The sequence below is a fragment of the Leptospira alstonii serovar Sichuan str. 79601 genome (genome assembly GCF_000347175.1).
Classification (GTDB): domain Bacteria; phylum Spirochaetota; class Leptospiria; order Leptospirales; family Leptospiraceae; genus Leptospira; species Leptospira alstonii.
This window is the reverse complement of record NZ_ANIK01000109.1, coordinates 1-51,618: the sequence shown is the minus strand read 5'-3', so window position 1 is coordinate 51,618 and position 51,618 is coordinate 1. Positions and strand designations below refer to the sequence as shown.

Annotated in this window: 39 protein-coding genes, 1 tRNA gene and 3 pseudogenes; 26 read left to right on the top strand and 17 right to left on the bottom strand. The window is 42.3% G+C overall.

Going from position 1 to position 51,618, the window contains the following annotated elements:
• The 3 genes from LEP1GSC194_RS18325 to LEP1GSC194_RS18315 form a co-directional block, all read right to left on the bottom strand.
• Positions 1–291: IS110 family transposase (locus LEP1GSC194_RS18325; protein WP_020774978.1), on the bottom strand; the 291-nt coding region annotated here is incomplete at its 3' end.
• Between the two features lie 626 nt (positions 292–917).
• Positions 918–2,396, bottom strand: a complete 1,479-nt coding sequence (locus tag LEP1GSC194_RS18320; RefSeq protein ID WP_020774973.1) for an SBBP repeat beta-propeller lipoprotein, LipL53 family — start codon at positions 2,394–2,396, stop codon at positions 918–920.
• 476 nt (positions 2,397–2,872) lie between these two features.
• Positions 2,873–3,397, bottom strand: a complete 525-nt coding sequence (locus LEP1GSC194_RS18315; protein WP_020774956.1) for an LIC10415 family protein — start codon at positions 3,395–3,397, stop codon at positions 2,873–2,875.
• Here LEP1GSC194_RS18315 and LEP1GSC194_RS21800 point away from each other — a divergent pair.
• The 3 genes and pseudogenes from LEP1GSC194_RS21800 to rsmA form a co-directional block, all read left to right on the top strand.
• Positions 3,396–3,596 (top strand): annotated as a pseudogene (locus LEP1GSC194_RS21800) (hypothetical protein); the annotation flags it as partial. The gene LEP1GSC194_RS18315 and the pseudogene LEP1GSC194_RS21800 overlap by 2 nt on opposite strands.
• 34 nt (positions 3,597–3,630) lie before the next feature.
• On the top strand, positions 3,631–5,628 hold the full coding sequence (locus tag LEP1GSC194_RS18310; protein WP_020774969.1) for a ComEC/Rec2 family competence protein: 1,998 nt from the start codon (positions 3,631–3,633) through the stop codon (positions 5,626–5,628).
• Entirely contained in the window at positions 5,591–6,496 is a 906-nt protein-coding gene (rsmA, locus tag LEP1GSC194_RS18305) for a 16S rRNA (adenine(1518)-N(6)/adenine(1519)-N(6))-dimethyltransferase RsmA (protein ID WP_020774951.1), read from the top strand. The genes LEP1GSC194_RS18310 and rsmA overlap by 38 nt, the downstream gene beginning before the upstream one ends.
• Here rsmA and LEP1GSC194_RS18300 read toward each other — a convergent pair whose 3' ends face one another.
• The 3 genes from LEP1GSC194_RS18300 to LEP1GSC194_RS18290 all read right to left on the bottom strand — a co-directional run bounded on the left by LEP1GSC194_RS18300 (position 6,497) and on the right by LEP1GSC194_RS18290 (position 9,839).
• Complete coding sequence (locus LEP1GSC194_RS18300; protein ID WP_020774974.1) at positions 6,497–8,017, bottom strand: HDOD domain-containing protein; 1,521 nt, start codon at positions 8,015–8,017, stop codon at positions 6,497–6,499. It lies immediately after the preceding gene.
• A gap of 90 nt (positions 8,018–8,107) precedes the next feature.
• Positions 8,108–8,932 carry an ABC transporter permease gene (locus tag LEP1GSC194_RS18295; RefSeq protein ID WP_020774989.1) on the bottom strand — a complete coding sequence of 275 codons (825 nt, stop codon included), beginning with the start codon at positions 8,930–8,932 and terminating at the stop codon, positions 8,108–8,110.
• Positions 8,925–9,839 (bottom strand): ABC transporter ATP-binding protein, encoded by a 915-nt coding sequence (locus tag LEP1GSC194_RS18290; RefSeq protein WP_020774979.1) that lies wholly within the window; start codon positions 9,837–9,839, stop codon positions 8,925–8,927. The genes LEP1GSC194_RS18295 and LEP1GSC194_RS18290 overlap by 8 nt, the downstream gene beginning before the upstream one ends.
• A gap of 209 nt (positions 9,840–10,048) precedes the next feature.
• On the opposite strand from LEP1GSC194_RS18290, the gene sixA reads away from it, so the two are divergent.
• A complete protein-coding gene (gene sixA / locus LEP1GSC194_RS18285; protein WP_020774990.1) occupies positions 10,049–10,531 on the top strand; it encodes a phosphohistidine phosphatase SixA in 483 nt (160 codons plus the stop codon).
• Positions 10,532–10,616: 85 nt separating this feature from the next.
• Positions 10,617–10,688: transfer RNA gene (locus LEP1GSC194_RS18280), tRNA-Pro, on the top strand.
• A gap of 27 nt (positions 10,689–10,715) precedes the next feature.
• Here the strand turns inward: LEP1GSC194_RS18280 and LEP1GSC194_RS18275 are convergent.
• Together LEP1GSC194_RS18275 and LEP1GSC194_RS18270 are read right to left on the bottom strand one after the other, a co-directional pair.
• Positions 10,716–12,512: pseudogene (locus LEP1GSC194_RS18275) on the bottom strand (motility associated factor glycosyltransferase family protein); the annotation flags it as partial.
• A 138-nt stretch (positions 12,513–12,650) separates the two neighbouring features.
• A complete protein-coding gene (locus LEP1GSC194_RS18270) occupies positions 12,651–14,459 on the bottom strand; it encodes a penicillin-binding protein (protein WP_020774977.1) in 1,809 nt (602 codons plus the stop codon).
• An 801-nt stretch (positions 14,460–15,260) separates the two neighbouring features.
• Between LEP1GSC194_RS18270 and colA the strand changes: the two genes are divergently transcribed.
• The 8 genes from colA to LEP1GSC194_RS18225 all read left to right on the top strand — a co-directional run bounded on the left by colA (position 15,261) and on the right by LEP1GSC194_RS18225 (position 25,375).
• Entirely contained in the window at positions 15,261–17,933 is a 2,673-nt protein-coding gene (gene colA / locus LEP1GSC194_RS18260; protein WP_020774959.1) for a collagenase ColA, read from the top strand.
• 361 nt (positions 17,934–18,294) lie between these two features.
• Entirely contained in the window at positions 18,295–19,323 is a 1,029-nt protein-coding gene (hrcA, locus tag LEP1GSC194_RS18255) for a heat-inducible transcriptional repressor HrcA (RefSeq protein WP_020774970.1), read from the top strand.
• A gap of 13 nt (positions 19,324–19,336) precedes the next feature.
• On the top strand, positions 19,337–19,984 hold the full coding sequence (gene grpE / locus LEP1GSC194_RS18250; protein ID WP_020774984.1) for a nucleotide exchange factor GrpE: 648 nt from the start codon (positions 19,337–19,339) through the stop codon (positions 19,982–19,984).
• Positions 19,985–20,018: 34 nt separating this feature from the next.
• A complete protein-coding gene (gene dnaK, locus LEP1GSC194_RS18245; protein WP_020774967.1) occupies positions 20,019–21,953 on the top strand; it encodes a molecular chaperone DnaK in 1,935 nt (644 codons plus the stop codon).
• Positions 21,954–22,184: 231 nt separating this feature from the next.
• Positions 22,185–23,300 carry a molecular chaperone DnaJ gene (dnaJ, locus tag LEP1GSC194_RS18240; protein ID WP_020774985.1) on the top strand — a complete coding sequence of 372 codons (1,116 nt, stop codon included), beginning with the start codon at positions 22,185–22,187 and terminating at the stop codon, positions 23,298–23,300.
• Between the two features lie 183 nt (positions 23,301–23,483).
• The gene (locus tag LEP1GSC194_RS18235; RefSeq protein WP_020774976.1) at positions 23,484–24,452 is read left to right on the top strand and encodes a Gfo/Idh/MocA family protein; all 969 of its coding nucleotides are present in this window, start codon (positions 23,484–23,486) and stop codon (positions 24,450–24,452) included.
• 23 nt (positions 24,453–24,475) lie between these two features.
• Positions 24,476–25,024, top strand: a complete 549-nt coding sequence (locus LEP1GSC194_RS18230; RefSeq protein WP_020774993.1) for a YqgE/AlgH family protein — start codon at positions 24,476–24,478, stop codon at positions 25,022–25,024.
• 63 nt (positions 25,025–25,087) lie between these two features.
• Positions 25,088–25,375: a hypothetical protein gene (locus LEP1GSC194_RS18225; RefSeq protein ID WP_017808230.1), complete on the top strand. Its 288-nt coding sequence runs from the start codon at positions 25,088–25,090 to the stop codon at positions 25,373–25,375.
• Between the two features lie 103 nt (positions 25,376–25,478).
• Here LEP1GSC194_RS18225 and LEP1GSC194_RS18220 read toward each other — a convergent pair whose 3' ends face one another.
• Both LEP1GSC194_RS18220 and LEP1GSC194_RS18215 read right to left on the bottom strand, forming a co-directional pair.
• On the bottom strand, positions 25,479–28,016 hold the full coding sequence (locus LEP1GSC194_RS18220) for an ABC transporter permease (RefSeq protein WP_020774962.1): 2,538 nt from the start codon (positions 28,014–28,016) through the stop codon (positions 25,479–25,481).
• The gene (locus LEP1GSC194_RS18215; RefSeq protein ID WP_020774955.1) at positions 28,013–28,795 is read right to left on the bottom strand and encodes an ABC transporter ATP-binding protein; all 783 of its coding nucleotides are present in this window, start codon (positions 28,793–28,795) and stop codon (positions 28,013–28,015) included. Before LEP1GSC194_RS18215 ends, LEP1GSC194_RS18220 begins: the two co-directional genes overlap by 4 nt.
• A gap of 478 nt (positions 28,796–29,273) precedes the next feature.
• Between LEP1GSC194_RS18215 and leuS the strand changes: the two genes are divergently transcribed.
• The 3 genes from leuS (at position 29,274) to LEP1GSC194_RS18200 (ending at position 34,056) form a co-directional block, all read left to right on the top strand.
• Positions 29,274–31,865 carry a leucine--tRNA ligase gene (leuS, locus tag LEP1GSC194_RS18210; protein WP_020774950.1) on the top strand — a complete coding sequence of 864 codons (2,592 nt, stop codon included), beginning with the start codon at positions 29,274–29,276 and terminating at the stop codon, positions 31,863–31,865.
• Positions 31,866–32,706: 841 nt separating this feature from the next.
• Positions 32,707–33,096, top strand: coding sequence for a hypothetical protein (locus LEP1GSC194_RS18205; protein WP_020774953.1), 390 nt, complete (start codon positions 32,707–32,709; stop codon positions 33,094–33,096).
• A gap of 603 nt (positions 33,097–33,699) precedes the next feature.
• Positions 33,700–34,056 carry a DoxX family protein gene (locus tag LEP1GSC194_RS18200; RefSeq protein ID WP_020774981.1) on the top strand — a complete coding sequence of 119 codons (357 nt, stop codon included), beginning with the start codon at positions 33,700–33,702 and terminating at the stop codon, positions 34,054–34,056.
• A 29-nt stretch (positions 34,057–34,085) separates the two neighbouring features.
• Here LEP1GSC194_RS18200 and LEP1GSC194_RS18195 read toward each other — a convergent pair whose 3' ends face one another.
• Positions 34,086–34,760, bottom strand: coding sequence for an OmpA/MotB family protein (locus tag LEP1GSC194_RS18195; protein ID WP_020774957.1), 675 nt, complete (start codon positions 34,758–34,760; stop codon positions 34,086–34,088).
• 129 nt (positions 34,761–34,889) lie between these two features.
• On the opposite strand from LEP1GSC194_RS18195, the gene LEP1GSC194_RS18190 reads away from it, so the two are divergent.
• Both LEP1GSC194_RS18190 and LEP1GSC194_RS18185 read left to right on the top strand, forming a co-directional pair.
• Positions 34,890–35,567 carry a hypothetical protein gene (locus LEP1GSC194_RS18190; protein WP_020774991.1) on the top strand — a complete coding sequence of 226 codons (678 nt, stop codon included), beginning with the start codon at positions 34,890–34,892 and terminating at the stop codon, positions 35,565–35,567.
• 89 nt (positions 35,568–35,656) lie between these two features.
• Positions 35,657–36,250, top strand: a complete 594-nt coding sequence (locus LEP1GSC194_RS18185; protein WP_036043742.1) for a TetR/AcrR family transcriptional regulator — start codon at positions 35,657–35,659, stop codon at positions 36,248–36,250.
• Between the two features lie 162 nt (positions 36,251–36,412).
• Here LEP1GSC194_RS18185 and lepB read toward each other — a convergent pair whose 3' ends face one another.
• The 4 genes from lepB to LEP1GSC194_RS18165 form a co-directional block, all read right to left on the bottom strand.
• On the bottom strand, positions 36,413–36,979 hold the full coding sequence (lepB, locus tag LEP1GSC194_RS18180) for a signal peptidase I (protein ID WP_036043740.1): 567 nt from the start codon (positions 36,977–36,979) through the stop codon (positions 36,413–36,415).
• 71 nt (positions 36,980–37,050) lie between these two features.
• Positions 37,051–38,703, bottom strand: a complete 1,653-nt coding sequence (locus LEP1GSC194_RS18175; RefSeq protein ID WP_020774982.1) for an LA_3751/LA_3752 family putative glycosyltransferase — start codon at positions 38,701–38,703, stop codon at positions 37,051–37,053.
• Between the two features lie 348 nt (positions 38,704–39,051).
• Entirely contained in the window at positions 39,052–40,608 is a 1,557-nt protein-coding gene (locus tag LEP1GSC194_RS18170) for an LA_3751/LA_3752 family putative glycosyltransferase (protein WP_020774966.1), read from the bottom strand.
• Positions 40,609–40,743: 135 nt separating this feature from the next.
• Positions 40,744–42,339 (bottom strand): LA_3751/LA_3752 family putative glycosyltransferase, encoded by a 1,596-nt coding sequence (locus tag LEP1GSC194_RS18165; protein WP_020774968.1) that lies wholly within the window; start codon positions 42,337–42,339, stop codon positions 40,744–40,746.
• A 291-nt stretch (positions 42,340–42,630) separates the two neighbouring features.
• On the opposite strand from LEP1GSC194_RS18165, the gene LEP1GSC194_RS18160 reads away from it, so the two are divergent.
• The 7 genes from LEP1GSC194_RS18160 to LEP1GSC194_RS23290 all read left to right on the top strand — a co-directional run bounded on the left by LEP1GSC194_RS18160 (position 42,631) and on the right by LEP1GSC194_RS23290 (position 49,571).
• Positions 42,631–43,212, top strand: coding sequence for an LIMLP_15305 family protein (locus LEP1GSC194_RS18160; RefSeq protein WP_020774964.1), 582 nt, complete (start codon positions 42,631–42,633; stop codon positions 43,210–43,212).
• Positions 43,213–43,297: 85 nt separating this feature from the next.
• Complete coding sequence (locus LEP1GSC194_RS18155; RefSeq protein ID WP_020774983.1) at positions 43,298–44,290, top strand: SPFH domain-containing protein; 993 nt, start codon at positions 43,298–43,300, stop codon at positions 44,288–44,290.
• A gap of 3 nt (positions 44,291–44,293) precedes the next feature.
• On the top strand, positions 44,294–45,643 hold the full coding sequence (thrC, locus tag LEP1GSC194_RS18150) for a threonine synthase (protein WP_017809609.1): 1,350 nt from the start codon (positions 44,294–44,296) through the stop codon (positions 45,641–45,643).
• 341 nt (positions 45,644–45,984) lie between these two features.
• Complete coding sequence (locus tag LEP1GSC194_RS18145) at positions 45,985–46,710, top strand: hypothetical protein (protein WP_020774975.1); 726 nt, start codon at positions 45,985–45,987, stop codon at positions 46,708–46,710.
• Positions 46,711–46,721: 11 nt separating this feature from the next.
• Positions 46,722–47,792 (top strand): LIC10486 family protein, encoded by a 1,071-nt coding sequence (locus tag LEP1GSC194_RS18140; protein WP_036043731.1) that lies wholly within the window; start codon positions 46,722–46,724, stop codon positions 47,790–47,792.
• Between the two features lie 351 nt (positions 47,793–48,143).
• Positions 48,144–48,989 carry a bile acid:sodium symporter family protein gene (locus LEP1GSC194_RS18135; protein WP_020774971.1) on the top strand — a complete coding sequence of 282 codons (846 nt, stop codon included), beginning with the start codon at positions 48,144–48,146 and terminating at the stop codon, positions 48,987–48,989.
• 18 nt (positions 48,990–49,007) lie between these two features.
• Complete coding sequence (locus LEP1GSC194_RS23290) at positions 49,008–49,571, top strand: imm11 family protein (protein ID WP_017809612.1); 564 nt, start codon at positions 49,008–49,010, stop codon at positions 49,569–49,571.
• An 84-nt stretch (positions 49,572–49,655) separates the two neighbouring features.
• Here the strand turns inward: LEP1GSC194_RS23290 and LEP1GSC194_RS18125 are convergent, their stop codons facing one another.
• Positions 49,656–50,009: a single-stranded DNA-binding protein gene (locus LEP1GSC194_RS18125; protein ID WP_020774988.1), complete on the bottom strand. Its 354-nt coding sequence runs from the start codon at positions 50,007–50,009 to the stop codon at positions 49,656–49,658.
• A gap of 180 nt (positions 50,010–50,189) precedes the next feature.
• On the opposite strand from LEP1GSC194_RS18125, the pseudogene LEP1GSC194_RS22765 reads away from it, so the two are divergent.
• Positions 50,190–50,338, top strand: a pseudogene (locus tag LEP1GSC194_RS22765) (IS110 family transposase); the annotation flags it as partial.
• A 777-nt stretch (positions 50,339–51,115) separates the two neighbouring features.
• On the opposite strand, the gene LEP1GSC194_RS18120 reads toward LEP1GSC194_RS22765, so the two are convergent.
• Positions 51,116–51,618: ISL3 family transposase (locus LEP1GSC194_RS18120; protein ID WP_020774597.1), on the bottom strand; the 503-nt coding region annotated here is incomplete at its 5' end.

Below are 51,618 nucleotides of genomic sequence, written 5' to 3'. Positions count from 1 at the left end.
CGTTTTGATTTTGTCCGAACTTTGTCTTGGGATCTTGCCCGGTGCTATCAATGTGCAATTCACTCCTAAGGAATTTAAATATCTGTAAAGTGGATACCCGGTTACTCCTGCTTCGTAACAACAATGTATTTCGTTCCATTCCGATTTCAGTTTGGTTACAAATTTTTTAATCTGAACCTCATTATGCTTTATCTGTTGTTCTTTCACCAGTTCCTTTGAATTGCTCGTTAAATACGCGATACTGATCGTTTCTTTGTGGACATCCATTCCTACATATACTTTTCTTTTCATTACGTTCCTTCTGTTGGTTTTCTTGTTTTGTGGTAAATGCTTCGCATCTAACCCACGGTTTTCAAGCCGAGAAGGGGCGCCATTTTGTCTAGTAAAAGAAGGAATAAAACGATAAATAACGTGAGTTCCGGCGGTTAAAAATCCGGGTGAATAAAAAACTCAATGCTACCCTGCCGAATGATCCATAGAGTGAGGCACCTATTTCGCGACCCGTAGGGAGCGAAATTGAGTTTTATTTCTCAATATTCAAAATCAGGGAAACTAAAACACAGAGATCTTCAATTAATCACTCTCTGAACTCAGTGAAACGCTCTCTATCATAACGTTACCACAAGTTGAGAAGGATTTTGGAAGAAGAAGGATCAAAAACGCACACGTTTCAAGTGGCGAGTGATTATATTTTAGGAATTAGGACTTTACATACATACAATAAAACGCAAGTGTTCCGACAAGAATGGAGTTTTTTACTTGCAAAAAGTATGATTTTCTGATAAAGAAAACCTCCCGAGTCCTCCGCCTCCTATTTCGCGATCCTTAGAAAGCGAAATAGGGTTTCTTCCCACCACCACATCAAAATCAATTGGGTAAAGTTTATCGCATAGAAACACTTTTAAATAAAAAACGATTCAATTAAATTTCATAAGGAAAAGGTCCCTGTTTCCCGTAACGGGAATTTCGTTTACGGCTCCGGTAGTCCATCCGGCGCAATAGAGGTTTCCTTCCAAGTCGATTTCGATTCCATTTCCGGACATACGAACCCCGGCAGTTCCGATTTGTCGCTTCCATTCGTTTTGACCGAAAGGATCGTATTTGGTTAGAAAAACATCCGCACTTCCTATCGAATTGTCGCCTTCATCCATTATATTTCCATTGCTCCAACCCGTTGTGAAAACGTTTCCGACTTTATCGGTTGCCATTGCCTGAATTACGGTATTTTTTCGACCGACGAATGGACCGAATTGTCTAACCCATTGTTGAACGCCGGATGAATTATATTTTACTAATGTTCCCAGAAAGCCGCTTCCGACCGCTTCGGGATCGAAATTTGCGTCGCTCGTTCCGCCTGCAAATACGTTTCCGGATAAATCGACAGCGACGGAATACGCCCCCATTCTTTTCGAAGCAACCCCGAGTTGAGCGAAAAATTGTCCATTGCCGTCTCCGTCGTATTTAAGGATAAAAAAGTTGTTATATCCTATGCCGGGAAACGACTCGGTCTCGAAGTTTGCGTTTCCGTAACCGACCATATAAATCCTACCCGTAACTTTGTCAAAGGCAACCCCCATCGGAAAGATAGCGGCGTCTCGGATGGAAAGCTGTTTGACCCAAAGCTGGTTTCCGTCGGTATCAAACTTGATGATAAACCCGTTGCCGTGTTTTTCGGCGCTACCGCCGAACGGCCCGTCTGAAGTTCCAACTATATAAGAATTTCCGAATGTATCCACCGCGATTTTTTCGGGAGAAACGTCATAATTTCTACCGGACGGTCCCGTTTGTTTTTTCCAGACTAAACTTCCGTCCGGAGCGAATTTAACCAAAAACAGATCCTTCTTTCCGCCTACGGGTACATCTTCGAAAACTCCGACGATAGAACCGGTTACGTAGGCGTTCCCGTTCCGATCGACCGCAAGTCCGCTAACGTTCAACGTCGTGCCGGGCGCTCCGACTTGTTTTGCCCAAATTGTTTTTTTTTGAGAGTCGTATTTTCCGAGAACCAAATCCCTAATTCCTTTAATCGAATTGTTCTGAGGTTCGTCCTGTAGTGGATCTCTGTCGATACCGGCATCGATATCCGCCGCGATATAAATGGAACCACCTCCATCGATTGCGAGTTTAGGGCGCATGGTTAAAACGGACGGAGATCCAATCATCAGAGTCCAATCTAAGTTTCCTAAATTTTCACGAAATAGGATTGAGTTTTGGCTCACAAAGAAATCTAAATTTTCGTTTTCATTTTCATTTTCATTTTTGTTTTCGCGAAAGCCGGGATCGCCGTTTTCTTGGAATAAGAGAAATGTCCATGAGTAATTGTTCGTTTTCGTATCGGAAGTAGGTGAACAAGCTTGAAGAAACAGTATAAAAAGAAGAATCAAAAAGCGGATCATAATCTTTTTTCCCCTTACGTCTGTCTTCGACTAAGGTGACCCTATTCTTTTGGAAAGAAATTTATAAGAGAATAGGGTATTTCACCCTATTGGAATCCGGAAGCAGCCATAATCAGTCCCACAAGTTGAGAAGGATTTTGGAAGAAGGATCAAAAACGCACACGTTTCAAATGTCGAGTGATTAGATTTTAGGGATTAGGACTTTACATACAATAAAACGCAAGTGTTCCGACAAGAATGAGGCTTTTTACTTGCAAATCGAGCGACCTTAAAAGCGAGATAACCGCCGGGAAGCGGCGGCTTCTTTGCGAAGCAAAGAAAGGGGACAGGTTTCTTATCTTCAGATCCGGGTAATTGGGGGGTTGGGTTATGGTAAAAAACCGGCGAAAATATACGTTATGCGTCTTTGGTAGGTTAGGATGAAGGGGGCCGGGCGGAGTAAAAACGGGAAGGGGCCGAGTTTTCCCGTTTTCTTATTATTCTTTAATCAGCCTCTCGATCGTTTTTTCCGAGAGTTGTTTCATCTGAACATTTTTGCCGGTAATCGTTTCCAAGGACTTGGAAAAGTTATCCCGATCTTTCAACATTCCGACGGAAAAAATGTTTTCAGATTCCACTTCTAAGTTACGGATCGCATCCGTAAGTTTGTTTTTCTTTTCTTGAATCTGCTCTTTCAAAACGGCTTGGTCGATATCCGGATTTTCCGCAAGTTCCCTAAACAAAGGAGTTTCACCGAACAGAATATTGATGAGCCCGCTGTTCGGAGTATTACCCTCGTTCAAAACGCCGAGTTTCATTTGTTCGCGGGTAAACTCGCCTTGAAGACTGGAAAGAGTTTCCTGAATTTTCAAATAACGAGAAGTGAGCCCGGAAGAAAATTCGGTTTTATCCAGACTTCCTCGTTCTGTTTGAGTAGACGCGGTTTTACCGCTAACGGAGGACCGTTTGTCGCGGATGAGTTTTTCCGCCGCGCCGATTAGATTTGTGAGTGGAACGTCCATGTTCTTTCCTCCTCTTCAGAATTCAGATCCGGAAAGAATACCGACTTGGTATAAACTTTAGGAGGGACTTCTTTCCGGAAATACCCTATGTCGCATCAAAGATCTTATTTCTGGGGACAATCTATACTAGATATCGGACGGTACACCGGAAAGAAATGAATTTTTTTCCGAAATTATAAAAAAAATTCAGTTTACCCTACTCTGTGCTAAACCGATCCGGAACCGCAAAGGGTATGGAAAAACATATCCGAAATTGGCTGCCTTGTTCCGCATTTTCAAAATTCGCTCTTGGAACGCTTACTGGAATCGTCATCGACTTAATTTTTCCGGGAACGGCGCTCCTCGGGATCGGAATCTGTATCGTCGCGTATTCGATCGGACAATTCCTAAAAAAACGATTTCAAATTTCCGAATATTTTATTTTTGGAATGCTTTTTCTCGCGTATGTTTCGTTCGTATTTCCGGAAAAATTTCAAAAAAGTCCGGAAAGAAAATCCTTCGGCGTTTCCAAAAAAAATCCGTTCGGAAAACCGGAAAAAATCTTCCAAGAAAAATTTAGAGAACAGGTTTTGCTCGAGTTAAAAGAAGCGGACCTGGAAAAAAATTCCGGTCGGGTCGCCTTGGGGCTTATCTTCGGAGAGGCGAAACAACTTTCCGGAGAATTTAAAACGAAAGCAAAAGAAGGAGGGATTCTTCATTTGTTTGCCGCCTCCGGATTACATCTCGGAATATTGATGGGGGTTCAGTTTCGACTCCTAAGTCTGATGCCGAGTTTGGGATATAACCTACCGAGAATCCTTCCGTTGTTTACCGGATTTCTATATCTTTCCGCCTTGGGTTATCCGGTTTCACTTGCAAGAGCCTGGATCTTTGCGGGAATGTTGTTGTTCCAAGGATTATTCTTTCGAAAATTACGGTCGGCCGATCTGCTACTGGGCTCCGCTTGGATCTTATGGATCGCGGACCCTCCTCGATTTTATACGGTTTCCTTTTGTCTTTCTTTCGGAGCCGTCGCCGGAATATTCTTTTTTTCTTATCCGATACAAATCGCGTGTAATTTTCTTTCGGACGAAAATCGCATATCTTCCTTCTTTAAGGAGAATCTGTCGATTTCATTTTCCGCAGGACTTGGAACGATGCCTGTGTTACTGTTTGCCTTCGGGTCTTTCAGTTTCGGATCGATTCTACTCAACCTGATCATGGTTCCTTTGGCGGGGATTCTGCTTCCGATTCTTTATCTTTCCCTGCTCGTACAAAAAACAAAACTGACCTTCCTCGCCGAACCGTTTTGGTCCATTACGGAATTCTTAATTCAAATTTTGATCCACTTGTCGGAAACGTTATCCAAACCTCTCGGTTTTTATAAGGAAATGGGAGACGCTACCTGGATCGGAATTTTCGGTTGGTTATTGTTGTGTTTTATAATATTCTTCTATTCTTATTTTATAGAGAAAAGCCGTTTACGACGGATTCGAAACTTTTCGGAGCCCTTCGAAAAACACAGATCTCCGATTTCAGGAAGCGAAGTTCCGAGTTTCTCCGAACTTTTCATAAAGAACGAAAACGCAGGATATTCCGGTACTTCGTCAAAAAAATCGGATACGATTTTTTGTGTTTTGTTTTTTGTTTCGATTTTCGGAATTCACGTCCTTCTCTACCAATCTCCGAATTTATTTCCTGTGACCGATCGAATCGTAAACAATCGGTTTTTCTTTCTTTTAAGGAACGGAGATTCCTTGATTTTTTCCGGAAAATGCAAATACGGAACCAAGGTGATCTCGAACGCGTTTCGAACTTCGAAAAAAATTTATTGCGATTCTACGTATAAACGCCCTCTGAAAAACGTATTCGTGGAACACGAGTCCTGTCTCACTTGGGCCTTTCAATGTTTGCAGGATCGACCGCAAATCGACGTCCTTTATTCCGGTCGAGACTTTGAACTCTGGAGTCGAGCGAGTCGGTTCCGGATTCTCAAATCGAATCCGATCCGCGAAATTTCCCTCTCGAACCAATCCAAAATTTTATTCTTTCATACAAAAAAGGATTCTCTCATCGAACTCGCTCAAAAAACGAAAACGGGCAGCGGCTGGATTCTTTTAGAAACTCCTTTCGGAAGCAGAGACGGTTCGGAAGTCTGGAATCAAAACCGAAAACTGCTTGGGCTTTCGGAGAGTTGGGTGTTTCTGGAAAAAGATGAGCTCCAGAGAATACCCATTTCGGAAAGTTTCTGAAATCCGAAAATTTCTGGAGTCGAAATCCTCGGCCCCTTTAAAAAAATGGGGACAGAACTTTTTAATCGATCCGAATGCGATCCAATCCATTCTTACTTGTCTGAATCCCGAAATCCTTTCGACGATCGATCGGATTTTGGAAATCGGACCGGGGCTCGGCGCGATCTCGCACGGATTGCTCGACTTTCAAAAACCGGTCACGTTATTCGAAATCGATCCGGTTTACGCAAATTGGCTCCGGGAATATCTTCCGGAATTCGAACTCAGGGAGGGCGACGCTCTGGATTTTTTAAACGAATACTCCGAAGAATCGGTTTATCTTTTTGGAAATCTTCCCTACTACATTTCTTCGGAGCTGACCTTAAACGCGGTTAAAAATTTAAAAGGACTCAAAGGCGCGACGTTTCTCGTACAAAAAGAGTTCGCAAAAAGAATTTCGAACGAACCTTCCTCGATTCAATTTTATCTTTCCGCGTACGGAAGTTGGAAATTAAAAAAAGACGTCAAGGCCGGAGCTTTTTATCCGAGACCGAACGTGGATTCTTCCATCTTAGAATATAAATCCTCTCCGGTATTTGAAAATCGATCCGGGTTTATCGCGCTCGAATGTCTTTGTAGAACCGCCTTCTGGGGAAAAAGAAAAAAATTGACTTCCTCGTTTCGGGACGCACCGATCGCGTCCCTTCCCGCGGAGGTTAGTTCCTCGGAAAATTTTTCGGAGGAAATCTTTCGTATCGAATGTTTTCGGGCCTTGGAAACCGCGGGGATAGATCCCGACAAAAGACCGGAAGAATTGAAACCTAAGGATTTCCACGAAGCCGCAAAATCGCTTTCCGTTTATATATCAAAAATACTGCATATATCTTAATCAGGATTTTTTGTCGAAGTCCTTGTATTCCTTAAGGGTTTTTTCCGTGAACTCTGTCAGCTCTTCCTCTTTTTTAAAATCGAAATGATGAAGAACGGCGGATTGTATCAGAGAATAATCCGAAAGACCTTGGGAAATGTCGATGATCATATCCGAAAGATAAATCGAAAATACGGGATCTTGAAATTCTTTCTTGACCAAAAGCGGTCTGTGATGCATTTCTGCTGCGACTCGAATCGTGTCCGAAAAATTCCACTTCTCGCAGACCATTCCTCCCAAAGTCGTATGAGAAATTCCTAATGCAGCTTCTTCCAAAGTCAACGGAGCGGGGAAAAGTCGATTTCCTAAAATTTCAGCGATTTTTGCGGAGATGTCGGGTTCGAGAGAAAGTAAAATCACCCGGCCCACGTCGTGTAACAAGGCCGCGCAGACCAGCACGGTGACGGTTTGTTTTTTCCAACCCATTCTTTCCCCGAGGCGTTTGCAGATAAACGCGGACAAACTGGATCTTTCCCAGATCGATTCGAACTCCTCGTATTTTTCTTCCAGAATCTTTTTAGTTCCCAAACTCAAAAGAATGCTGTTTAACTCGGAAAGACCGATAACTTTGATCGCATCCTCCAAATTTTCCACCCTCGTCCTTTGGGAAAACGAGGCGGAATTTGCCAATTTTAGAATATTCGTAGAAAGTGATACGTCTCGACCCACAAGTTCGGTGATGTTCTGGATCGAAGAATCCGGTTTGTTGATCAGACTCATAATCTGATTTACGTTGTCCGGAAACGTGGGAAGGGAATCCAATTCGGAAAGAACGTCCCCCGTTTTTTGAAGAATGATATTTCTTTTTTTAAATTCGAAAGGGATTTTGATATAGGCCGAAGTGACTCCTTCTTCCGATTTGATCCGATACGAATCTCCTTCGATCCCCTCGTTTCTCAACATCAGAAGCGACATCGCAAGTCCCAAACCGGCGCCTTCCGATTCGTCCCCGTGATTTTCGAAAACCTCGGAAAGATCGTTATACGAGTGCGCCTTCGAAATTCTTTCTTGAATCCTTTGATCCTCTTCGGGAAGAATACCGACATTGTTCGCAACCTTCAAAAGAAAACTATTCTGATTAAAGCCGAACGTGATAAGAACGTACAATCCGTTTTGTTCCACAAGATCGGTGTAAAGTTCCCTCTTGGAAATCAATTTCTCCTTGAACTTTTCCATCCCGATCACGTATTGATCCGGGTCTTTAATATCCAAACCCGCTTCCTTAAAAACCACCCTCTTTTGATTCGCCTTTACGGCGTTCATGATGGTCTCTCTTAAAATGGAAAAGATACATTCCCGAAGAGGTGCGATGTCCAAATACTGAAGATAACGATCCAGAAGAAAACCGATGATCTTATCGATGTGTCGGTCGAAATGAGTGATTCGTAAATAGAGCGGATTGAGAGACTCGATCGGTTCGTTCAGGTTTTTGACGGAGAGAAAATATCCCTCCTTTTCGTAATGAAACCATTGAATCTTCATGTGTAGACTTCCAAATTCCGTTCCGACCGTTTATCGACGATACGAGATAGAATTATGACTCTTTAAAGATTTGTCAACGGCACTTTACGTTTAGAGTTCTTTCCTGTCCAGAACAACTTTCACCAATCCGAAACAGAGAACGGTCCAGACCCCGATTTGAATGAGGGAATATTCTCCGTAGTAATGAACCTGCGAAAGACTCTTTGCAAGAAGAGAACTCGAAAAAAAGAATACCGTTCCTTCCTGAGGCAAAATCCAATAAACCGCTTCCAAGATCCTTTTTTTTAAATCCGAGGTTTGAACCATACTCGCCGCGGCGGACTCGTAGATGAACAGATCCAAGAAAGTGGAAAAAACAAGAAGTGCAAGTCCTCCGAAAAACGCGGCATTTTTACCGAAACCGAGAACCGCCACGAAACCGAAAAGGATCAGAAAGTAAAAAACGAAAAACATCGTAAGACAGGCTTTCAAAAGATCCCAGGAAAAGTTTCCTCCCCCGATCCACTGTTTAACGAGATACGTTCCGATCAGAAAAACTCCGTTTGCAAAAACGAGTAAAAGAACTCCCAGGGATTTTCCGCCGATATAAGCCAAAGGAGAAACGGGCCTTGAAAGAATCGAAATATAGGTTTTATTTTCCAACTCGTCCCCCAAAAGCGAAACGGGAAGGAACAAGGCCAGAACGGTGTTCCAAAAAGCGAAAAAAAGAAAAACTACGTAAATTTGAAAATCAGGATTTCCGGATTGATCCTGTCCGCCGATCTGAATCTGACAGGTGAAATTCAGAAATAAAAAAAGAGCGGATATTATAAAAATGAAATATACGATTCTTTTTCGAAGCGTTTCCCTCAGGGTCAGGAATGCGATCGAAAAAACTTTCGGAATCTGATCTTGAATCCAGGAAAGATTATTCATTGTTTCCTCCCGTGACTCTTAAAAAAACCTCTTCGAGGGACTCCGTGGTTCTTTCGTACATTAAGATATTCGCTCCTAGATTTACGAGTTCCGCGGGAATTTTTCTCGGATCGATTCCGTTTGCGGGAAGAAATTCGATCCGATTCTCCGTGATTTTTAGTTCGGAAGAAATTTTACGGACGTAGGAATCCAACTCGGAAGTCAACGATTCCACTTTGACGTGAATCCGATTTTTTCCTTCCTTCAAGGATTCCAAAGGTCCGATCGCCGCGAGTGTTCCCAAGTTGAGAATTCCGATTTCGTGACAGACCTTCTCCACTTCCAAAAGTCTATGAGAATTTAATAATACTGTTGTACCCTTAGTTTTATTTTCTTCCACGAGAGTTTCTCGGAAATCGATATAACCTTTCGGATCCAAACCGGAACCGGGTTCATCCAAGATCAAAAGTTCCGGATCGCCGATCAAAGCCGATGCAAGCCCGAGTCTTTGTAACATCCCTTTCGAATAACCGGAAACTTTTTTAGAGGACGCATCCGCGATGCCGGTCTTTTCCAAGAGGATCTTTGATTTTTCGCGGATGGAAGAACTTTTTATTCCGGCCAACTTTCCGCTGAAGGCTAAAAATTCCTCTCCCGTTAAAAATCCGGGGATGGAAATTTTTTCGGGAAGATAACCGATTTTTTGCCGCAAATGAGAAGAGAACGAAAGTCCGAATAAACGAAAGTCACCTTCGGTTTGTTTGGAGAACCCCATGAGGATTCGAACCAAACTCGTTTTTCCCGCGCCGTTCGGACCGAGAAGACCGAAAACGGAACCTTGGCGAACCCGAAAGGAAACGCCTTTGAGGGCGAATTGTTCCTTGTATTTTTTTCGAATGGAATCGATTTCAATTGCAAATTCAGACATACACTTTTCCTTGGAATCAGAGCCTTTTCCCCGAAGTAGAATCCACGTTCTTTATAAGGGATACGTGACGCGAAACTTTTATGAAAGAATTCGATTTTGTGACAAACTTGAAAAACATAAATTTATTGGACCTTTCCGATAAACGAAAGTTCCAACTAGAGAAGGCTCAATGATTTTCAGGAATCATTCCCTGTCAATTTCTAGAAAACATGAAGATTATTATTGCTAGACACGGGGAAGCGGAAACGACTTCCCAGGATGGAACCGATCGTTCAAGGCTTCTCACTTCTAAAGGGGAAACTGACGTACGAAAGATGGCGAACTTTTTTAAGATCGGTTTTAAGGTCACAAAGATCTATCATAGTCCGTACGAAAGAACTAAAAACACAGCAAAAATTTATACCGACATTCTTCATCCCGAACAGGAAACCGAGTCGTTGAATCATTTGGAAGCGGGACAGGACATGTCTCGGGTATGTCCGATGATTCGAGAATATTCCAACTCGGATACGATTCTTTTGGTGGGACATAGCCCGGACGTTTCCATCTTTGCCGAAAAACTTTTAGGAATCAGCGGAGTCGGAAAGAGTTTTCTTTTTTCTCCGGGCTCGGCCCTTGCAGTTAACGTGCCTCGCGAAAAATTTCACGACGGTCAAATCATCTGGTTTGTTTGTCCCGATTTTCTTTGCTAAGACCTTTTTCTCTCTTTAAAAACCTTCTTATTTTTTAAGTTTACAGAAGAGCCTTTTCGGAAATTCTTACTGTTATCAAAGGAATCGGGGTGTAGCGCAGTGGTAGCGCACTTCTCTGGGGGGGAAGGGGTCGCTGGTTCGAATCCAGTCACTCCGAGATTCCAAATGCCGTCTCAAAAATACGTTATTCGCGCTTCATCCGTTCGATCGATTTCAAAATCAACTTAGAATGGAGTTTACAAGCCTCTTCCAAACCTTGATACAAAAGAAGACTTTTTTTAGCGACTCCCAACCTTTCGTTTTTCTTCTCTTCCAAACTCAGTCCGCCTTCATAACCTTCCGTTATCATCAAAACGGTTCTTTGAATGCTCATTCCTAAAATTTCCGTGAGACCCTTACGGGAAGAAACCTCTTCGTCGATACGGTCCATCTCTTTTAAGTTTTTCAAAATCCGATCCTTAAAACGATCCTCCTCTTTTACGTGAGAATACAAAAGATCCGAAAGAATTCTTCCTCTCGTAACCTTCTCGGAAAATCTTTTTAATTGTTCGAACAAAACCATCAGTTCGGAGAGAATTTTTTTCCGAGGATCGGACTTCTCGGTGTTACCGACGACTTCTTGCGCCGCTTGAACGATTTCTTCCCGCTTTGATCGAACGAACTCAAAATCACATTCATTTTCCTGCATATATTTTGAAATGTCGATATTCGGAATTCCCTCCAAGACAACTCCGTCTTTTCCGAGATTGAACCAAGAACATTTTTTAGGATGTTCTTCGAACCATTTTTTGAAGATGAGAAGTTTTTCGTTGGTTCTAATTTCTCCGCCTCGGATCGAACGGGCGCGTTTCACCGGAAGGGCGGTCATCTGTTTATGATTATGATATTCTCTTCTGAGTTTTCTGGATTCGATATGATTGAGTCTTTCTTCCAAAACCGCGCCCTTACAATGCGCCAATTTATTCGGAAAGGAAAGATCCTGACCGACAAGAAGAACGTTTTTAGCTTCCATCTTTTCCGCGAGACTGACCGCGTTAGTCGAAACCGAACCTCCGAAGTCCAAGGTTCCGATCTCTTTTCCCGGCTCGGAAGAAAGAATCCTAATCAGAGGAAACGGAGAAGAAGTAAAAAAGCCTTTTTTAAATTCTCCTGGAAGCCGCAGAGAATGATACGAAGAAGTGGGATCAAAAACGATCCTGGCGTTGCCGTTATAACCTTCCAAGTATTTGGTATTGAGAGCCTGGGGGTCTACGGAAAAAACCAAATCCGGATCGATCCCCGCGTTCCAAAGAACCATAAGTGCGGTATCGACCGCGATGAGAATCAAATTCTCTCTGTAAGTTCGAATGTCCTCCAAAGAAAGAACCAAAGAAGGTCCCGCGCCGCAAACGAGTATGTCCGCTTTTCCCTTGCAAATTCCGAACAAGGAACCGATCGGTTGCATCCGTGAAAGTTCGGGAAGATTGGAAATAAAATTTCGAGTCCAGATTCTTTCAAAACGAGTCAGAGTGGAAATGTTTACGTCCTTCTTATGAAAAAATCCCTCCGAGATAAAACGCAGTTCCTCGTAAGAATCCTTTTTCCAACGATTACTTCCTCGATGCGGAATAAAACTGATCGGAAAACCGGAAATCCCGCGAAAGGCGGAATAAAGATCCTGTTCCAAAATCGGAGACAATAAAATTCTAAGTCTTCCGGATTCTAAAAACTCGGAGTAATCAAAAAGAGAAAGCGCATAACGTAGGACGGTCGGCTCGGCTTCCATCCAAACCGCCGTTACGTTCTTAAATTTTAAACTTTCCTGAACTACGTATCCGACTCCCGCTCCGAAAAAAAGAAATACCCTTTCCTCGTCCTCTTTTTTTAAACCTTCGAGAAGCCGTTTGGATTCCGTGATCGGGTCCACCAAACTATGTAGAGCGATTCCGTCGGCGACGATAACGGGATGTCCGATTTTGGAAATTTTGATTTCCATCGAAGAAGGAGACGAGGAAAAATCCGGACTCGACTTTAGGATTTTTTCGCCGATCGAAGGAACGGATACGGACAGACTTTTTAAATTTTTTTCAAGAACCGATCGATCCGGGATCAAATATATCATAATTTTAGAATATACTATTCATTTAAAATACAGATTTAGTCTTTCGTTTCCGATTTTTTTTCCCGGAGTCGGCTCCTGTTCGTAACAAAACCCGCTTCCATGAAACTTAACCGGAATTCCCAAAGGCCTCAGAATTTCCAGAGCTTCGCGTTTGCTCTTTCCGACTATATCCGGGATTTCTCCCGCGTTAGTCGCTCTTGTATTTTTTCTTTGAAAACGTTTGAGCGAAACGTTCAAGGTTCTTTCCCCTTGTTCGATAATCGGAATGATATTTTCCACAACGTCTTTGAAAACGGGCGCGGCCAATCCTCCGCCCGAATGGGTTCCACCCTTGGGTTCGTCGAAAAGAATCAGACCGACGATCTTAGGTCGTTCTGCGGGAAAAAATCCCAAAAAGGAAGCGGACCACAAACCTTCCACGTAACCTTTTCCGGAGACGGCTTTTTGTCCGGTTCCCGTTTTACCCGCGATCGAATATTCCTGGATATATGCGTTTTTTCCCGTTCCGGATTGAACCACTCTTGTCATCGCTTTGAGAATTCTTTCCGTAGTGTATTCGCGGATTCCGATCGGAGATTCCTGCGTTTTGAACTCGTGAAGAATTTCTCCGTAAGAATCGCTGAAGTGTGAAACCGCACGAGGAGTTAACATTCTCCCGCCGTTAACGACGGAAGCGGCGGAAGCCACCAACTGAATCGGAGTAACGGAAATCCCCTGTCCGATCGCCATGAACATGGAAGTTGCAGGAGTCCATTTTTTCAAAGGAGGAAAATAACCCACCGACTCGTTCGGCAAAAATCCGGTCTTTTCTCCGAACTGAAACTTTTTCATATAATCATAAAGTAATGTTTCCGGAATTTTCTGAGCGGCTTTGATGATTCCCACGTTGCAGGAATACTGAAGAATCTCTTCGAGATTCAGATGTCCGTGAGCTTCCGTACATTTGATTTTTGTCTTACCGAGTTCCACGTAACCGGGACAATGAAACTTCTCGTCCGGACGTATTAGGTTTTCATTAAATAGAACGGAAGCCAGAAAAATTTTCATCGTGGAACCGGGCTCGTAGACGTGACGGATCGCCCAGTTTGTATGAGAATCCTCTCCCGATTCGTTGTATTGATTGGGATCGAACGTGGGAAAGGAAGCGGAAGCCAGGATCTTTCCGGTGTTGATATCCATCAAAATCCCGATGGCCTTTTTCGATCCGGTTTCCTCGAATCGTTTACCCAGAGCCTTTTCCAGTTTATACTGAATCAAACCGTCTATCGTCAGATGGAGATTACTTCCTCTCGAAGAATCAGATTCGGTCGGAGTCATTAAGTCCTGATTGTATTGAAGTTCCAGACCGGAAATCGCACGGTCGTCGTCCATTCCCGTAAAACCGACGAGACTGGACGCGAGATTTCCGTGCGGATAAACGCGCTTGTATTCTCTTTCTCTTCTCACGCCCGGAAGAGAAAGATCCATGATCTTGTTTCCGAGAGATTCGTCGATTTCCCGTTTGAGCAAAAAGTAACGACTTTTTTCCCGAATCATGGATTCGATTTTATCGGAAGACATTTCGAGATAAGGCGCCAATTGGACCGCGGTAAAATTCGGGTCGTAGATGTTTGCGGGATAAATTCCGATCGTCGCGGAATCTACGGTCATCGCGAGTTCGATTCCTCTTCGATCGTAGATCGCGCCGCGCATGATTCTATCTCCGGTTTTTAAAACGACTTCTCTTTCGTTTAGGAAAGTAAGAAAGACAACTCTTCCGACGAGAACGCAGAAAAGAATACAGAGGAAAGAGAACAGAATCGTGAGTCTGGTTTTTCGGGAATTCATCCTATACTTATAGATCGTCCGATGTGCGGATTTCGGAAAGTCTTGTTTTCGATGATTCCAAATTCTGTTCCCTTATTTTTCTAAAGGAACCGCTAAAAACCGATCTTTGGATCTATATCTAGGCCGAAAAACGTTCTATTGGTCCCTCGCGAAACCTTCTGAAATGGAAGATCTCCCTTTTCGGAAATAATTTTTCTAAATCAGAAAAAGTGGGAACTCACACTCTTTAGAACTCAATATTGAACTTTTCCAAGGATTTCACGATGAGAAAGACGTTTTTTAAAGTGTCTTCAACTTTTTTAATGAATCGTTTGAATATCGTTTATCTTTCTCAGATTACAACGTTAAGCGAAATGGGAGTATTTACTTATGAAGGCGTTATTATAAGTAAAGTGGTACTTACTAAGACTTCGCTTTAGAAAAATAATAGAGTTTTTGAAAAATTCCATAGTGGAGTTTAACAAAACCGCTTCAATCGTCCATTTCAATGAAACGGATGGAGAATTAATTTTTCAACAGCCCAAATAATGATTTCACGAAATATGGCTACTTCGTTTTACCCGAAAAGGAAGTATGTCTTTTCAGCAAATCAAAAAGATTATTCTAAATTTTCTTTTTCAAATCTCCACCATTACATTCATAAAGTATACTACTCTATCTTAAATAGAATACGGACCTTACCGTTTTATCATATACCTAATCATCTTTCTTTTACGAAAACTATGAAATAATTTTTTTCTAAAAATTTTGAAAATATTTTAATCACGAATGTTTTAAAGGAAATTAGGGGAAAATATAAAAGTGATAAAAAGTATAAGATGTAAGATGTTGCTGACCTTTAGCATGATTCTCATTTCGTTATTAGGATGTGGTAAACAAAATGGCGGTTCAAAGAATGATCGTAGTTTTTGGGCTACTTTGTTGGGAACAACTACACAACCTACAATGAAATCGGTGACGAGAAGCGTTGCTTCGTTAAACGAACCGATCGGCCTTAGATCTGCTGAAGTAGAAAGTGAAAATAAGCAAGACTTTGACACAAGAATGGATTCAAAAAAAAGAATTCTCATTCCGGCGGTTGAATTTTCCAAACCCGATGATTTTTCAAAAAAAGCCGTACAAAGCATAATCCTTTCAGAATGTACCGGAAGTTTCGTTGCTAATTTACAACCGGATCAGTTTGCTACATTCTTGAGGACACACGATCTCGATTGTATAGATAATTTTGTCTGGACCTATGATCAGTATTCAAATTCGATTTATTCTCAAGCGAATATGCTTGAGGTAGTGAAACAATTTAGCGATCTTGTTCCTTCTTACGATGGTACGAATGATTTAAAGTTTTTGCAATTGTACAGAATATTTTGGGCCGGATTCTATTTAAAATTCTACTATCCGTCCCTTCCATTTGATCGAAATCAAATCTCACAAGCTTTGATCAATCCGTTGCAGACTTTTGGAAATAGCGGCAATTTCTTAGATGGAACCGAGGAAGCCGGAGAAATTTTATATTCCTTTTTTGTAACGGCGAATAACGCGGAAATTGGAGATGCGGTTTATTCTAGTATTGTCGCGTTTCTTGAAATCGCTTTAAGCGATCAGCAGAGATTGACTAATAGTTTTTGGCAGAACAATGCTTTGTTTGCTGTTTTCAGTTTAATAACTCGTGAGACTCACCCTAATTCCCCTCAATTTCTAGCGAGTATTGACGCTTTATTAATTGAGAGACTATCAGGGCTTGCTCTGAATACGAGTTTCAACACGGATTCCCAAATTTGGATCATCAGTACCGCGATCTACAGTTTAAATAATATCTATCTTTATCTTCCTGTTTGGCGACCGAAGATTACATTGGCTTTGACTGATGTTCTAAACATATATCCATATCTTTCGGAACCATATCTTTGGGCGGTCAAAGGAGTGACTCAAAATTCAGATTGTGTGAATTTAAGCATTGGACAGATTTGTTTGAGTACAACCAAAAATTCCGTCAGGGCTGTGGCTTTTCCGAATGCTTATCCTTTTGATGACGGTATTCAAGTTGTCTACACACCTCTATCGCTCGGATCGATTCAACTTCTCTATCACGCTCTCAAACAAGTTGAATCCCAATTTTTTCGCTTGGTAGAAATTCTCGCCCCTGTGTCCGGAGATCCAACGGATACTATTTCAATGTACGTATATGGATCTTTACGAGATTATCGAGTTTATCATCCTTTTCTATTCGATCTTGATACAAACAACGGCGGAATTTATATAGAAAAAGATAAATCGTTTTATACCTATCAGCGTACTGCTTCGGAAAGCATTTACACCCTTGAAGAATTGTTACGTCATGAATACGTTCATTATCTTGTAGGGAGATTTATAATTCCCGGCATGTGGGGCCAGACTCCATCCTATGCAAATGAAAGATTGACTTGGTTCGACGAAGGAATCGCTGAATTTTTAGCCGGTGGCACTCAAAAAGAAATTAGACCGCGTAAAACCTTGGTCTCTCAAATCCAATATGACGGTCCTTCTAGGATGAACGTTTCGCAGATTGTAACTGCTCATTATGGGGATTTTAAATTCTATCGATATGCGGGTAATTTTTTTCATTATCTGTATACCTATAAAAAAGATACTTTGAGAGATCTGATACGGGCATTACGTGATTCTAATATTCAAGCATTTGATTCTTTGGTTGCTCAAATGTCTCAGGATACGTCTCTCAATACTTCGTATCAGTCTTATTTGGACTCTTTAGTTTCGAATGTAAGTACGCTCACTAACCCAGTGACCGTAGCGCCAAATTTAGAAAATTTGTCTACCAATGATCCAGCTGTCATTCAATCGATTTTTAGAACGACTTCCACCGGATACATGGCAAAGTGTACGACTGCGTCATTTCGGATGAACGGTCGTTTTTCTTGCCGAGGTATGATGAGTGGAAGTCTTCGTTCGAGTCCGGATTGGATTGTCGCTTGGTCTGAATTCAATTCAGGAATTAACAGTTTGATTTCAACTCTGGAAACCAATGCAGTGAACAATTTTGGAAGTATGAATTGTAAAATGGGAGAGATTTATTTTAATAAATATTCGAATCAATTTTATCCTTCGGCGCTTTATTCTTGTGAAGGGCCGTTAGCATTCCAAACGCCGATCTTTTATTCGCATCCAGTGCAAGATCAATTGGATTTTCGAGATACAACATTCGGTATAAATTCCACTTGTTTCACGAATCCAATTCCGACATTGGGAACGATTTGTAACTCTTCGATTGCCACAATTTCGTTTCCAAAAACTGCGACGTATGACGAAATGTATCAGTTTTTAAACTGGCAATTCAACGATTTGAAATCGGAAGTCTTTCTCATGAGGCCTTCCCTTTATAAACGAATTAACTGTGGTTTAAGTTCTATTACGACAGTCGTCGTTAATCAGACGACCGGTGATAAGTACCTATCTGCAACTTCGACTTGTAGTCTCTAAATAACTTCAGTTTCTTCATTCAAATTATTTTTGAATGAAGAAACTACCTTGTTTAAAATTGTATTTTTTGAATGTTGCTGAGATAACATATGACCTCTTATCTTTTGGATATGGAGGTTATTGAGTTTGGTTTGTAGTAGTTCCTACAAAAAACCCGTTGTTCTACGATCGAGTCCGTCTTCACATACATTATGTCGCCTTTTACACCTTTTTCCGGCACTCTCCCCTCTTCGATGCCAAAAAAATCCGATTTTTACCTCTTAAATGAACCTGAATTGCTTTCTTCCTTGACATTTTTCAAGGGAATTCAGAAACTAATTGTATCAATTAGCACTCTAACATTCAGAGTGCCAGAAATCAAATGGATCTCACAGAACGCCATCGGAGAATTCTAAAAGCCCTTGTAGACGAGTTTATTCAGGAGAATCGACCCGTAGGTTCGAAAACTCTCTTTGATAAACACGACATCGGCCTTTCCCCCGCTTCGATTCGAACCGTGTTGAAGGATTTGGAAGACTACGGTTATCTCGCATCCAAACACACTTCTGGCGGAAGAATTCCGACGGAAAGGGGATATCGTTTTTACGTGGATTCACTCGTAATTCTATACGAGCTGACTCTCAAAGAAAAACAACGGATCCAACAAGAATATCTGAAGATGCAATTCAAGCTCGATCAGATTTTGAAGGCCACCGCTTCGGTGCTTTCTTCCCTGTCCAACGCGGCGGGAATCGTGATCGGTCCGGCAAAGAATTTGGACACTCTGAAACATCTGGAACTGATCCACGTTCGCGGAGACGAGATTCTGATGATTCTCGTGATGAGATCCGGAACCGTTTTACACAGAAATATTTTTGTGGATCGGAATTATTCTCAGGAAGCCCTGTATCAGATCTCTAAATATCTGAACGACAATCTGAAAGGTTACGATATATACGAAATTCAGAATGTTGTGATTCCGAAACTTGCGGTTCGAAGGGACGGACCCGAGGATTTCGCGAGAATCGCAAATCTGATTTCCTCCGCGATGACTCCGGACAATTCAGAGGTTACGTTGTATATCGACGGATTTAAAAATCTCTACGCGAATTTCAGGGACGAAGAACAACAACTTTCTCAAGTGCTTTCTCTCATGGACGACCAGGGATTTTTGAAGGAATTCTTCTCCGAATACATCGATCAGGACGGGGTATATACGATTATCGGAAAGGACGGGGATCGAAGTATGTCCGGCGTTTCCATCATAACTTGCAATTATAAGATGGGAGAGAAAAAGATCGGAGCCTTGGGAATCATAGGCCCGCAGAGAATGGATTATAACAGAGCCTTGCCGCTCGTCGACTTCACGTCGAAACTCGTCTCCGAAATGGTGACACGCATTAGTAAATAAGGGAGAGAAATGTATGGCCCAAATGTCGAATTCGGAAAATAAAACTTCGGAAGAAGTAAAGGCCAACGAGGAAAATTCTCGATCAGAAACATTAGAGGAAAGTAAATTAGAAAGTATGAATTCTGAAGAATCAACACAGACAACGGAACCGATACAAGAACCTGAAACCGCCCAGCCGGAACGTTCGCTTCAAGCCGAACTGGAAACCGCAAAAAAAGAAGCGGAGTCCCTTAAGGATTCCTGGGCCAGAGAAAGGGCCGAATTTCAAAACTTTAAACGCCGTTCCGCGCAGGAGTTCGTTTCGATTCGGAAGGAAGCCGTTAAATCGCTCGTCAGCGGTTTCCTAAATCCGATCGACAACTTGGAAAGAGTCGGGGCTACGCAGACGAATTCCGAAGAACTAAAACCCTTCGTGGAAGGTGTCACGATGATTCTCAAGGAATTTTATTCCGTATTAGAAAAATCGAATGTAGTTAGGTTTGATCCGAAAGGAGAATCCTTCGATCCGATGTCGATGGAAGCTCTTTCTTCCGAGGAAGGGGATCAATACGCGGAAGAGACGGTGATAGACGTGTATCAGCCCGGTTATTACTACAAGGAAAACGAAGACAAGTTTACGCTTCGGCCCGCAAGGGTTCGCATCGGTAAACCGAAGTCATAATTAGAATCTCAAGGAAGTATAAAGGAGAAAAACAATGTCCAAAGAAAAAATTATAGGAATCGACTTAGGCACTACTAACTCGGTCGTATCCGTTATGGAAGGTGGAGACCCGGTCGTCATTCAAAACTCCGAAGGAGCGAGAACCACTCCTTCTATCGTAGCGTTTACCGCAAAAGGAGAAAATCTGGTAGGTCAGTTCGCAAAGAACCAGGCGATCACCAACGCGGTCAATACGATTCGTTCCGCAAAACGATTTATCGGACGCAGACTCAGCGAATGCGAATCCGAACTGAAACACGTTTCCTACAAAGTCGTTCGTTCCGGAAACGAGGGAGTTAAGTTTGAAACTTCCGCGGGAGAATTCACTCCTCAGGAAATTTCCGCCCGCGTCCTCATGAAAATGAAACAAACCGCGGAAGACTATCTCGGTCAAAAAGTAACCAAGGCGGTGATTACCGTTCCCGCTTACTTCAACGACGAACAACGTCAAGCGACTAAGGACGCGGGAAGAATCGCCGGTCTCGACGTGGAAAGGATCATCAACGAACCGACCGCCGCTGCGCTCGCTTACGGTTTTGATAAGAAACATATCAATTCCAAAATCGCGGTTTACGACTTAGGAGGAGGAACGTTCGACATTTCCATCCTCGAACTCGCGGACGGGGTTTTCGAAGTGAAGTCCACAAACGGGGATACGCACCTCGGCGGGGACGACTTCGACATGGCGATCATGGAATGGATGATCTCCGAATTTAAGAATCAAACGGGAATCGATATTTCCGCGGACAAGAATACCGTTCAGAGATTGAAAGAAGCCGCTGAAAAAGCGAAGATCGAACTTTCCGGAACGATGTCCACTCAGATCAATCTTCCGTTTATCACCGCGGACGCTTCGGGTCCGAAACATTTGGATATGACTCTTTCCAGAGCCAAGTTCGACCAACTTACAAAGTCTCTAGTGGATCGTACGAAAATTCCATGCGAGAATGCGCTTCGCGACGCGGGTCTAAAAGCTTCCGATATCGACGAAGTAATCTTAGTCGGAGGTTCGATTCGAATTCCTGCGGTTCAAGAACTCGTAAAACAGATCTTCGGAAAAGAACCGAACAAATCCGTAAACCCGGACGAAGTCGTTGCGGTTGGAGCCGCGATTCAAGGCGGGGTTTTAGCGGGAGAAGTTTCGGACGTACTTCTTCTGGACGTGACTCCTCTTTCACTCGGTATCGAGACCTTAGGCGGAGTGATGACAAAACTGATCGAAAGAAACACCACGATTCCCACCAAGAAATCCCAGGTGTTCTCTACGGCGGCGGACAATCAATCGGCCGTTTCGATTCACGTTCTTCAAGGGGAAAGAGAAATGGCTTCCGCAAACAGAACGCTGGGACGTTTTGATCTGATCGGAATTCCACCCGCGCCGAGAGGAGTTCCTCAAATCGAAGTCACGTTCGATATCGACGCGAACGGAATCGTACACGTTTCCGCAAAAGATCTCGGAACGGGTAAGGAACAAAAGATCAGAATCGAATCCTCTTCCGGATTGTCCGAAGACGAAATTCAAAAGATGGTCAAAGACGCGGAAGCGCACGCGGCCGCGGACAAGGCTCAAAGAGAAGTGATCGAAGCAAAGAACGAGTTGGACACGATCGCCTATTCTCTCGAAAAAACCGTGAACGACGCGGGGGACAAGATCGGAGCGAGCGAAAAACAACTTGCGACGGACGAAATCAAACGCGCACGGGAAGCGATCGAAAGTAACGATAAGGCTAGAATAGAATCCGCAAAAGCTTCGATTTCTAAAATTGCTTCCGATATCGCGACTAAGATTTATTCACAAGGCGCACCGGGCGCGGAACAGCCCGCAGGAACCGCAGATGGTCCAGGACCGAACGACCAGGGCAATTCCGCGAACAATGGGGAAAAGGTCGTCGACGCGGATTATACCGTAGTGGACGATGAGAAAAAGTAAGAGTTTATGGAGCGATCCAAGTCGAGTCCATAAAACCCGAAAGCATATTCGATGTTTCTATATTTAGGTTTTTTGAATATAAGAAATTTAAGTTTTGAAAAATCGATAAAACTTTGAAGATTAGCCGCGTGCGAAAGTTTAAAAAACTTTTCTACGCGGCATCATCTAAAGTGTTGAAAACAAAGTCGAAAAAAAAGAGCGGAACGTTCAACACAACTTTGGAATAAAATAATGAGTGAAAGAAGTTATTATGATATTCTTGGAGTTTCCAAGAGCGCCAACGACGAGGAAATCAAATCCGCATATCGTAAGTTAGCGATCAAATATCATCCGGATAAAAACAAGGGTGATAAGGAATCCGAGGAAAAATTTAAAGAAGCCACCGAAGCCTACGAGGTTTTACGGGACGCGAAAAAACGTCAGGCTTACGATCAGTTCGGTAAGGCGGGTGTCGGAGCAACCGGAGCCGGTGGATTCGGCCAAGGCGCTTACACTGACTTTTCCGACATTTTCGGAGACTTCGGAGATATCTTCGGTGATTTCTTCGGCGGCGGAGGCAGGGGTGGTGGCGGAAGAAGGTCCGGTCCTCAAAGAGGATCCGACTTACGTTATAACTTGGAAGTTTCCTTGGAAGACGCCGCACTCGGCAGAGAATACAAAATCGAAATTCCTCGTTTGGAATCTTGCGGAGATTGTAACGGCTCCGGAGCGAGCAAAGGAAGTTCACCGGTCACTTGTCCGGATTGTGGCGGCTCAGGTCAGATCCGAAGAACTCAAGGATTCTTTTCCGTTGCCACAACTTGTCCCACTTGTAGGGGAAAAGGAACGACGATTTCCAATCCTTGCAAATCTTGCGGGGGACAAGGTCTTCAAGAAAAACGCAGAACGATCAACATTAAAATTCCTCCGGGAGTAGAAACCGGCTCCAGACTCAAAGTATCGGGAGAAGGAGAAGCCGGACCGAACGGCGGACCTCACGGCGATCTTTATGTGGTGACACATATAAAGAGGCACGAACTTTTCGAGCGTCAAGGAAACGACCTGATTCTCATTCGAAAGATTACTTTAGCTCAAGCGATTCTCGGAGCGGAAATCGAAGTCCCAACGATCGACGGTAAAAAAGCAAAGATGAAAATTCCGGAAGGAACTGAATCCGGACAAGTATTCCGATTGAAAGGTCATGGAATGCCTTATCTCGGAGCCTACGGAAAAGGAGATCAGCACGTTGTGGTAAAGATCGAAATTCCGAAAAAGATCACGAGAAAACAAAGAGAGTTGATAGAGGAATTCGCCAGAGAATCCGGGGAAAACATTCCCGGCTCCAAGGGAAAAATCTTTACAAAGTAAAAAGACTTCATTCTTTGCTTTAAAAATTAAAAAGGATCGGTGGAAGCGAATTCTAAAATCCATTCGTTTACTTCTATTGACCGAAAAATTGTAGGACCGCAAAAGTTTAGGATCCTCTTTTATAAAGAACCGGGACAGGAACCCGAATAACGCATTCAAGATGCGTAATGAAAAGGAAATGCAATGACGGAAAGAATAAAACTCGGTGTGATCGGAACCGGACACATGGGTCAGTATCACGTAAACGTGGCGAAAACCCTAAACGATGCGGTCCTCGTAGGAATCTACGACTCGGATATCGAAAGAGCCAAACAAATCGCGGAAAAACACAAAACATCGGCATTTGCGACGATCGACGAGTTGATTTCGAAAACGGACGCGATCGTCATCGCCGTTCCTACTTTTTTACATCATGAAATCGCAAAAAAAGCGCTGGAAGCCAACAAACACGTATTAGTCGAAAAACCGATCGCGGAAACGACCGACCAAGCCAAGGAACTCGTAAAAATCGCGGCGGACAAAAATCTGATTCTTCTCGTGGGTCATGTGGAAAGATTCAACGGGGCAGTATTAGAATTAGGTAAAATTGTAAAAGACCCTTTACTCATCGAATCGAGAAGGCTCGCGCCTTTTAATCCTAGAATCAAAGACGTAGGAGTCGTTCTCGACATGATGATTCACGATATCGATATCGTGTTGAATCTGGTCAACTCTCCCGTTAAAAAACTTTCAGCGTCCGGAACGAAAGTTTTATCCGATCACGAGGACGTGGCAAGCGTTTTGCTCGAATTCGAAAACGGCTGTCTTGCAAGTATCACCGCGTCCAGGGCGACTCAGGCAAAAATTAGAACCTTGAATATCACTCAAAAAGACGTGTACATCATGCTCGATTTTACGGATCAGGAAATCGAACTGCATAGGCAGGCCACTTCCGATATTCTTCTTTTATCCGAAGAGATTAAGTATCGTCAGGAATCGATCGTGGAAAAGATTTTCGTTCACAAAGACAATCCGCTCAAACAAGAGCACGAACATTTTATCCGTTGTATAAAAAAAGAAACGGTTCCGATCGTACATAGAAACTCCGACGTTTCCACTTTGGAAATCGCTTATCAAATTCTTTCTGAAATTCACGGAACTTCTAAAAAGTAATCCGGTCTAAAATTGGTTAAAACATGGAAGACACTTATAACGGAAAAATTCTAATCTCCAACTCTTCGATCGTCATGGATTATTTCAACCAAACGGTTATCTTGCTTGTGGAACACGACAGTCAAGGCGCCTTCGGTTTGGTGTTGAATAAAAGACAGGAAACTTTCATCGGAGAAGTCATCCAAGGTATCCCGAATCACGTTAGCCGAAATCTTCCGATTTATTCCGGAGGTCCGGTCGATCCTACGTTTATATCCGTATTACACGAAGACGATAAAATTTCCCAACCTGGGGTCGAAATTATCCCGGGCCTGTATCTCGCGAGAAGTTTCGATACCCTTCTGGAATTATTGGAATCCGCCTCCAAGTTTCACGTATATCAAGGATATTCCGGTTGGGGCGCGGGTCAGTTGGAAACCGAGATGAACCGTAAGTCTTGGGTGATTCACGAAGCCACAAAAGATTTTGTCTTAAATCAAGATCCCGAAACGACCTGGCAGGAAGCTCTCAAAAGTAAGGGCGGAATTTACAAGTATTTCATCGAACATACCAAAGATCCTATGTTGAACTAAGACCGTTTTTAACCTTTACAACAAGGTCCGAACTTTTAGGATTAGAAAACGAGAGGTTAAAGTATGAAAAAGTTTCAAGGTCTGTTTTTTATTTTTACGATTCTAATTTCTTTATTCCTGATTGAAGACCTTTCCGCAGACGGTTGTTATATTTGTACTTCCGGATCCACGGACCTTTGCAGAGACTATTGCAGATATATCGGCTCCGATACTTTTGATAACAGAAAAAAATGTCAGGACAAAGGTTGTAAGGTAGGCGGAACCGCTTCTTGTCCGACCGCCTCCAACTACAAGGTTTGCTCCGCTAAACTGAACGTTTCCACTCCGGAACTTTTCGCTTCGAACCGATAAAAATCCGCTTACGTTTTGGGACGAACTCTTAATAATCTTATAGAGTAAAGGACGCACATATTCCTTTGGCCGCTTTCCGAAATCGTAAAACGACCGCAAAACTTCAAAGCGCCTTCATAAAACTAACGGGAGGATTTTTCCATTCTCCCCTTAGGTTCAAATAATAAACCGAAGTCGTCGCAAAAATCGTAAACACATAGACAAGAACATATTCAAAAAACGGATGCGAGGATTGTATCTCTAAAATCTGTCGACCGATCAATACGCTCGCCGCCCAAGCTAAAAACAAGGCCAACAAAAACGAAAACGTCCCCAGAAGAATTCCTTCCCACAAAAACACCTTTCTCAAAAAACCGGATGTTCCGCCGATGATACGCAACAACGTAGTCTCTTCGATTCTTTCTTTGCGGTTCGAGTTCAAGGCAGTCAAAACGAGCAACAAAGAGGCTCCTAAGATCAACCAGGTCATCAATCGAATCGTAAAGGAAATTTTTTCCAAAATTCCAACGAAGGCGCGTACGGCCTTGTCCGTATCGATGATCGTTAAATTCGGATATTTCGAGATCAGATTTTTCTGAAGGTCGTATCTTTTTTCCTCGGACTCGATCCTTAAGGAACTCAGATAATAACTCGGCGCCTTTTCCAAAATTCCTTTCGAAAACAAGACGACAAAGTTCGGCCTCATGTCCGCCCAGTTTACGGTTCTGAAGTTTCGAATGACGCCGGTCACTTCCACCCCGCCGATAAGAAACGTCAAACTGTCCCCCAAGTTCACTTTCAAATACGTGGAGAATTCCTTTTCCACCGAAATTTGATCCTCTTCCCCTTTTCTCCAAAAATCTCCGTCTACGATTTTTTCCGTAGGATACGGATCGTTTCGATACGAAAGAAAATATTCCCGGGTTCTCGCGGTGGATCTCCAATCTCTTTTGAAGGCGGAGGTTTCGGTTTCGTCCTTTTTAACCGTTTCCCCGTTGATCTTGGACAATCTCGCGCCGATCACGGGCGCAACGATCACCTTCTCCGCGCCGAATTCCTTCACAACTTCTTCGAAGTGTTCTTTTTGTTCGGCTCGAATATCCATCACGAAAAGATTCGGTCTTCTTTCCTTGTCCTTGGCTCCGCTGTATTCCAAAAGACTTTCGCTTACGATCAGAGACAAAAGAAGAATAAACAGGGAACTTGTCAGCCCGATGACGGAAAGCGAAAGAGAGGTTCCGGGTCTGTCGAATTTTCCGATGATAAACCTTACGAACGGAGAAAAGTCGCCTTGATCCCTGTATCCGGAAATCAATATTCTAATTCCGGAATATACTAAAAATACGATCAATGGTAGAACGAGTAAGACGCTGCAAAGGATCAAACCTTTCAGAGGACTTTCGGTTTCCCACCAGGCCAACATAAAAAACAAAAGAAACAGGATCGAATAACCCATAACCTGAGTGATTCTGAATTTAGGAACTCGATTCGTTTCCTCCTGAAATTCCTGTTTGAGGGCGAGGATCGGTTTTAGAGTTCGAATTTCGATCAACGATTCTATGGAAGAGAAAAAAGGAATTAAGATTCCGATCAAAAGCCCCCAGAGTAGGGATGAAAATCCTAGGGTGGGTTGAAAGTTCAGTATTTCTTCTCCCGCAAAATCGGGAATCCATTTCAACAATACGTTTCCGAATAAGACGCCTAAAATCGAACCGATCAAAGAAAAGAAAAACAATTCTCCCAAGACGATCATACTTACGGTTCTAGGACTCGCTCCCAAACATTTTAAGACCGCGAGCGCTCCCGACTTTTCCCGAATTCCCGCTCTGCTTACGAGTAAAATGGAAATTCCTCCTAAGAAAAACGCGGACAAACCGAGGAGACTGAAAAAATCCAACGTGTTTGTCAAAAACTTTCTGGAGCCGGAATTCGTTTCCGTCGAATCGTAAAGAGTTAAGTCTTTTTGAATATACTCCTTAAAGTTCGTTTCCTTATACTTCCCTGCGACGGAAGAATCCTTGAGTTTGATCGGAACCAAATAACTGATTCTAGAACCTCTTTGTTCCAGTCCCGTTCCTGCAAGAGAAGATCCCGATATGATCGAAGTGGGGGCCATGGACAGAAAACTTCCGGCAATTCCCGGTTCTTTCAGAACTTTTCCTTTTAAAATAAATTCCCTTTCTCCAAGCGAAACGGAGGATCCGATCTTCAGTTTTAAGTTCTTGATTAAACTCTCTTCGAGTAGAATTTCCCCTTCTTTGAGCAACCGATACGCACCCGCCGGTTCGGTTATAATTTCCCCGTAATATGGAAAACTCCCGGACATCGTTTTGATCAAGGACAGGGAAGTTTCGTCGTTTTCCCGATTTCGGAGCATCGACGCAAACTGCACGAGTTCGGAGGTTGTCGAGCCCTTTGGCAGGCTTTGAGACATAAATTCCTTTTGTTCCCGAGTCAACGGAGAAGAGGACTGAACGAGCAAATCGGAGCCCATTAAATTACGCGCTTCCTTTAAAATGGAACGGCTCAATTCTTCCCTGTAGGAGTGAATCGCCGTAACGGAACCGGTTCCGATCGCAATCGCCAATACGATCTGCAACGCGGAACTCTTTCTGGACTTAAATTCGCGCGAGATGGATTGAATCAATAATTTGAATTTCATCTTTTTTTCCGAGAAACCTTTTTCTTTGCGGCCGGACGTTGGAAAACGGGCTTTTTATTTGCGGGAGAAATTTCGGAATTTTTTAAGGAGCGATTTTTCTTTCCGTGAATTTCTTTGACGATACGTCCATCACTCATTTCTAATATACGATCGGCGAGTTCCGCCACGGAACGATCGTGAGTGACTACGATTAACGTCGAGGAAGTTTTTTGATTCAACTCCGCGAGAAGGTTCATCACCATCTCGCCGTTTTTCTTATCCAAGTTCGCGGTAGGTTCGTCCGCAAAAAGAATCTTAGGATTGTGTATGAAGGATCTTGCAATTGCGATCCTTTGTTCTTCTCCTCCTGAAAGTTGTCCCGGAAAGTTGGAAGCCCTTTCCTTCATGGAAACCTTTTCCAACCAAGTCAAAGCCCGATCCCGGATTTGAGTGGAATTCAACTTCGAATTCAACACGAGAGGTAACGATACGTTTTCCAACGCATTGAGAGATTTTATCAACTGAAAATTTTGAAAGATGAATCCTATCTTCTCTCCCCTCAGCTTTGCCAGTTCGTCCTCGTCCTTTTGGAGAAGAGGAACGCCGTCTAAAACGACTTCTCCGTCGTCGGGACGATCCAAACCCGCCGAAATTGCAAGCAATGTGGACTTTCCGGAACCCGAAGGTCCGATGATCGCGATGAATTCTCCTTCTTCAATCCGAAAGGAAACGTCTTTTAATACTTCGAGTTTTTTTCCGGAAACCAAATAAGACTTATTGATATTTTTTACTTGTAACAAACCAAACACCTTTCCTTATCGGATTGAAAAAAGAAATAAATTTCCAATCGATCGACTATCATAGATTGGAAACCCGCTTTTAAAAAAGCATTCCACATAAAACAAAAGATCGGATTTTTTTTAAAAAAAATTCCACTTATTTCCGATCAAGGTCCGTTAATTTTTTTTGACTCTAAACAACCTGGTTTTTATAACGTAATCTCCGATTCGCCGGGAAGGGATGTTGTTGGGTCCAGTTTCTTTCCGGATTTATTGACAGTCTGTAAATAAAACAAATCAATATGGATATATCTGGGAGCAAAATGCAATTACTCGAAGAAAAAGAAACAAAACCGAAAGGAGTCCAAATATTGACTTGCACCGGATGCAGATCAAAAGTCGCGCAACTTTACCAATATGATCTTTGCAAATCTTGTTTGAGTAAAACATTTCAAAGATTGATCAAGGTAATCGACTCAGTAAGAAAGTAAGGATCGAAATGCAATATCCGTTTCAGGAAGTAGAATCTTTTTGGCAAAAATTCTGGGAAGAAAACAAAAGCTTTCAAACAAACATCCGGTCTTCTAAACCGAAATTCTACTGCTTGGATATGTTTCCTTATCCTTCCGGAGCCGGACTTCACGTAGGTCACCCCGAAGGATATACGGCAACCGACATTCTTTCCCGATTCAAAAGAATGAAAGGTTTCGAAGTCCTGCATCCCATGGGTTGGGATGCGTTCGGACTTCCCGCAGAACGTTACGCAATGCAGACCGGAGTTCATCCGGCTATCACCACAAAAAACAATATCGATAATTTTCGCCGTCAAATTCAGATGATCGGTCTGTCTTACGACTGGTCCCGCGAGTTATCTACAACCGACCCTGATTATTATAAATTCACTCAGTGGATCTTTATCCGACTCTATCAATCTTGGTTCGATCCGGACTTGAAAAAGGCCGTATCCATAGACGCACTCACCCAAAGATTCTCCGTAAAAGGCTCCGCAGGCCTGGATTACGGGCAATTCAGCGCGGATGAATGGAAACAATTCTCCGTGGCCGATAAAGAAAAAATTCTTTCCGATTTCAGACTGGTATATCAGGCCGAAATTCCGGTGAACTGGTGCGAGGCGCTCGGAACCGTTCTTGCCAACGAAGAAGTGGAAGAATGGGTCGGCAAGGGTTACGAGGTCGTTCGTAAACCGATGCGTCAATACATGATGAGAATCACCGCTTACGCGGATCGCCTTTTGGAAGATCTCAAACTCGTTCAATGGCCCCCTTCTACTTTAGAGATGCAAAAAAATTGGATCGGCAAAAGCGAAGGTCTGGAGATTACATTTCCGTTTAAAAAAACCTTGGACAGCGGCTTAGACGGAATCCGAATTTTTACAACAAGGCCCGATACGATTTTCGGAGTGACTTATATGGTCGTAGCTCCGGAACATCCGATCGTTTCCGAAATCACAACTCCCGAACAAAAACAAAAGGTGGAAGAATATCAAAAAGCTTCTTCTTTGAAAAGTGATTTGGATCGGATGGAATTGACCAAGGAAAAAACCGGCGTTTTTACCGGCGCTTTCGTTCTCAATCCGGCAAATCCTTCTCAGGAAATTCCGGTTTGGATCAGCGATTACGTGTTATACGGATACGGAACCGGAGCCATCATGGCCGTTCCCGCTCACGATCAAAGAGACTTTGAGTTTGCAAAAACATTCGGATTAAAAATTCTTCCCGTCATCGAAGGTGATATCGCGGATGCGGCCTTCGATTCTAAAACGTCGATCTGCATTCATTCTTCCTCTTCCGAAATTTCTATCGATGGATTGGATTATACTTCCGCTTCTTCCAAGATCATCGTTTGGGCGGAATCCAAAAAGATCGGAAAGAAAAAAATTCAGTTCAAACTCAGGGACTGGCTCTTTGCAAGACAAAGATATTGGGGGGAACCGATTCCGTTGGTTCATTATCCGTCCGGAGTCACAAAGCCGATTCCCGAATCCGAACTTCCATTAGAACTTCCTAATTTAGAAGAGTTTAAACCTTCTGGCACGGGAGAATCCCCTCTCGCTCTCGCAAAAGAATGGTTACGATACAAAGATCCGGAGACGGGAGAAATCGGAACGAGAGAAACGAACACGATGCCTCAGTGGGCCGGTTCGTGCTGGTATTATCTGCGTTATATCGATCCTAAAAACGGAAAACTCTTTTGCGATCCCGAGTTGGAAAAAAAATGGATGCCCGTCGATCTTTACGTAGGCGGTTCCGAACACGCGGTGCTTCACCTTCTCTATTCAAGATTTTGGCATAAATTTTTATACGATATCGGAGTCGTTTCCACTCGGGAACCGTTCGCCAAACTGATTCATCAAGGTTTGATCCTCGGAGAAGACAAACGTAAGATGTCCAAATCCCTCGGAAACGTGGTCAACCCCGACGACGTCATCCAAGAATACGGAGCGGACAGTCTCAGACTTTTCGAGATGTTTATGGGCCCTCTGGAAATGGTAAAACCTTGGAGTACGAGAGGTGTGGAAGGTGTATTCCGTTTTTTGAATAGGATTTGGAGACTTTTTCACGGCGGAGAAGGAGAATCCTTTCGTTTGGACGAGATCCCGCCTACTCCCGAAGAATTGAAAATTCTTCATAAGACGATTCAGAAAGTCGGCGAAGACATTCCGAACTTTTCTTTCAACACGGCTATCTCGCAGCTGATGATCTTTGTGAACGAGTTCACTCCTTCGGATAGAAGACCGAGGGAAGTTTTGGAATCCTTCATTCTTCTTTTGGCTCCGTTTGCCCCGCACCTCGCGGAAGAACTCTGGAAACGTTCCGGCAGAAACGAATCCCTTTCCTATACAAAATTTCCGGAAGCCGATCCTCAACATCTGATCGAATCGGAAATTTTAATCGTGGTTCAAATCAACGGAAAGTTACGAGACGAGTTCAAAGCTCCGAAGGAAGTTTCGGGGGCGGATGCGATTTCTATGGCTAAGAATCTGGATAAAATCAAGGGAATTTTGGAAGGGAAAACGATCCGTAAGGAAATCTACGTTCCGGGAAAGTTAGTCAATTTAGTGATCGGCTAAGTTTCTTCAACGCGCCTCTTACGTTACCACAAGTTAAGAAGGATCAAAAACACACGTTTCAAGTGGCGAGTGGTTAGGACTTACAACAATAAAATGCAAGTGTTCCGACAGGAATTCCACTTTTTACTTGCAAAAAGTATGATTTTCTGATAGAGAAAAGCCTCCCGAGGATTCCCACCTCCCACCCCTCCACCCAAAATATAGGGTGGGGCCGATCGTTTACGGAGGATTGTCGTAATTCCGACAGATTTATCTTGAGATCCAAGTACTTGTGGTAACGTTATGGTAGAGAGCGTTTCACTCGAATTCAGGAAGCGTTGTGGCCAAAAGCCGCGAAGCGGGAGAAACTCAATGTTGGTTCTTATCAAAGATAAGATCTTCGTAGAGCCGTTATACAACTTTAAAACAAACAGTTACTTAAAGTAAGTTCTGTAAAACCGATGCGAAAGCGATTGAAGCGGAATCAACAAATTGGAATAACGAAAAAATTTCTCTTTTAGTGGTCTATCAATTTGTTGATTGGAGCAGAAAGCGCGGTCCGGTCCAGTTTTGCCGTAAGAAAAAACTGGGCCGGATTCGCCCAAACTTCCGCAACGAACTCACGTCATTTAAAATTTCGTTTTGATCCGAGCCGGAACTTTCAATTCTTCAAAGATTGACAGAATTCCCGAAAGAATGGAATTTGATTTCCACAAACTAGATTGAAGAGTTCCCGCGTTTTAGATGTCAGGGTGAATCATTTACAATTGTAATGCAAGGTCAACCTGACATCTAATACCTATCCACCGACTCCTGGAACGTGGGAACTCTTACAATCTCGGATATCTACTCGAGGATTTGAATGAAAAAAACAATCACCCTTTTAGCGGCAATTGTCTGCGTGTTCTCCACCCTTATAACCGTTCCGCTCTTGGCCGAACCGGAAAGAAAAATCGAAACGACGGTTCACGACTTTATGGAAGATTACGCGAAAGCCGCAGTCAAAGCGGCAAAAAAAGGAAAACCGGAATACATCGAAAAAATCCTAACGACAATTCCGGACTTCGCACTCGAAGAACAAAAAGCCAAGTGGACCGAAATATCTCAGGAAGCCTTAAAGACGAAAGACTACGAACAATCCTGCAAATCCTGTCACAAAGAATTTAAGAAAGAATACAAAAAAACTTATAGAAAAAGACCGATTCAAGTTTCTCCGGAATTGATCTCCTATCTGAAGGGACTCAGGAAATAAATTTTTGATTTTCAAAATATATAAAATTGAATCGTTGAAAAGTTTGTAAGAGAGAATTATACCGCGGTAAAAGAACTTTATTATGATGTCGTTTGGAATTGGCTCCCTCAAGACATACGGAATGAAATCGAAGAAAATTAGATTTTTCTAATTTAATGCGGGTTAAATTATCTTAAACTTCATGAGAAGATTGTTTTTCTACGCCAAAAACGTATTCCGAATTTCAATTTCCTAAGAACTTGTCCCAAAACTCGAAAAGAAAAGCGTAGGAGTTCCCGCGTTTCAAGTGCCCGACGGGTTTTAGGACCGTTATAAAAAATTTTTCCAAAAGATTTTTTTCTTGTACATTTTCAAGTTTTCCTATGATGACCGAGTTAATTCGAGGTCTGCCTATGAATTCAATTTCAAATCGTTTCCTAAACAAAAAGGAAGTTTTTAGAAAGGAAGAATTACGTAGAAAACATATGAGTTCCCTTCGTATCTCCGGCTTTCAGGTTAAGATTAGAAAGCAGAAAAATCGATTGCGAAGAAGTGAAAAGAGAACGCTTTGAGATATTGGAACGACCGCTTAAGCTTAGTTTTATATTATAAAAAGGAAAATTTATGCCGGACTTAAAAATCATCAGCCTTTATACGATGGCGATCTTATATATTGTAGCGGGAATACTCCATTTCGTATTACCAAGATTTTATCTGAGAATTATGCCCCCTTACATTCCTTATCCTGAATTTATAGTTTATCTTAGCGGTGTAATCGAAATAGGGCTCGGAGCGATGTTATTGTTTTCAGAAACGAGACAACTCGGAGCTTGGGGGATAATCCTTTTATTGATCGCCGTGTTTCCGGCAAACTTATATCATTATCGGTCCAGAAGAAAAACCGACCCTCCGAAATGGGCCTTACTTTTAAGGCTCCCCCTTCAACTTTTATTGATTTATTGGGCTTATATCTTCACCTAAAATTCAATTTTAAGAATATTCCGGAAAAATTAATTGGAATATTTTTTCAACTCTTCCATTCCGGGAAGATTACTCAGATCCGGAACGATTACGATCTCGATTCTTCGATTTGCGGAACGATTTTCGGGGGATGTATTCGGAAGCGCCGGTCTGGAGGCTCCCATACTCGCGGCGCTGATTCTCACTTCGGGCATCCCGGCCTTAATCATCGTGTGAAGAACGTTAAGCGCTCTTGAAGAAGCCAATTCCCAATTCGTATAACCTTTGATACCCGTCGGAGTATCATCGGTATGCCCTTCTATTTGAAAACGTTTTCCTTCCAAAGAAGCGAGTAAGACGGTCACTTCCCGAATCGCCGCAGTTCCCGCAGGTGATAAGAATGCGGAACCCACCGGAAAGAGAATGTCCGAGGAAAGAACTACGACCATCCTTCCGTCTATAATCTTAATTTTAAGTTTACCCGCGTCGATCAAGGATCGAAAAGCCGACATTAATCCTCTGTATTCCTGAATTCTTTGCTCCGATTCTTCTTGAATTCGTTTTAATTCGTCCAAAGAACGGGAAAGATCCCCTTTTTCTCCGAGAATTCTTTGGTTTTCCAATTTCGACTCTTCATAGGACTTTAGAAGAGATTCATATTTCGAATTAGAAACACACTGGGCCAGAGTCAAAATAACAAAAACAGGAAGAAACTTAAATTTCATGGAATTCCGCCGAAATGATATCTATTTTATTTGTCGGCGAATCCTAAAAAAACAAAAGATAGATGAATGAATAAAAAAATCTTTTCATCAAGTAAACACTTGAGTACACTACAGAAGAAGAGAATTCAAATGAACGAACCAATTTCCAAATCAATCGGATTTTTTCCCCTAATGCTCTTTTTGACGATTTTCCACCTTCCGAATTCCCTTACTCCTCAGGACACAACACCCGCCGGGACTTTCGTCTCGGGAAAATCCGTCGAAGGAAAAAGAGAACTCAGGCTTTATTTGGAAGAAGTCAGAAGAAATCTACGGGATTCCGGATACAGCATAGACAAAAAACATCAATTCAACGGCGCGGTCTTCAAGGGCAACTCTGTTATTTATAAAATTCATCTTCCATTTATCCAAGAAGAAGGAATTCAAAAATATAAATTGGGAATCGGCTTGGCGCACGACGACTCCGCTCATTCTTTTCTGGTTCAAATTTATAGAAGTGATAAAAAAGATAAAAAGATCGCGGCTATTTTTTCGGCGTATGCCGATCCGGTTTTCTTTTACGAGTTCGATTATACTAGTTCGGGCAATCATTTTTTAGTCGAAATCACTTTAGAAGATTCTACTTTAAACGTTGCCAATTTCGAACTTTTATTCAGCACCTTGGTAAGTTATCAATCCGACAAAAATAAAAAAGACGATAAACGCCAATATAATCCCAATCAAAATAATCCTGGCTTCGGACCTTATCCTTCCATCATTCCGAACGAGACTAGAAATTATTTTGAGGTTTTTAAAAAAGAATTTTGACGTTTGAATGATAGAATATTAAAATATTTGAAAAAGGTTTTAGGACCGTTCCGCAAATGGAGGTCCGTAATTCCGGAGTTAGCGAAAAAGTGTTAAGAAAAGACGGAAGTCCTCTATATCCCCTAAATAGAGACTATAAAAATTCGCGTGAAAGAATTTTAGAAGGAGCGGCGATTGCGTTTTCACGAAGAGGTTTTCACGGAACGTCCTTGAGAGAAATCAGTAAAGAATGCGGCTTAGAACAACCCAGTATTTATCACCATTTTCATTCCAAAGAAAATCTTTTTAGAAAAGCTTTGATTGCCACTCACCTACTCATTCTCAACGAGATCAGAAGGAAAGTCGTTCGAGATCAAGGTCTGCACGTAGAAGTAATTTCCATCTTCAAGGCGGTCGCCGAAATCGCAAAAACCTATCCTGATAGAGCAAGATTGCCTTTCAGTCTGATTTATTCGGCTCCCGTAAATTTACAAAACGAATACAGCGAAAAATACGGAAGCCAATATAGAAAATTACTCGAGGTCGCTTTTCAAAGGAACGAAAAGGTTCAAATGAAAGAAGAAAAACTTTCCCTTTGTGTGGATCTTTTACACAGCTTGATTCTCGCCTGTTCCGTGGAGGCTTTATACTTGGATCGAGTACGCGGTTTGGAGGAAAGGGTCCGGCTGATTTTGGAATTTTAAAGCCGTAACTTACAATAATTTTCTAATATTTGAATATTCAAAGTTTTGACATATAGAGGGCTTTCGCCTTGGTAACTTAGGCAGAACGCTTCCTATGGAGCGCGATCCGGGTTCCGTCCCTGGCGCTGCGATCCATAGAAAGCGGTAGCACTTTAGTTTCGCTCATAAAAAGATCCAAACTTTCCCTCTCAATTTTTGAAACGGAACGAGGCCGTAATTCCTTGAATCCGTCGAGTTCTCTCGGTTATCGCCTAACACTAAAAAGTAACCGGGAGGAATTCTACCCGCGTCTCCGATCGGAACGTTACCTTTGATCGCGGTCATCGGAATCATCGAAAGAGAAGGTGCGATTGTTTTAAAACCCGGTTTTAAGAACGTTTCTTGAAGAGGTCCGTCGTTGATTAGAACTCGATCGTTTTCAAAACGGAAATAATCCCCTGGAAGTCCGACGACTCTTTTCAAACTCAACTCTTCCTCAAGCCCGTCCAAAACGAGAACTTCGAAACGATTTACCCGACCTTCAAGGAAAGAAATTTCCCATTTTCCGATGCGGGCCGGAAAACCGAGTTTTGTGACTAAAATTAAATCCCCTTCCTTATAAGAAGGAGCCATTGAGTAGCCCGAAATGAAGTAAATTTGAAATAAAAAAATCCGTATCAAAAGAATCGTAAACAAAGAAAGAAAAACGGGAAGAATAATACGTGAGTATTTTCTTATATTCTCTTTCATTACGAGATTTTTCATAAGACCCTAATACATTCTTTCGAGTCATATTTAAGGTGGCAAATCGAAAAAGTCCGTTATGGAGATTGGATTTCTGTAAATCGTAAAAGACCGTGAACGTTCTTAATCTTGGTGATTTTCATTTTACCGGCAAATTTATTTTTAACGAACTCGGATAAGGACTTATCCCACTGATCTTCGATCAGGACAAACTTTTCGCCGGGATGTGATCGGAGAATTCGCGCCAAATCTTTCGGATCCTTGATCAAAAGAATCGTTTGAGAAAGATAATTGAGTCCGAACGTATTGGCGATATTGAGCTTTCGAGTGACGAAAACCTTTGACGAATCCCAGGGAATTTCCGATTGAATATGCGCGAGTTGGACTGAAATTCTTCTCATCAGTTTGATGACTCGTAAGTTTACGTTGAGAGAATATACGATTAGAACTCCGAAAGCCAAGAATATTATATTTTTATAATTCTTATTTCCGAACCAACTTCGTATCTGATTCTCTTTAAGTCGCCCGATCGGCATCGTATCTTTCGGTTCCGAAACTTTTTGCGATAGAAAATTCGTGTTTTGAAACAACTCGTAAATATTCTTCGGATTGTTCGGAATTTTTATCTCGTTCAAAAGCAATAGTGGGATAAAAACGCTACAAGTCAAATATCGGGAACCCCAGTCGATATTGGAATCGTTCGGAGTCAGAATACTCACTAAAATCAGATTCGAACCGAAAGTAAGAATCCAAATTTTAACGTTCTCGTTTGTTTTTTTCCATTTCCAAATACCGAATAGAACGATAAAAAAATACCAAGGACAATAACCCAACAAGCCCAAACGACCGTTTCCCGCAAAAAGCAAACTTCGAATGTTCGAAATTTTGATGACAACGTCTAGGTCCGCGATTGTGTCGTTCGAGGAGATCCTTGGGCCCAAAATGGAATCGTAATTTATATAATTATAAAGTACAAATATGGAAAATGACAACGCAAAGCCGAAGGAAAACGAAAAGATCCGTTTTAGTTTCCCGCGAGAATATCCCTCTTTAGAAAATAGTCCGATCGTGAACGTCGAACATACCAAACATACGACTAAAATCAAAATCTCCGGTCTATACCAACAGGCAAGACCGAACAAAACCCCGGAAAGAATCGTATGAGAAAAACGATTTTCGGAAAAAATGGGATTGTCGTCGTAAAGAATCAAAATTCCCGATAGAACCAGAGTAGCCGCAACCGCAACGTCCGAAAAAGAAATAAAATGATGAAACAAAGGAGTTCCGATCGCCGCGACGATCGGTATCAAAGTTCGTTTTGAAATTCCGTATAAAACGATCGTATATAAACCGAATAGAAGCGCCGATAAATATAAAATCCATTCCGGATGTCCGATCCAAACAAAAGGAACGGTGATCAGAGTATTTGCAAAAGGGAACGCTGCGATCTTATCGCCTTGAGGAGAATCGATCGTTTGAACGAAAAGGAAATTAAAATCGGAATCCAACCGCTTCCCTAAGTAGTAAACTTCTTGTGATTGAAAATCCGATTCAATCCAACCTTTCGCCTGAAGAATTTTAACGAGACTGTCGGAAGCGAAAGAGGATTTGGGAATCGTATAATACACGGCATAAAAAAAAATTCCCGCCGAAAGGACTGCAAAAAACGAACGGATTAGAAATCGTAAGGCGAGGCGTTTAAATTCTTCGTTAAGGTTCTTAAGTTTCATTGCATATATAAATCAGAGCTTGTCCTAAAAATTTTCACAATTCGACTACTTTCAACTTCCTGGTTCAAAAGGAAAGAAAACAAGGCTTAGGCAAATTTTAAGTTTTCCACTGCAAAAAAGGCCCCAAGCCGTAAGATTTCGTTCCAAGTAATACGATCCGTTGCGACAAAAGAGAAATCCTTTCGATAAATCCCCATACAAATTAAACGTTATGTTACGTTTTTTGAATTTAATGTCGCTTAGAATCGCAGTCCTACAAATCATCCTGACGAACCCTAATTTGTCACTTTCAAAAGATACGTTCGTAAAAAGAATCCTTTAAAGAACCCGATTTTTCTTTTCGAACTTTCATTCGGGATTCGATGGAAGACGTTTATCATAACGAGTGGCAACGACTCCCTTAAAGTTAGTAACGTGCTTTTCTTTCTTAAATTTTAGATTCAGTTTTTTTTCCAGAATCGCTTTCGATTCCGACGGTAAAATCATCGGTACCTTGTGCTCAAAATTTTTGAATTCTTTTTCGTTCATTTCAAAAATAGCTAATGAAGAAATCGAAGGTTCCGATCCGAGATTTTTTACGATCCGATCTAAATTCGTTTCGGAATTTAAACATAAAATCCTTCTGGAAAGATGATCCGATCCGGCGTGTCCGCAAAGGATCGGGTCCGTAAAAATCCAAAGAGAAGTTTCGTTTCGGGCGAAAAAATCCCGATAGATTTTTTCCTGCTTATCGGCGTGTTGTATGATTTTTAAAATTAAACCCGATATCAAAAAAGAAAAAACGACCAGAGAGACCGAAAGAATTTTCCAAACTTTGGAAGCGTGCGGTTTCCATTCCTCCCAAAGAATCAATAAGGGAATGATGACGAGTATAAGATATCTGCCGGTAATCGTAATACCGTCGTTCGGCGCCAGAATTCCGACTAAGGCCGTATTAAAACCGATTACGCTAAGGAGGAAGTCGATCCTTTCGTTTCTTTCATTTTTAAAAAAAACGTAATATACAATCGGCAGTAATAAAAAGGAGGAACAGAAAAATAATCCGAACTTCGGAATGCCGTCCACGTAGTTTACAAATGCGATCGAAAAAAATCGAAGAACCCTATCCAAAAGCGAGGCGCTATCGTTTCCGTAATTGAAAATGAATCTTACCCCCAATATGTGTCCGTAATCCCAAATATTCCAAAGAAAAAACAGAAACGCCGGAGTAAGAGCGAATAAAATCGCAAAAGGATTCAAACCTCCCGCTAAGAGTCTTATATTCCGCCTCGATATTATAATTTCAGAAAGTACTAAACTTCCTAAAAAAAGCAGCGCTTCCAACCGCAGCCAAATCGGGATCGAACAGGCGATTAAAGCGAAATAAAGATCCCGGGGTTTTTTCGAATCCCGATAACTAAGCCACCGGGAAAAACCGAAAGAATTGAAAAGAAAGTAGATCGAGTATTCGCTGAAATCCAAACACAATGCAAAAAGAATCGTGCCCCCGTAACCGAGTAAAATCGTTCTTTGACTTATCAGCATCCTTTTGGAAAGAAGATAGAGGGAGAGGATCATAAAAAAAGATAAGAACATCGGCATCCTTTCCCAAGTGACCCCGGCCGATCGAAACAATGAGGAGAAAAAGGAAAACGCAACCGGATATTGACCGATAAATTTTCCGCGAATTTCTTTTGCAAATCCGGTTCCCGGAAGAAAAAAAGCCTCGTGATGCGGATCCAATTCCTGAGCCGGATATTTCAGTTCTTCCGCTCGAAAACCGTTCTGAATCAAAGAATCGGTTTGCATGGCTTTTAAGGCGGAATCGGCGATATAACTGTTTTCCGTTCCGATCAGGATATGAAGAATAGGCACGATAAGGAGCAGAATCCATACGGCCCATTGTTCTTTGATTTTTTGTATCATCGTTTTGATTCAATCCTTGTGAGAAAATTACTTTGGAAACGGAGGTTTGGGGAAATTAAAATCGACCTTGCGGATATCCAAAAAACTCAAACACGTAAATTATTTTTTCTTAAATTATAAAAACTTAAAGTAATTTTATTTTTCTCGGTAGATCCCGTAGAGGATTTCGACGTTTCCGATATTCTTTTTGCTTACGATTTCAACGGATTTGATTTCGGAAATCGCCTCGGAATCGAATCGGTTTAGATAATCGATCATTCCTTCTTTCGTGTTCGGATCGTATTCCAAATTTTTCATTCCTTTCGTGTATTCCTTAGAATAGGCGAAGTATTGAAAAGAAATCGATTTGTCGTTTCGAAACGCTGAGATTTTTTTGAGCAGCTCCAAGAGTTCCGGAACTCCGACGGCTTGATAAGCTCTTCCTTGAAAATACAAACCTTCGCCCGCCATTCCTCCGATCAAACCGTTCTGAAAAACGAGCAGATCTTCCTCGGATTCTTTGCGGATGAATTCCTGAATTTCTTTCGTGTTTTTTGCAAAACCCTTTGTGGTCTTGTAATAGATCCAAGTCGGCAAAATGGAAATCGCAAGGAGCGCGTAGAACGGAATTCTCCAGACGATTTTTTTAGTTTGCAAAAACGAAAAAACCCTCGATGCGAGAACGAACAATCCCGGAAGACCCGGAGTTAAATAACGAGATCCGAATTCGGCGCCTCCGTCGTTAGGCGCCATACTTGCGGCCGCAAAAATTCCCAAAACGGACGAAAATAAAAGCGGCTTTTCTTTTTCGGAAAGACTTTTCCAGTTTTTTGAGAACGGAAAAAGAAACGACAAAAGGCCGACGAATAAAAACGGAGCGTACCCGAAAAGGCCGAGCTTAAGATTTCCATAAAATAAGAGATTTATAAAATTCTTAAATAGCTTGGAAGCGCCCGAGGAGCCGTAGTTTGCGTCGTATCTCGGACCGAGGGGAGAATGAAAAAACGACTGATTGAATCCGCAATAACCGCCGAACAAAAGTAAAAGAACCGCCGAGGTCAGAAAGAATTGTTTTCCCCTTTCGTCTTTTTTGGAGAACGGAAAAAGAAGAATTCCCTCGTACGCCCAATAAAGTCCGATAAAGATCAGATATTCCAATCTAAACCAATAACTGAGAGACAATAAAAATCCCCCGATCACGGCCGAAAGGATGGATCGATTTTTTTTGGATCTTTGATAGAGAACGATTCCGGACACAAAAAGAAAGAGTCCGACTCCGACGTCCATGAACAGATAAGCGTTCATAACGACCGGCGACAAAACGGAAAATAAAAAAATCCGCGAGGACGAAATTTCAAATTCCTTTCCGATCAGAAACAAAACGAGCCCGATCAACAGCGCGGATAGGAAGTAGATTCCGTAAACTCCTCCGAAAGGAAAAACAAACGCATAAAGAATTCCTAATGAAATCGGAAAGGCGATTATCTTATGGCCGTTTACGATCGACATCTTGAGCAGACTGAACTTCAGTTCCGGATCGAAGTCCCATCCCGGATAAAAAACGTCTAACGATCCAAAGGCGCTGAGATAGATCGATTTTCCTAAAATGAATTTTTCGTAATGATCCGCTGAAAGGAGGTATTTCGGAGGAATCGTCAAGTATAGAAAATACGAAAATAAAAACGCGGCCGCGACGGAAAAATATTTGTTTTGGAAGAATCGAAGGAGAGGAATTTTCAGTTTCGAGATCATTGATTTGTAAAATCCAAAATTCTAAGAATCAAAACGGAACTTTAAATCGGATCGTTTTCGATACGTTTGACGTAAAAGGAAACGATCGTATTATGGAAAAGAAGGTTCCGGATCGAAGTCAACTTATCGAGATTGTCTCCTAGGTCAATCTGCTTTCGACCGGAATAAAAAACCGTTTTGTAGACGATTCGAAAAACTTCGGATGTAAAACGTAAAGCGGAGCTTTGAGGAATTCTTGGAAGACCCGTTTTTTCATTGATCCGATCTTAGAATCGTGCAAAACTTGAAGTTATGCAGCAGGAAACGTCCACAGGGCAAAATGTACTGGGTCAATTTCTTTCACAAACGCCGGTAAAAACTTTGATCGCTCGTTATCGAACCGAAAGAGGAAAGATCCGAAGTTTTATGGAAAAACTTCCCCTTTATTCGAGCGCGCTCAAAGATCACGAATTTCAGAACGCGGATTCTCTATTGAGAAAAGAACTTGCTTCCAAGGTTTCCCTTCTCAAAGAACCGGTTCGGAGATTGGAAGAGACTTTCGTAGCCGCAAGAAAATTGGAGCTGATCGGAAGCAGTGAGATTGCGGTTTTACTGATCGATAAACTTACCAATACGATTCAATCCGCAGGATACGGACTGAGCGGACTCGGAACGGGTTTCAAAGCGACAGCCGAAGAACTGGAAAAACTTGCGGAATTCGACTTTTCCCTATTCAAAGAAGTGGAAATCATCGAATCCAAAATCCGGGCTCTCAAGGTAACCGCGGATTCTTCGGTTCAAGAAGTTCGAAATGTAATCGGCGACGTCCGTTCCGCTTTGGACGGATTGGAAAACGCGTTTCGGTCCAGAAAGGAATTGTTCACGAAACTCTGAGATTTCCGGGCGGGTCTTACTCGTTGTCGAAGAACCCCGCGCGTATAACATACGACAATTTTAATTAACGATAAAGGAATAAATCATGGCATTGATTGATGTAATCAAATACGAAGGGCAACCCGGAGAAATCGTCTGGAAATTTCCAAGAAACGATATCAGTTATTTCGGTCAACTTATCGTAAACGAAAGTCAGGAAGCGGTTTTTTTTAAGGAAGGAAAGGCCCTCGACGTATTCGGTCCCGGAACGCATAGTTTAAAGACCGGAAACATTCCGATTTTGGAAAAACTCGTAAACTTACCGTTCGGCGGACAAACTCCGTTTACTGCGGAGATCGTTTATGTAAACAAGTCCGTGATCAACATGACCTGGGGAACTCCGGCCCCGATTCAAATCGAAGATCCGAAGTATCATATCACTTTGGGTTTAAGAGCATTCGGAAATTATAATATAAAGGTGATCGACTCCAAGTCTTTCGTAAACACGGTAGTCGGAACCCAACACCGATTCGATCACGACGGGGTCGATAAACTTCTCAAACCGATGGTCGTGACTAGACTCAGCGATTTTATCTCCGAAGTCGTATTAAAAAACGGGGTTCCCATCACTCAAATCTCCCAGCATTTGGAAGAAACCTCCGCCGCCGGTAAAACCAAAATCCAGCCGGATTTTCAAAAATACGGACTCGAGGTCGTGGACTTTTTCATTCAATCGATCAACTTCGATCAGAACGATCCTAACTTTCAAAAAATCCAGAAAGTCCTCACCGATAAATTTGAAATCGATACGATGGGAAATATGTATCAGCAAAAAAGAATGTTGGATATCGGCGAGGCGGCGGCGAGCAATCAGGGCGGTTCCGCAGGAGAAGGAATGAGTGCGGGAATGGGTCTCGGAATGGGAATGAACATGGCGGGAATGATGGCCAACATGATGGGACAAAATCAAGGCGGCGCTAAACCTGCTGCGGAAGACGCGACCGCAAGACTCGCCAAGTTGAAGACCCTTCTCGACGGGGGTTTGATCACTCAGGAAGAATTTGATACCAAAAAAAAGGACATTTTGAATTCTATCTAAAATATGGTCTCCACTCTTACCCGATACAAAGCGGAATTTGAATGTATTAACGACTCTTGTAAAACTCGATACGATCTGAACGAGATCGTCTACGAATGTAAAAAATGCGGAAGTCTTCTCCAAGTTTCGCACGACTTGGATGCGCTGAAAACGGTATCGGGACAAGAGTGGAAGGATCAATTCGATTTACGCTTTCGTTCCGTAAAGTTTCCGAATTCTTCGGGAATCTGGAACAAAAGAGAATGGGTTCTTCCTCACATCGAAGATAAGAATATCGTAACGTCCGGAGAAGGACTCACTCATCTTTTTAGTTCCGATCGATTGACTGCAAGCCTCGGGCTCGGAAGTTTTTACGTTAAACAGTGCGGGATCTCACACACGGGTTCATTCAAAGACCTAGGAATGACCGTCTTATTATCTCAAGTAAAACACATGATCTCCTCTGGAGTTCCGATTCACGCGGTGGCGTGTGCGAGTTCGGGAGATACATCCGCGGCGCTTGCGTCTTACGCTGCAAAGGCGGGAATTCCCGCGATCATCTTCTTACCGGCGGGAAAGGTTTCGCAGGCTCAGCTCATTCAGCCCGTATCGAACGGGGCCAAGGTCATAGCCCTCGATACGGACTTTGACGGATGTATGCAGATCGTCAAAGAAGTGACTCGGGAAGCGGGGATTTATCTCGCAAACTCGATGAACTCTTTGCGGATCGAAGGACAAAAAACGATCTCGGTTGAGATCACTCAACAGTTGGAATGGAAGGTTCCGGATTGGATCGTAATTCCGGGAGGAAATCTCGGAAACGTATCCGCTTTGGGCGCGGGGTTCGAGATGATGTTTTCTTTGGGGCTCATCGATAAACTTCCAAGGATCGTTTTGGCTCAAGCCGAACACGCAAACCCGTTGTATCTTTCTTACTTAAGGAATTTTGAAAGTTTCGAACCCGTCGTCGCTAAGACTACTCTTGCATCCGCGATTCAAATCGGAAATCCGGTTTCCGTCCAAAAGGCGATCAAAACTCTCAAGAAGTTTAACGGAGTCGTGGAGCAAGCCGCCGAATCGGAGTTAGCCGATGCTGCGGCCAAAGCGGACCGATTCGGTTTATACAATGATCCGCATACGGGAGTGGCGCTGGCGGCTCTGAATAAACTCGTCAAAAAAGGAACGATCGCAAAAGGTGAAAATGTGGTCGTCATTTCGACCGCTCACGGACTGAAATTCACCGAATTCAAGTTGAAATTTCACGGAGGAGAAATCCCCGGAACGGATTCAAAAATCGTAAATTCCATTCATAAAATCGAACCGAAAACGGAAAAGGTCGTCGGTTTAATTCGAGAATTGTTACTTCTGAAATAAATTTCTTAAAAACTTCGGCTGCCTTGCGGGGTTTCCGCTCAAACATTTGGAAACAAACCCAGCTTCTACGTTTTTAACTTGAGTTCTATGTAAAAAAGATTGGGCGAATCCAGCCCCATTTTTTTCCGTAAGAAAAAATGGGGCTGGACCGCGCTTTCTGCTCTAATCAACAAATTGATGAATCATCCGAAAATCGAAATTCTTTCGTTATTGCCAATTTGTTGATTCCGCGACAATCGCTTTCGCATCGGTTATACCGAGCTCGGATTTTTTTAAGACTTTTTTTTAAAAATCTTTTTTTTTCATCGAAAATAGTAAGTTTTTCGTCATATCTCTAATTCATGGGGGATTTTCACGATCTATCGGCCGATTTTCAAATGGAAGTCGATTCCGCAATTTCAAAAGAAACCCCCATTTCCCTAATCACGTATGTACTTACCCAAAGCGGTGAGAAAAAACTGAGATACATCATTCACGGAATTCTAACTCGGTACAATCGTATGGATCTCTCCGAACTTCTATATACTTCCGCCAAGGAACTGATCGTTAATGCGACAAAGGCCGCGATTAAACGAATCTTATTTAAGGAATCGAAATTGGATATAGAATCCGCGGAGGATTATATTCGAGGAATGGAATCCTTTCATAATAGCTTAAGCGACAAAAAGTTTCCGTTTTACAGGGAGAAGATGAAGGAACACGATCTTTCGATCAAAGTCACCTTTTATTTCAATGAGGATCGAATCATTTTGAAGGTTCTGAACAATTTTCAACTCACCGATCAGGAGGAAAAGAGAGTGCGGGAAAAGTTCCGAATTTCGAGAGACTTCGACAATCTTTTTGAATTTTTTATGAAATTCGGAGATTCCACGGAAGGAGCGGGGCTTGGAATCACGATGGTGGAAATTCTGGTGGCTCAGAGCGGATTTGACAGACACTTGTTTACGATTTACAGTAAGAAAGGGGTTTCGCAAACTGTTGCTAGAGTCGAAATCCCGCTCAAAAAGGATTACATTCCTAGAAGGCTAAAGTTCGCCAGGGAACAAAATTTCGCTTCTAGCGTGTAGAACGAGGATGAATGGAACCGAGTAATCAAGTCAATAAATTGCAGGAACAAGCGAATCTTATGAATCTCGCTCTTGAATCCGTACTGACGGAAGAACAAGCAGTGGAATTGATTCAAGGAAAGATAAGGGACGCTTACCTTTTAAAAATCAGAATCGATATCGAGAACAGAAGCGGCGCGGTGATCGCTTTGGTCAGCAAATATAAGAACGAAGTCATCGAAATTTTTTCCCTGTTTTCAAACTCATCATTGATTCGTAAGATCCGAAGTTTTGAGGATTCCGCCGCGTTTGCATTGGACATGGTGGAAGCGGCAAAGTCGGAACCGTTCGATCCCGGACTTTCCGACAGTATCGGAAGAATCGTATATTCCAAACTGACTAAGGCGGTACTCGAATCTTCCTACACAAATTGGGATAAAAACGACGCTTCGAGTCTCGTGAATATCTTAGAGAATCAAATTAAAACATCATTAAAAGTGAATATTGTTCGGATTCAGGCCGATGCAGAATTTCTGTCCAGTTTGAAATTCAGAGCAAAGAACGTTTTTACGGGGATTCTTCCTTCCGTCAATCGACCCGTGGAAGAACCTTCCATCGGTCAAGTGCCCGAAAGCCAAGAAAAAACTCCCGTACAAAGACAAATCGAACAGTTTCGTAAACCTTTCGGAAGAGTTATCCTTTCCAAAACGGTTCTTGCTCCGGTTGGGGGTGTGGATTTCGACGAGTTAACGGAAGGGGACAGACTTTATTTTCAGTTACCGACCGGAACCATGGATGAGAAGGCTATGGCTAAAACCCTGGGTGGTATTGACGAAGACGGAAACCTCAAAAACGTTGTCGGGGAATTTATCGGAATCGCTACCGGAAAGGGAGAATATCATATCTTTGCAAAAGGACCTTCCGGTGTTCTATTACAAGCTTTCGAAGAACGTCCCGTTCGACTTGCAAAAGTCAAAAGTAAAACGTCAAGTTCGGCTCCCGCATCTAAATCGGACTCCGGAGGCGGCGGTTCTCTGGGAATCATCATCGTCGCGGGTGTGGTGATCGTTGTCGGATTACTTGTTTTTTTGATTATGAAATAGGAACACATCCCACCAAACGATCCTCAGATTGTGCGGAAAGACCTGCGTTTTCCGCCGAACTGTAAACCCGAATCTTTTCCGCGTCACAATTGAAGACACTTGTTCAAATTGAGTTCGTTCTTAAAAGCTAGGAACTCCTAGGTTTTTCAGAGAACGGTAACTCGGATCTTTTCGCGCCGTAATGAATAAAGATGTAAAGCCCTAACGCCTAATCACTAACTCCTAGCCAGTTGAAAAGTGGGAACTCCAACGTTTCCGGCGGCGAGGATTGGGTTCTCGGGATTAAACTTTACGTGCAAACAACATCTTTGATTGTATTCTTACAAAACCCGAAAATCCTACAAAAAATCCATGTTAGAAGTCGCCCTAATCCTATTGGCCCTATCCTCTATGAGTTCTCTCGGATTGGAATTGATTCCGGAACAATTGAGTTCGATCTCGAAAACCGCGCTCACCGGTCTCGGAGTTTGCTTTCTCAACCTAATCTCTTTGCCGATCATCGCATTCTTACTTTGCAGAATTTTCGGGCTTTCGCCCGCGATCAGCCTCGGAATTTTTCTCTGCGCTTGTTCGGGAGGAGGAGCTTCAGCCGGACTTTTTATACTCAAGGCAAAAGGAGCGCCGGGAACGGGCGCCGTATTGCTCAGTCTTTTGAATTTTACGAGTCTGTTTACCGCGCCTTTGCTGATCACACTCTATTCGGGAAGTTCCTTTTCGGAAATCGGACAGTCGTTTTCTGCACTTCCAAAACTACTCGGGATCGGATTGCTCTTCTTCGGACTTCCCTTGGGAATCGGACTTTGGATCCGAAGAAAACAGGAAGAATTCTCTCGAAAAATCCTACCCATTCTATTAAGAATCAGTAATATATCTCTGGGATTTTCGATTCTTTATTTGGGAATCAAATACGGACTGGAAATTTTAGAATTCGGGATTTTGATCTGGATCGTACTTTTTCTTTTGATCGGAATTTCGTTTACAAGCGGGCTCTATCTTTTTCGGGAAAAACCGGAGGACAGAAGAAGTATCGGAATCGTAAGCGGAATTCGAAATCTTTCTCTCGCGCTTTTACTCGCGCAGGAGCAGTCAGGGGATCCCAAAGTTTTGATTACAATTTTACTTTACGGATTTATTATGTATTTGATCGCGTTTCCGGCTTCCGTCTTTTGGAGACGTTGGAAGAATGTTCCGATTTAATTCAAAGGAGATATAAAATTGTATTTCGTTCTTCAATACAAAAGTTTTAGCGTAAGGGAAGCGCGTTCTCTCCAAAGACCTGAGATGCAGAAACAAACGAATTTCGACGAAGGAATTCAATTCTCCAATCCTCCTGAATCCATCGATTTTACGATGCGTCCCGAAGATCAAGGGGAACTCGGCGATTTTGTCATAACCGGTCTTCCTGGATTAGTCATCTCTAAAAAATTTAAGGATACTTTAGATGCAGCCGGAATCAAGAACATACAATATATACCGGTTAGGATCTACGATTCTCAACATAAAAGCTATCGTACCGATTTCTTCGTTGCAAATATCATCGGAGTTGCGGATTGTATCGACTTCTCCCGAAGCAAACTTACGATGAGAGCCGCTTTTCCGGATAAGATCCGTGAAATTCACAGTCTCCATATCGACGAATCGAAAACAAATGATCTTCCGATCTTTCGGTTACAAAGAAGAATAACACTCGTATTGATATCGGATTCGCTCAGACAAATTTTAGAGTCTTCGGATCTCCAAGGAGTTGAATTTACGCCTGCCGACGGATATTCCACCTAAAGAATTCTCGAAATATAAATTATATTTATTGAATATAGTTTTAGACTCCAGGGGAGAATTTTACGATTCTCCCCTGGAAAAGGTTTAAGCGGCTTCTCTTTCCCTTCTTCCGGGTAAACCGTCGAACCGAACCGTGTGTCCGATTACTTTCAGTTTACTTCGATTGCTTCCGTCCTGCGCCTTCCATCGATCCTGACGAAGTTCTCCGATCACTGTTGCCTTTTTTCCTTTCTTGAGATATTCGTGCGCGTTCACGGCTTGACGATCCCATAATTCTATCTCGACAAAGGAAACCTCGCCCGGTTCTTCCGGCGTGGATTTATAGTCGTGATTGACCGCCAGAGTGAAAGTGGCGACGCTCTTACCGCTGTTCAAGGTTTTGATTTCCGGATCGGCAGTAAGATTTCCGTCCAAAATGATATGCGCTAAATTTTTCATTCTTTGTACTCCTGTTACGAGGAAAATTTTCTTCCTCACCGATAACGGTTCCCGGTAAGAATCGAACGGAGCGTAATTTTGGATTTTTTTTAGACAATATGGCGCACCTTCTGGGCTTGAAAACCGTGCGTTAGATCAAGCATTTACCACAAAACAAGAAAACCAACAGAAGGAACTAAAGTGAAAAGAAAAGTATATATAGAATTGGATGTCCACAAAGAAACGATTCGTACGCGTATTTAACGGGCAATTCTAAGGAACTGGTGAGAGAACAACAGATAAAGCATAATGAGGGGCAGATTAAAAAATTCATCAACAAACTAAAATCGCGAACCAAAAACTCATGAATGCCTTCCTGAACTCAATCTCACTCCCTACGGGTCGTTCGATAGGTCGGCGTGAGACTTTAGTTTCTTCGAGCGTCAGTAGAAGCGAGACGTTTTACTGATCTCTATAAAATTGAGTACCGTTAATTTTTATCGCAAAACACTGATTCCATGCAAAATATTAGGTATCTTATTATATAGTTAGAAAGATGTGGGAACTCCTTCATATTTCTTTGAGATTTTGGAGCGAATTCTAATTTTATAAAAAGGAATAAGGATTTTTATAAACAAGTCAATAATTGATCTCCGGATTGATTCTATTCAAAAAATTCCCAAGTAACTTTAAAAAATTTGAATGGAACTGTAAGAGTGATCAGAGAGTTATTTGGAATATTTCATTCAATTTAGAACTTTTGGAGTTAGAGTAAAAAGACCAATAACGCGCCGCCCGCTTTACTCTCTATTACCGCCTGGCAGCACTCATCATTGGGTCGGGAAAAGAAATGACATATTACTTTTAAAGAATGTTTGAAATTACAATATCTTGATAAGTTGAAATATATTTCCGATCAAATTCTGGCAAATTGAGAGTGTTAGGTAACGTGTTGATGCAAAAAAATTGTAAAAAGAACAACAAAGATGAAGCTATCGGAATTTCCTTGACCGTATACTATCGAATATTACTTTTTTCAAAATTTATGTGACTTACGGGGCGAAGCTATGGGTTCGCTTGCGTCGTATTTTAAAAATTACTATACATTTAAGGCCCTTCAGGAAAAATCATGGGTAAACGTCCAAACCGCCTAAATGAAAGAGAATAGCGACGCGGAAGAAATCGAAATTTCTGAAGCCTCTTGCATTCGATTTAATTTTCTGAATACTTGAATTAATACTTTCCGAACCAGCGTTTGTGATTCGATGAGCGAAGTAGGTAAGGATATATTTAATGTTTTTATAAAGCATCTTAGCGACTTTAATAATAGGTTTAAGTTTAGAATGAGTAGCCCAAAAATACCAACGTTTGAAAAACTTTTCCGCATTACCTTTATAGCTGTAAGACCAAAAATAACGAAAGGCTTCTTTTATCTGCCATCCTTTCCCGACTTTATACAGATTTAGTTTAAGAGAATTGAAAGCTTCCTTTTGCTTATCAGAATAATTTTCTTGGTTCGTTAACCATAGGAATTTCGTCCCGGAGAGAGTTTCATTGTTTACACTACGCAGCCTGCGATTCTCATCTTTCCAAATGTTAGCCACCGCTTCATTCAAATATTTTGAAATAT

What these genes read in the sequence shown, in the direction of transcription:
- LEP1GSC194_RS18320 (WP_020774973.1), bottom strand. Translation starts at nt 2,396, where the DNA reads ATGATCCGCTTTTTGATTCTTCTTTTTATACTGTTTCTTCAAGCTTGT.
- LEP1GSC194_RS18315 (WP_020774956.1), bottom strand. Translation starts at nt 3,397, where the DNA reads ATGGACGTTCCACTCACAAATCTAATCGGCGCGGCGGAAAAACTCATC.
- LEP1GSC194_RS18310 (WP_020774969.1), top strand. Translation starts at nt 3,631, where the DNA reads ATGGAAAAACATATCCGAAATTGGCTGCCTTGTTCCGCATTTTCAAAA.
- rsmA (WP_020774951.1), top strand. Translation starts at nt 5,591, where the DNA reads ATGAGCTCCAGAGAATACCCATTTCGGAAAGTTTCTGAAATCCGAAAA.
- LEP1GSC194_RS18300 (WP_020774974.1), bottom strand. Translation starts at nt 8,017, where the DNA reads ATGAAGATTCAATGGTTTCATTACGAAAAGGAGGGATATTTTCTCTCC.
- LEP1GSC194_RS18295 (WP_020774989.1), bottom strand. Translation starts at nt 8,932, where the DNA reads ATGAATAATCTTTCCTGGATTCAAGATCAGATTCCGAAAGTTTTTTCG.
- LEP1GSC194_RS18290 (WP_020774979.1), bottom strand. Translation starts at nt 9,839, where the DNA reads ATGTCTGAATTTGCAATTGAAATCGATTCCATTCGAAAAAAATACAAG.
- sixA (WP_020774990.1), top strand. Translation starts at nt 10,049, where the DNA reads ATGAAGATTATTATTGCTAGACACGGGGAAGCGGAAACGACTTCCCAG.
- LEP1GSC194_RS18270 (WP_020774977.1), bottom strand. Translation starts at nt 14,459, where the DNA reads ATGAATTCCCGAAAAACCAGACTCACGATTCTGTTCTCTTTCCTCTGT.
- hrcA (WP_020774970.1), top strand. Translation starts at nt 18,295, where the DNA reads ATGGATCTCACAGAACGCCATCGGAGAATTCTAAAAGCCCTTGTAGAC.
- grpE (WP_020774984.1), top strand. Translation starts at nt 19,337, where the DNA reads ATGGCCCAAATGTCGAATTCGGAAAATAAAACTTCGGAAGAAGTAAAG.
- dnaK (WP_020774967.1), top strand. Translation starts at nt 20,019, where the DNA reads ATGTCCAAAGAAAAAATTATAGGAATCGACTTAGGCACTACTAACTCG.
- dnaJ (WP_020774985.1), top strand. Translation starts at nt 22,185, where the DNA reads ATGAGTGAAAGAAGTTATTATGATATTCTTGGAGTTTCCAAGAGCGCC.
- LEP1GSC194_RS18235 (WP_020774976.1), top strand. Translation starts at nt 23,484, where the DNA reads ATGACGGAAAGAATAAAACTCGGTGTGATCGGAACCGGACACATGGGT.
- LEP1GSC194_RS18230 (WP_020774993.1), top strand. Translation starts at nt 24,476, where the DNA reads ATGGAAGACACTTATAACGGAAAAATTCTAATCTCCAACTCTTCGATC.
- LEP1GSC194_RS18225 (WP_017808230.1), top strand. Translation starts at nt 25,088, where the DNA reads ATGAAAAAGTTTCAAGGTCTGTTTTTTATTTTTACGATTCTAATTTCT.
- LEP1GSC194_RS18220 (WP_020774962.1), bottom strand. Translation starts at nt 28,016, where the DNA reads ATGAAATTCAAATTATTGATTCAATCCATCTCGCGCGAATTTAAGTCC.
- leuS (WP_020774950.1), top strand. Translation starts at nt 29,274, where the DNA reads ATGCAATATCCGTTTCAGGAAGTAGAATCTTTTTGGCAAAAATTCTGG.
- LEP1GSC194_RS18205 (WP_020774953.1), top strand. Translation starts at nt 32,707, where the DNA reads ATGAAAAAAACAATCACCCTTTTAGCGGCAATTGTCTGCGTGTTCTCC.
- LEP1GSC194_RS18200 (WP_020774981.1), top strand. Translation starts at nt 33,700, where the DNA reads ATGCCGGACTTAAAAATCATCAGCCTTTATACGATGGCGATCTTATAT.
- LEP1GSC194_RS18195 (WP_020774957.1), bottom strand. Translation starts at nt 34,760, where the DNA reads ATGAAATTTAAGTTTCTTCCTGTTTTTGTTATTTTGACTCTGGCCCAG.
- LEP1GSC194_RS18190 (WP_020774991.1), top strand. Translation starts at nt 34,890, where the DNA reads ATGAACGAACCAATTTCCAAATCAATCGGATTTTTTCCCCTAATGCTC.
- lepB (WP_036043740.1), bottom strand. Translation starts at nt 36,979, where the DNA reads ATGAAAGAGAATATAAGAAAATACTCACGTATTATTCTTCCCGTTTTT.
- LEP1GSC194_RS18175 (WP_020774982.1), bottom strand. Translation starts at nt 38,703, where the DNA reads ATGAAACTTAAGAACCTTAACGAAGAATTTAAACGCCTCGCCTTACGA.
- LEP1GSC194_RS18170 (WP_020774966.1), bottom strand. Translation starts at nt 40,608, where the DNA reads ATGATACAAAAAATCAAAGAACAATGGGCCGTATGGATTCTGCTCCTT.
- LEP1GSC194_RS18165 (WP_020774968.1), bottom strand. Translation starts at nt 42,339, where the DNA reads ATGATCTCGAAACTGAAAATTCCTCTCCTTCGATTCTTCCAAAACAAA.
- LEP1GSC194_RS18160 (WP_020774964.1), top strand. Translation starts at nt 42,631, where the DNA reads ATGCAGCAGGAAACGTCCACAGGGCAAAATGTACTGGGTCAATTTCTT.
- LEP1GSC194_RS18155 (WP_020774983.1), top strand. Translation starts at nt 43,298, where the DNA reads ATGGCATTGATTGATGTAATCAAATACGAAGGGCAACCCGGAGAAATC.
- thrC (WP_017809609.1), top strand. Translation starts at nt 44,294, where the DNA reads ATGGTCTCCACTCTTACCCGATACAAAGCGGAATTTGAATGTATTAAC.
- LEP1GSC194_RS18145 (WP_020774975.1), top strand. Translation starts at nt 45,985, where the DNA reads ATGGGGGATTTTCACGATCTATCGGCCGATTTTCAAATGGAAGTCGAT.
- LEP1GSC194_RS18140 (WP_036043731.1), top strand. Translation starts at nt 46,722, where the DNA reads ATGGAACCGAGTAATCAAGTCAATAAATTGCAGGAACAAGCGAATCTT.
- LEP1GSC194_RS18135 (WP_020774971.1), top strand. Translation starts at nt 48,144, where the DNA reads ATGTTAGAAGTCGCCCTAATCCTATTGGCCCTATCCTCTATGAGTTCT.
- LEP1GSC194_RS18125 (WP_020774988.1), bottom strand. Translation starts at nt 50,009, where the DNA reads ATGAAAAATTTAGCGCATATCATTTTGGACGGAAATCTTACTGCCGAT.